This is a genomic window from Spirosoma terrae (assembly GCF_010435915.1).
Classification (GTDB): Bacteria; Bacteroidota; Bacteroidia; order Cytophagales; family Spirosomataceae; genus Spirosoma; species Spirosoma terrae.
This window is the reverse complement of the sequence record NZ_JAAFZH010000016.1, coordinates 115,343-173,013: the sequence shown is the minus strand read 5'-3', so window position 1 is coordinate 173,013 and position 57,671 is coordinate 115,343. Positions and strand designations below refer to the sequence as shown.

53 protein-coding genes and 1 tRNA gene (1 of these 54 cut by a window edge) are annotated in these 57,671 nt (G+C 47.5%); 24 read left to right on the top strand and 30 right to left on the bottom strand.

Translation table 11 applies throughout. The features are described from left to right. Positions 1–35: 35 nt before the first annotated feature. Both GK108_RS25945 and GK108_RS25940 read left to right on the top strand, forming a co-directional pair. On the top strand, positions 36–1,955 hold the full coding sequence (locus tag GK108_RS25945) for a M14 family metallopeptidase (RefSeq protein ID WP_163954491.1): 1,920 nt from the start codon (positions 36–38) through the stop codon (positions 1,953–1,955). Positions 1,956–2,106: 151 nt separating this feature from the next. Beyond that, positions 2,107–2,907: a lipid II flippase Amj family protein gene (locus GK108_RS25940; RefSeq protein WP_163954490.1), complete on the top strand. Its 801-nt coding sequence runs from the start codon at positions 2,107–2,109 to the stop codon at positions 2,905–2,907. A gap of 12 nt (positions 2,908–2,919) precedes the next feature. On the opposite strand, the gene GK108_RS25935 is transcribed toward GK108_RS25940, so the two are convergent. The 3 genes from GK108_RS25935 to GK108_RS25925 form a co-directional block, all read right to left on the bottom strand. Beyond that, complete coding sequence (locus GK108_RS25935) at positions 2,920–3,957, bottom strand: OmpA family protein (RefSeq protein ID WP_163954489.1); 1,038 nt, start codon at positions 3,955–3,957, stop codon at positions 2,920–2,922. Positions 3,958–4,034: 77 nt separating this feature from the next. Continuing rightward, on the bottom strand, positions 4,035–4,628 hold the full coding sequence (locus tag GK108_RS25930; protein WP_163954488.1) for a GNAT family N-acetyltransferase: 594 nt from the start codon (positions 4,626–4,628) through the stop codon (positions 4,035–4,037). Between the two features lie 4 nt (positions 4,629–4,632). After that, a complete protein-coding gene (locus GK108_RS25925) occupies positions 4,633–5,034 on the bottom strand; it encodes a nuclear transport factor 2 family protein (RefSeq protein ID WP_163954487.1) in 402 nt (133 codons plus the stop codon). A gap of 125 nt (positions 5,035–5,159) precedes the next feature. On the opposite strand from GK108_RS25925, the gene GK108_RS25920 reads away from it, so the two are divergent. The 4 genes from GK108_RS25920 (at position 5,160) to GK108_RS25905 (ending at position 9,461) form a co-directional block, all read left to right on the top strand. Further along, positions 5,160–6,032 carry a helix-turn-helix domain-containing protein gene (locus tag GK108_RS25920; RefSeq protein ID WP_163954486.1) on the top strand — a complete coding sequence of 291 codons (873 nt, stop codon included), beginning with the start codon at positions 5,160–5,162 and terminating at the stop codon, positions 6,030–6,032. A gap of 106 nt (positions 6,033–6,138) precedes the next feature. After that, positions 6,139–6,861: a siderophore-interacting protein gene (locus GK108_RS25915; RefSeq protein ID WP_163954485.1), complete on the top strand. Its 723-nt coding sequence runs from the start codon at positions 6,139–6,141 to the stop codon at positions 6,859–6,861. A gap of 19 nt (positions 6,862–6,880) precedes the next feature. Then, positions 6,881–7,090, top strand: coding sequence for a hypothetical protein (locus GK108_RS25910; RefSeq protein ID WP_163954484.1), 210 nt, complete (start codon positions 6,881–6,883; stop codon positions 7,088–7,090). Positions 7,091–7,337: 247 nt separating this feature from the next. Then, positions 7,338–9,461, top strand: coding sequence for a S9 family peptidase (locus GK108_RS25905; RefSeq protein WP_163954483.1), 2,124 nt, complete (start codon positions 7,338–7,340; stop codon positions 9,459–9,461). Positions 9,462–9,566: 105 nt separating this feature from the next. On the opposite strand, the gene GK108_RS25900 is transcribed toward GK108_RS25905, so the two are convergent. Next, positions 9,567–10,442, bottom strand: a complete 876-nt coding sequence (locus tag GK108_RS25900) for a formylglycine-generating enzyme family protein (protein WP_394366287.1) — start codon at positions 10,440–10,442, stop codon at positions 9,567–9,569. Positions 10,443–10,885: 443 nt separating this feature from the next. On the opposite strand from GK108_RS25900, the gene GK108_RS25895 reads away from it, so the two are divergent. Beyond that, entirely contained in the window at positions 10,886–13,747 is a 2,862-nt protein-coding gene (locus GK108_RS25895; RefSeq protein WP_163954481.1) for a M14 family zinc carboxypeptidase, read from the top strand. A gap of 57 nt (positions 13,748–13,804) precedes the next feature. On the opposite strand, the gene GK108_RS25890 is transcribed toward GK108_RS25895, so the two are convergent. The 4 genes from GK108_RS25890 to GK108_RS25875 form a co-directional block, all read right to left on the bottom strand. Further along, the gene (locus GK108_RS25890) at positions 13,805–14,734 is read right to left on the bottom strand and encodes a nucleoside hydrolase (RefSeq protein WP_163954480.1); all 930 of its coding nucleotides are present in this window, start codon (positions 14,732–14,734) and stop codon (positions 13,805–13,807) included. A gap of 74 nt (positions 14,735–14,808) precedes the next feature. Beyond that, a complete protein-coding gene (locus GK108_RS25885; protein ID WP_163954479.1) occupies positions 14,809–15,867 on the bottom strand; it encodes a purine nucleoside permease in 1,059 nt (352 codons plus the stop codon). A gap of 95 nt (positions 15,868–15,962) precedes the next feature. Continuing rightward, on the bottom strand, positions 15,963–17,861 hold the full coding sequence (locus GK108_RS25880) for a CocE/NonD family hydrolase (RefSeq protein WP_317166579.1): 1,899 nt from the start codon (positions 17,859–17,861) through the stop codon (positions 15,963–15,965). A gap of 339 nt (positions 17,862–18,200) precedes the next feature. Then, a complete protein-coding gene (locus tag GK108_RS25875) occupies positions 18,201–18,491 on the bottom strand; it encodes a hypothetical protein (RefSeq protein ID WP_163954478.1) in 291 nt (96 codons plus the stop codon). A gap of 293 nt (positions 18,492–18,784) precedes the next feature. Between GK108_RS25875 and GK108_RS25870 the strand changes: the two genes are divergently transcribed. Then, positions 18,785–20,059, top strand: coding sequence for a M20/M25/M40 family metallo-hydrolase (locus GK108_RS25870; protein ID WP_163954477.1), 1,275 nt, complete (start codon positions 18,785–18,787; stop codon positions 20,057–20,059). A gap of 23 nt (positions 20,060–20,082) precedes the next feature. Beyond that, positions 20,083–21,243: a DUF1624 domain-containing protein gene (locus tag GK108_RS25865; RefSeq protein ID WP_163954476.1), complete on the top strand. Its 1,161-nt coding sequence runs from the start codon at positions 20,083–20,085 to the stop codon at positions 21,241–21,243. 64 nt (positions 21,244–21,307) lie between these two features. On the opposite strand, the gene GK108_RS25860 is transcribed toward GK108_RS25865, so the two are convergent. After that, a complete protein-coding gene (locus GK108_RS25860) occupies positions 21,308–21,604 on the bottom strand; it encodes an antibiotic biosynthesis monooxygenase (protein ID WP_163954475.1) in 297 nt (98 codons plus the stop codon). Between the two features lie 381 nt (positions 21,605–21,985). Here GK108_RS25860 and GK108_RS25855 point away from each other — a divergent pair, with 381 nt between their 5' ends. Both GK108_RS25855 and GK108_RS25850 read left to right on the top strand, forming a co-directional pair. Beyond that, the gene (locus GK108_RS25855; protein ID WP_163954474.1) at positions 21,986–22,990 is read left to right on the top strand and encodes an NAD(P)/FAD-dependent oxidoreductase; all 1,005 of its coding nucleotides are present in this window, start codon (positions 21,986–21,988) and stop codon (positions 22,988–22,990) included. Positions 22,991–23,021: 31 nt separating this feature from the next. Further along, positions 23,022–23,345, top strand: a complete 324-nt coding sequence (locus GK108_RS25850; protein WP_163954473.1) for a 2Fe-2S iron-sulfur cluster-binding protein — start codon at positions 23,022–23,024, stop codon at positions 23,343–23,345. Between the two features lie 161 nt (positions 23,346–23,506). On the opposite strand, the gene GK108_RS25845 is transcribed toward GK108_RS25850, so the two are convergent. The 4 genes from GK108_RS25845 to GK108_RS25830 form a co-directional block, all read right to left on the bottom strand. Further along, positions 23,507–24,028 (bottom strand): RidA family protein, encoded by a 522-nt coding sequence (locus GK108_RS25845; protein WP_163954472.1) that lies wholly within the window; start codon positions 24,026–24,028, stop codon positions 23,507–23,509. A 54-nt stretch (positions 24,029–24,082) separates the two neighbouring features. Beyond that, the gene (locus GK108_RS25840) at positions 24,083–24,619 is read right to left on the bottom strand and encodes a GNAT family N-acetyltransferase (RefSeq protein ID WP_163954471.1); all 537 of its coding nucleotides are present in this window, start codon (positions 24,617–24,619) and stop codon (positions 24,083–24,085) included. A gap of 133 nt (positions 24,620–24,752) precedes the next feature. Next, the gene (locus GK108_RS25835) at positions 24,753–25,826 is read right to left on the bottom strand and encodes a winged helix DNA-binding domain-containing protein (RefSeq protein WP_163954470.1); all 1,074 of its coding nucleotides are present in this window, start codon (positions 25,824–25,826) and stop codon (positions 24,753–24,755) included. Positions 25,827–25,882: 56 nt separating this feature from the next. After that, on the bottom strand, positions 25,883–26,407 hold the full coding sequence (locus GK108_RS25830) for a DinB family protein (RefSeq protein WP_163954469.1): 525 nt from the start codon (positions 26,405–26,407) through the stop codon (positions 25,883–25,885). Positions 26,408–26,643: 236 nt separating this feature from the next. Between GK108_RS25830 and GK108_RS25825 the strand changes: the two genes are divergently transcribed. Beyond that, positions 26,644–27,438 carry an SDR family NAD(P)-dependent oxidoreductase gene (locus GK108_RS25825; protein WP_163954468.1) on the top strand — a complete coding sequence of 265 codons (795 nt, stop codon included), beginning with the start codon at positions 26,644–26,646 and terminating at the stop codon, positions 27,436–27,438. Between the two features lie 98 nt (positions 27,439–27,536). Here GK108_RS25825 and GK108_RS25820 read toward each other — a convergent pair whose 3' ends face one another. Then, complete coding sequence (locus tag GK108_RS25820; RefSeq protein ID WP_317166578.1) at positions 27,537–28,325, bottom strand: DUF2490 domain-containing protein; 789 nt, start codon at positions 28,323–28,325, stop codon at positions 27,537–27,539. A gap of 178 nt (positions 28,326–28,503) precedes the next feature. Beyond that, positions 28,504–29,727, bottom strand: a complete 1,224-nt coding sequence (locus tag GK108_RS25815) for a BaiN/RdsA family NAD(P)/FAD-dependent oxidoreductase (protein ID WP_163954467.1) — start codon at positions 29,725–29,727, stop codon at positions 28,504–28,506. 96 nt (positions 29,728–29,823) lie between these two features. On the opposite strand from GK108_RS25815, the gene GK108_RS25810 reads away from it, so the two are divergent. Beyond that, positions 29,824–30,876 carry a DNA/RNA non-specific endonuclease gene (locus GK108_RS25810; protein WP_163954466.1) on the top strand — a complete coding sequence of 351 codons (1,053 nt, stop codon included), beginning with the start codon at positions 29,824–29,826 and terminating at the stop codon, positions 30,874–30,876. Here the strand turns inward: GK108_RS25810 and GK108_RS25805 are convergent. Then, positions 30,866–31,213, bottom strand: coding sequence for a hypothetical protein (locus GK108_RS25805; protein WP_163954465.1), 348 nt, complete (start codon positions 31,211–31,213; stop codon positions 30,866–30,868). The genes GK108_RS25810 and GK108_RS25805 overlap by 11 nt on opposite strands. Positions 31,214–31,350: 137 nt before the next feature. Continuing rightward, positions 31,351–32,613, bottom strand: coding sequence for an asparagine synthetase B (locus GK108_RS25800; protein ID WP_163954464.1), 1,263 nt, complete (start codon positions 32,611–32,613; stop codon positions 31,351–31,353). 160 nt (positions 32,614–32,773) lie between these two features. Here GK108_RS25800 and GK108_RS25795 point away from each other — a divergent pair, with 160 nt between their 5' ends. The 3 genes from GK108_RS25795 (at position 32,774) to GK108_RS25785 (ending at position 34,645) form a co-directional block, all read left to right on the top strand. After that, positions 32,774–34,012, top strand: coding sequence for an ABC transporter permease (locus tag GK108_RS25795; RefSeq protein WP_163954463.1), 1,239 nt, complete (start codon positions 32,774–32,776; stop codon positions 34,010–34,012). 128 nt (positions 34,013–34,140) lie between these two features. Beyond that, a tRNA-Leu gene (locus GK108_RS25790) sits at positions 34,141–34,227 on the top strand. A gap of 205 nt (positions 34,228–34,432) precedes the next feature. Then, a complete protein-coding gene (locus tag GK108_RS25785) occupies positions 34,433–34,645 on the top strand; it encodes a hypothetical protein (RefSeq protein WP_163954462.1) in 213 nt (70 codons plus the stop codon). Between the two features lie 219 nt (positions 34,646–34,864). Here the strand turns inward: GK108_RS25785 and GK108_RS25780 are convergent, their stop codons facing one another. Further along, a complete protein-coding gene (locus GK108_RS25780; RefSeq protein WP_163954461.1) occupies positions 34,865–35,248 on the bottom strand; it encodes a hypothetical protein in 384 nt (127 codons plus the stop codon). Positions 35,249–35,571: 323 nt separating this feature from the next. On the opposite strand from GK108_RS25780, the gene GK108_RS25775 reads away from it, so the two are divergent. The 6 genes from GK108_RS25775 (at position 35,572) to GK108_RS25750 (ending at position 40,853) form a co-directional block, all read left to right on the top strand. Then, positions 35,572–36,528: an aldo/keto reductase gene (locus GK108_RS25775; RefSeq protein ID WP_163954460.1), complete on the top strand. Its 957-nt coding sequence runs from the start codon at positions 35,572–35,574 to the stop codon at positions 36,526–36,528. Beyond that, positions 36,521–37,561, top strand: a complete 1,041-nt coding sequence (locus tag GK108_RS25770; RefSeq protein WP_163954459.1) for a zinc-binding alcohol dehydrogenase family protein — start codon at positions 36,521–36,523, stop codon at positions 37,559–37,561. The genes GK108_RS25775 and GK108_RS25770 overlap by 8 nt, the downstream gene beginning before the upstream one ends. Further along, positions 37,558–38,370, top strand: coding sequence for a sugar phosphate isomerase/epimerase family protein (locus GK108_RS25765; RefSeq protein ID WP_163954458.1), 813 nt, complete (start codon positions 37,558–37,560; stop codon positions 38,368–38,370). The genes GK108_RS25770 and GK108_RS25765 overlap by 4 nt, the downstream gene beginning before the upstream one ends. A gap of 49 nt (positions 38,371–38,419) precedes the next feature. Then, a complete protein-coding gene (locus GK108_RS25760) occupies positions 38,420–38,761 on the top strand; it encodes an L-rhamnose mutarotase (protein WP_163954457.1) in 342 nt (113 codons plus the stop codon). A 637-nt stretch (positions 38,762–39,398) separates the two neighbouring features. Next, complete coding sequence (locus GK108_RS25755) at positions 39,399–39,725, top strand: YXWGXW repeat-containing protein (protein ID WP_163954507.1); 327 nt, start codon at positions 39,399–39,401, stop codon at positions 39,723–39,725. Between the two features lie 948 nt (positions 39,726–40,673). Then, positions 40,674–40,853 (top strand): hypothetical protein, encoded by a 180-nt coding sequence (locus GK108_RS25750; protein ID WP_163954456.1) that lies wholly within the window; start codon positions 40,674–40,676, stop codon positions 40,851–40,853. A 72-nt stretch (positions 40,854–40,925) separates the two neighbouring features. Here the strand turns inward: GK108_RS25750 and GK108_RS25745 are convergent, their stop codons facing one another. Together GK108_RS25745 and GK108_RS25740 are read right to left on the bottom strand one after the other, a co-directional pair. Beyond that, entirely contained in the window at positions 40,926–42,275 is a 1,350-nt protein-coding gene (locus tag GK108_RS25745; protein ID WP_163954455.1) for a hypothetical protein, read from the bottom strand. 326 nt (positions 42,276–42,601) lie between these two features. Beyond that, the gene (locus tag GK108_RS25740; RefSeq protein WP_163954454.1) at positions 42,602–43,588 is read right to left on the bottom strand and encodes an amidohydrolase family protein; all 987 of its coding nucleotides are present in this window, start codon (positions 43,586–43,588) and stop codon (positions 42,602–42,604) included. 299 nt (positions 43,589–43,887) lie between these two features. On the opposite strand from GK108_RS25740, the gene GK108_RS25735 reads away from it, so the two are divergent. Next, on the top strand, positions 43,888–44,475 hold the full coding sequence (locus tag GK108_RS25735) for an RNA polymerase sigma factor (RefSeq protein ID WP_163954453.1): 588 nt from the start codon (positions 43,888–43,890) through the stop codon (positions 44,473–44,475). Further along, positions 44,472–45,260 carry a hypothetical protein gene (locus GK108_RS25730; protein WP_163954452.1) on the top strand — a complete coding sequence of 263 codons (789 nt, stop codon included), beginning with the start codon at positions 44,472–44,474 and terminating at the stop codon, positions 45,258–45,260. The genes GK108_RS25735 and GK108_RS25730 overlap by 4 nt, the downstream gene beginning before the upstream one ends. A 2-nt stretch (positions 45,261–45,262) precedes the next feature. On the opposite strand, the gene GK108_RS25725 is transcribed toward GK108_RS25730, so the two are convergent. From GK108_RS25725 to GK108_RS25680, 10 genes are all read right to left on the bottom strand, one after another. Then, the gene (locus GK108_RS25725; RefSeq protein ID WP_163954451.1) at positions 45,263–46,927 is read right to left on the bottom strand and encodes a LamG-like jellyroll fold domain-containing protein; all 1,665 of its coding nucleotides are present in this window, start codon (positions 46,925–46,927) and stop codon (positions 45,263–45,265) included. Positions 46,928–47,214: 287 nt separating this feature from the next. Next, complete coding sequence (locus tag GK108_RS25720) at positions 47,215–48,882, bottom strand: LamG-like jellyroll fold domain-containing protein (RefSeq protein WP_163954450.1); 1,668 nt, start codon at positions 48,880–48,882, stop codon at positions 47,215–47,217. A 33-nt stretch (positions 48,883–48,915) separates the two neighbouring features. Then, positions 48,916–49,821 carry a hypothetical protein gene (locus tag GK108_RS25715; protein WP_163954449.1) on the bottom strand — a complete coding sequence of 302 codons (906 nt, stop codon included), beginning with the start codon at positions 49,819–49,821 and terminating at the stop codon, positions 48,916–48,918. Positions 49,822–49,830: 9 nt separating this feature from the next. After that, positions 49,831–52,014, bottom strand: coding sequence for a serine/threonine-protein kinase (locus tag GK108_RS25710; protein ID WP_163954448.1), 2,184 nt, complete (start codon positions 52,012–52,014; stop codon positions 49,831–49,833). A 31-nt stretch (positions 52,015–52,045) separates the two neighbouring features. Continuing rightward, positions 52,046–52,831 carry a caspase family protein gene (locus GK108_RS25705; RefSeq protein WP_163954447.1) on the bottom strand — a complete coding sequence of 262 codons (786 nt, stop codon included), beginning with the start codon at positions 52,829–52,831 and terminating at the stop codon, positions 52,046–52,048. Continuing rightward, positions 52,825–53,634: a PP2C family protein-serine/threonine phosphatase gene (locus GK108_RS25700; protein WP_163954446.1), complete on the bottom strand. Its 810-nt coding sequence runs from the start codon at positions 53,632–53,634 to the stop codon at positions 52,825–52,827. The genes GK108_RS25705 and GK108_RS25700 overlap by 7 nt, the downstream gene beginning before the upstream one ends. A gap of 2 nt (positions 53,635–53,636) precedes the next feature. After that, entirely contained in the window at positions 53,637–54,239 is a 603-nt protein-coding gene (locus tag GK108_RS25695) for an FHA domain-containing protein (RefSeq protein ID WP_163954445.1), read from the bottom strand. 5 nt (positions 54,240–54,244) lie between these two features. Further along, on the bottom strand, positions 54,245–55,180 hold the full coding sequence (locus GK108_RS25690; RefSeq protein ID WP_163954444.1) for a hypothetical protein: 936 nt from the start codon (positions 55,178–55,180) through the stop codon (positions 54,245–54,247). 69 nt (positions 55,181–55,249) lie between these two features. Next, a complete protein-coding gene (locus tag GK108_RS25685; protein ID WP_163954443.1) occupies positions 55,250–56,014 on the bottom strand; it encodes an FHA domain-containing protein in 765 nt (254 codons plus the stop codon). A 220-nt stretch (positions 56,015–56,234) separates the two neighbouring features. Continuing rightward, positions 56,235–57,671: the 3' portion of a hypothetical protein gene (locus GK108_RS25680; protein ID WP_163954442.1), read on the bottom strand. The gene runs 591 nt beyond the window's last position; 1,437 of the gene's 2,028 nt are visible here — the last part of the coding sequence; its start codon lies beyond the right edge, outside the window; the stop codon is at positions 56,235–56,237.

Below are 57,671 nucleotides of genomic sequence, written 5' to 3'. Positions count from 1 at the left end.
CTAACATCTCTTTCTTAACGCATAACTACCCCTCTATGAAACACTGTTTTACGGCGTTACTCTGTTTGACTGTAAGTGCCGGTGCCTTTGCGCAAAAGTCTTATTATGGCACAGAAGAAAAATGGCCGGAACAAGACACCGCGAGTAAGTTTTATACCGTGAAAGGCGAACGTCATGGTATCAGTTTCTTTAAAAAGCACAAGTTTAAAGATGTACAGTATACGCCCGGTACCACGCTTGCTTTTGATACGTATCATACGCCCGACGTAATGTATCACTGGTGCCGGAAATGGGCTGAGCAATATCCGAATCTGGTCGATCTGTATGAAGTAGCGAAAAGCTATGAAGGGCGCCCGATTTATCAGATGACTTTCACCAACAAAAAAACAGGTAAACACACCGACAAGCCAGCTGCTTATTTTGAGGGGGGGCGGCATAGTGGTGAGGTTACGAGTAGCGAAGCGGTTTTGTGGCTGGCTAAACATCTGCTCGATAACTACGGAAAAGATCCATCTATTACCAAATTACTGGATACAAAAACGGTTTATCTGCGCCCTGAAAACAATCCGGATGGTGCCAATATGTATCTGTTTACGGCTCAGCGAAACCGGAGTTCCATGCGGCCAACCGACAACGATCGCGATGGTTTATTTGATGAAGATTCGGAAGATGACCTAGATGGCGATGGCGTAATCTATCAGATACGTAAGAAGGCGACCACTAAGGAAGAACTGGAAAAAGCGGACTACGTTGTTGATCCGAAAGATAAATCGGGCCGACTGATGAAACGGGTTCAGGCCGGGAAAGGTACGCACGTTGTGTATACCGAAGGAATTGATAACGATGGCGACGGTAAATTCAATGAAGATGGTATTGGCGGTCTGGACAATCACCGGAACTATCCCGAAAACTGGCGTCCAGATCAGGGCGGAGACTTCACAGGACGGGGTTATATACAGCAGGGAGCCAGCCAGTTTCCACTGAGCGAACCCGAAACCCGCGCTACGTATGTCTGGCTGATGGGGCACCCAAACATTACGGTCGTTAACTCGATGGATACGAGCGTACCGATGCACCTGCGCCCGCCATCCACTTCCAGCAGTGCCGAAAGTATGTTCCCCGCCGATGAAAAGATTTACAAACATATGGATAGTCTGGGGATTTCGTTTACGGGTTATCCGTGGGCAGGCGATGTGTATGAGGTCTATAACACCCGTCACAAGGTCAATCGCTTTACGGGTGAGCCATCGAAACCGCAGCCGTTGTTTGGTCATGGTCCTGATTTTGGTTATTTCCAGTATGGTGCCGTCTGGTATGGCGACGAACTTTGGAACAATGGCGCTATGAAAGATTATGATGGCGACGGCGAGCGCGACGATTACGACGCGCTGATGTGGGACGACGAAGCCAATGGCAAGCGTGGCTTCAAGCCCTGGACCAAAATGATGCACCCACAATTGGGCGAAGTGGAAATCGGCGGCTTCAATCCCAAATTCTTCTCGCAAAACGGTCCGGCCTGGATACTGGAAAACTGGATTTCGAAACAGTCGCAGTTTAACCTGGCCATGGCGAAAGAACTTCCTCAGATTGAGCTAACCGATGTAGCGGTGAAGGCGCTGGCGAATAACGAATACGAGATTAAGGTGAGCTGGACGAATTCGGGTAAACTGCCCGTTGCGCTGGAGCAGGCTAAACGGGTCAAGATGGTACAGGAAGATCGTCTGACGCTCGACATTGATAAAGCATTGTTAAAAGGCGATAAGGATGCCAAAGTAGTGATTACGGAACCGTCGTTGATCGACAAGACGATTTATACGGGCTACACGAATGTTGGTGAGAAAAAAGAAGCCACATTCCGTGTTAAGCTTAACCAGGCCGGTTCTGTAAAAGCAAAAGTGAAATTACTCTCGACCCGGGGAGGGTATAAAGAGAAGGAAATTATGCTAGGAAAGTAATTTCTGACTGCGATAGGTAACCCCGCCCATTATTCAGGTAATCGTGGGCGGGGTTTTGTTTTTGATATGTGACGATATCCCTTAATTTGGTGCCCATATTTCCACCGTCGACAGTGCTTCTCTGTACGGTCGATAGGATTGCCAATTCGCTATGTCTACGCAAGTTTTCTGGGTCCTTGTCCTGACTTTCCTGATCAATCTGATTAGTACGTTATCTTATTCTGTACGTATTGTGGGCATACGAACAAAAAAGATAGCCGTTTCTTTTGCTCTGTTCAATGTATTGGTTCTGATTTCCAGAACGGCCAATGGGTTTCAAAGCCCTGTTCTGGCCAATATAGTCGAGAAGACAATTTCTGCTCATGGCCTTAACCCTATCGAGCAGTTTTGTTGGATTTTGTGGATGACATCGTTTGCGACGCTGGTTGGCGCTTTATTGATACCGTCTTTTCAACGCCTGTTTTCCTATGCAGTTATTCACTTTAGCCGTCACAAATCAATCCCTGATTTACTGCTGCTGGGTTTCTCGCCTGCTGGTTTTCAGAAGGTTCAAGCCAGTATGGTGTTACCACGTTATTCGACTATTTCTGGATTACGGAGTAGGGGGCAAATACCCTGGCGCATCATTACGTTCAATGTGATTGCCGTAGCTGTATTGACGGTGGGTGTTTTAGCATCGCTGTACGCTGGTTACCTGAACCCCGCTTTTCGAACGACATCCAGTAATCTATCGTCCGTAATTAATGGGCTGGCGACTATATTGATGTTTCTCTTCATTGACCCCTATCTATCCATTTTAACGGACGAAGTGGCCGAAGGAAAGTACGAAGAATCATCATTTAGGCAGCAGGTCGTTTGGATGGTAGTAGCGCGGTTAGTAGGAACCCTTGTCGCACAGGCAATTTTTCTGCCTGCCGCCCAGTTGATTGTCGCTATTGCCGAGCAGATGTGATGCTACGTTTCCTCAAAGAGCTAAAATTTCAACGCGTCTGTTTTTCGCTCGTTCATTTTCCTGGTTATTATTGGCAATTGGGCGTTGGCCGCCATACCCTTTCGTGTCAATTTGGTCAACAGGAATCCCTCGCTTGGTAAGGTAGTTGGCTACTTGTTTAGCTCGGTATTCAGATAAGGTTATGTTTAAACGGGCATCACCAACATTATCGGTATGGCCGCTGATTTCAATACGTTGAGAAGGTTTCTCTTTGAGCGTTGTTACTAAACGGTCGAGTGTTGGGAAGGATTCTGGCAGCAAAACGTAGCTACTTTGAGCAAACTGAACCTGCTGAAGAATAATTGTTTTCCCTTTTTCTAACCTGACAGTTTCTATGGGGGTAGACGTACCGGGAGCAGGATTTACTGTCGGGTTAGTTGATGGTTTAGCTGATGCCTTCCCTGACAAAGCAGGCTTTCGCTGGATACTTGATTGCCGACTACTGGCTGAAATGATGGGAGGAGTTTTAGACTGGGGAGAAAGGTATTTTGCCGGTATAATTTTTCGAAATAATCCCTGCGAACCCAAATCACTTTTTATGTCGTAAGGTGTTTCCCAGTAAAGCACCATATCGGCTTTTGCCCAGGCATTCTTGTATTCTACTTTGATATCGACCCATTGCTTTCCTGGAAGATAAGTACGATTTCTCGGTCCTGTTACGTACTCGGTAGTTCTGGTTTTGGGATGACCAGATTGTTCCCAGGCATCTACGGTTAATACTCCATTGACCCAGATTTTGGCGCCATCATCAGCCGTAACACTGAAGTAGTACATGCCTGCTTCGGGTATATATAACTGACCCGTCCAGCGGACAGAAAAATAGTTTTCCCCAAGCCCGTTGATAGGTTTATTGTGTTGATCCCAATGGAAGTTGATTTGTTTATCAATCCGTGTTGCTACTTTTTTATCGAACTTGTCGCCATAGAAATACTCGCCAAGTAGCCCCTGATTCGGTTGGGCCTGTAGATAGGAGCCAACCAGAAGAAAGATAAAAGAAGCTATCCGTTTCATGCCTTTAAAACTGCTTTTCAACTAATTGGAATTTTAGCAATAAAAAAGCAGTAACAGGCTACATAAGGCTCGAAATTTTACAAATCCCGCATCCAATACACCATCGTTTTGGAGCTGGAAACGGTTTCACCGATGTCGGGCCAGTCGAGCGTGCTACGTAGTGAATCCTGTTTAGTATAGCCTCGCTTCAGCCAGAATTGATCGTTGGGTCGGTAATCAGATGGTCTGGCCGGATGGGTAGTTGCTCGTTCGACCGCGCAAAAAAAGGTGGTTGTGAACGTACCGAAGCTACGGGCGTGGGCTTCCCGCTCATCAAAAAAACGATGGCCCAGCCCTAATCCACGAAATTCGGGCAATAGAATACTTTCCCCAAAATAGAAAATAGAATCAATCGGAAAGTTGGCTTCTTCGAAAGGCCGTCGAATGTCGTCGGTTTCGTCACGTAGTGGAATGGCGGTGGTGGCACCGACCATGTCGGAGCCATTATAAACCGCAAAAAGAAACGACCGGTCCGATTGCGAATAGGTTTTGAGGTAGCCTTTCTCGTAGGCTATCGACCCTTCGTACAAGTACGGAAAATCGCGGAAGACAGCGATACGTAATCGAGCCAGATCGTCAAAGACCGACTCGATCTCGCTGCCTTGTTTAGTGATAAATGACAGTTCACGCATTCGGTTATTCCGAAACCAGTTTAATCCAGAGAGGAAGATTATAATACGTAGTGACCCGGCTGATCTTATCGCCTTCAACCTCTAAAAAAGCAGCTGCAGGCAACTGATACGTCTGGTTGTGGGCTTCTGGTAACCCGGCTTCTCCCTGCTTATAGATACCATTCACTACGAATTCTACAGCGACACGTTTGTTGGATGGTTCGCTCATGAATACCATATCGGTGAGGGTTTCGTCGTAGGAAGTGTCCATGATTTTCAGAAATTCCGTGAATTGCTCCAGACCGATGCGGGGTTCTCCCTGGTTGGGTTCGTGCCGTATGTTGGGCGACAGTAACGCCAGCATTCCATTCCAGTCTTTTTGATTGAAGCAATCGTAATACGCTTTAACAATGTCCAGAGCAGCCATTTGTATGCTAATAAGATGAAAATTGAGTGGGCAAAGATAAAGTATCCATACGATCTACAGCCGTATCAGGGTTGTTTTACCGGCTAATCCTATTAATCTTGTAAATCCTGTCAAACAAAAAATTCTTGCGTAAAAAGAACGACATACCGGTTTATGACTTAACGAAAGCAGCCAGAGCAGGGCTGCACGTACGGGTTGTTGACCATCAAACAATTGATGAAGAGCGCGAACATGATGTAGTCAGTGCCCACCGCGATAATTCCTATCTTTTGTTTCTAATGAAGACAGGGTATGGCCGTTTTCTGGTTGATTTCGAGGAGTATGTATTTTCCGGGCCTGCTTTATGCCTGATTCGTCCTGAGCAGGTGCATAGTGTGATCAACTACCAGCAGACAGAAGGTTGGCTTGTTACGTTCGATCCGGGTTTGCTAGCTCCCGAACTTGTTGAGTCGGCACAATTACTGACAGGGCCTTTTGGTTTTGAAGCAGATCAGCTACGGTCTATCTATGAGCTTACCCACTTACTTCACGGTTTCTTTCAATCGGAAAATACGCAGCCACTTACCTTAAAAACGTTGTTGAATGGCTTAATCAGTGCAATTTGTGATCTATGTCAACGTACCAAAATAATACCTGGTCAGCCTGAGAATCGGGCTGATGAAATAGCGGTTGCGTTCAGGAAACTAGTTGAAGCAAATTTTACCAGCTGGAAGCGGCCATCCCAATATGCTGAAGCCCTTCATCTGTCGGTTAACCATTTAACGGATACGATCAAACAGAAAACGGGCTTTCCGGTTTCGTATTGGATTCAGCACCAGACGATGCTCGAAGCCCGCAGGCTTTTGTTTCATACGCAAAGCCCCGTTAAGGACGTAGCCTATCAGCTTGGCTTTTCGGATCAGCATTATTTTTCCCGATTATTTCGAAAGTTTACCGGTTATACACCAGTTGCGTTTAGGAAGTCATTCCATGATTTGTCCACCAAAGCCCTGCTTTGAGCCATTCTTTTGCGGGGAAATGCCACGTTTCTTTGCATCGTAATTAATCATAACCAATTGGTATTGTGCCATTAACGGTGGCCATTACGTAGCAAATGACAATACGATGAGCTTAGTGGATAACCTTGCCAAACGTCTTTCGAAGACAGCAACGCTGATACAAAAAGAACAGATCGCTGATCATACGTATCACCTGAAAATTCAGGGCGAAGATCTGAAAAATCTCGACTATAAACCCGGCGAACACGTACGCATTCTGGTCGGAGTCGATAAAGCGACTTCTATGCAGCACAAAGTACGAACGTACTCTGTCTGGCAGTATGACCACACAAACGGCGTCATGGATCTGGCGGTTTGTACGCACTCAACTGGTATCGGAAGCCTTTGGGCCAGAGCGTCGGCCATTGGTGATACGATCTATCTGGTTGGTCCCCGAGGACGATTTACCGTGGACGATTCGGGCGATTATTATGTATTTGTGGGCGATCCGTCGGCTCTGGCGCATTTATATGAAATCAACCGGAATCTTACAGGCCATAAACAAGTGCTTAGCCTGATTTACGCTGACCGGGAAGAAGACCTGTTTCCAGATCTGGATGGCAGCAGACCGTTTCAATTCAATGTGTTGCCGAGAAATTCGGGGGAAACAATAATCGAGCACGTACACCATCTGCTTAAAAAGGCTACTGGGAAAGGTATGTTGTATGTAGGGGGCGACAGCCGTATCTGCGTGACGCTAAATCGCCATTTTCGCCATTCACTGGATTGGTCGAGTCGGCAGATAAAAACGAAGCCCTTCTGGGCTCCCGGAAAAATAGGTTTAGAGTAGTCGGAAAAGAATAGAAGACATGTACGCAAAATTGATTATTTGTGAGGATGAATCAGCGATTAGTTCAGACGTAATAAATAAAACCCAGTCATTGCTGAACCTGAACTCTGTCGACCAGCTTACTAGTCAGGTTCAATGGCAAATGATGGCCAGTAATCTCTCTGCTGGAAAACTAATCGACTTATTGCTATTTATCGATGAACTAGGGTTTATAGACACGAACAGCTAGTGCTTCATCTGCGATATGAGTTTAAACAAGCAGATATAATAGGGAGCCGAGAGTTGTTACGTCTGCCTCAGCCAATGCATACTACGTTCAGGTAAAACCCATTGGTCTGATGCCTACGTAATGTTATTATACGAGTGATATATAGAATTTTATCTTTGTCATGCGGCATAAAAGGAAATAAAATGGCTTCTTTATATATCCTAACACATCTTTCCATCGATAGATGTATTTCCTCCTAGTAAACCTCATGAGAAAAATTGTCCTTGCTTATTTGTTAACGGCAGTGCTTTTAGTGCAGGGTACCCCATTGCTGGCTCAGACATTCACCCTTGAAGCCGTCAAAGGATACCCTTTTCCAACCAATTTAACCAGCTCGGCACAGGGATCACGAATTGCCTGGACATTCGATGAGCAGGGTAAACGTAACGTTTATGTGGCCGAAGGCCCCACATTTACGCCTAGAAAACTAACTAGCTACAATCAGGACGATGGGCAGGAGCTAACCAGCCTGTCGATTTCCGATGATGGTAAATGGGTTGTTTATGTTCGTGGAGGTGATCATGGCTCCAACTGGGACGACGACGTACCGGTGAACACAACCTCATCGCCCGTAGCGCCGAAAGTGCAAATCTGGAGTGTTCCGTTTGCCGGAGGAGAGCCCAAGGCCATAGCGGAAGGTGACGAACCGGTTGTCTCGCCCAAAAGCGACCGCATTGCTTTCGTTAAAGGTGGGCAAATCTGGGTTTCTCCAACCGATGGGTCATCAGCGGCAAAAGCCCTTTTCAATGCCCGAGGTACCAACGGATCGATCGAATGGTCGCCCGATGGATCGAAGCTGGCCTTTGTCTGTGATCGGAAAGATCATGCGTTTGTGGGCGTTTTTACGAACGAAACCACACCCATTACGTGGATTGCTCCGTCGTTTTCGCGGGATCGGTCTCCCCGCTGGTCGCTTGATGGTAAAAAAATTGTCTTTGTACGGACACCCGGATCGGGAGGGGCACCTGATTCGGTGCTGACTCGTAAACATCAACCCTGGTCAATCTGGACGGCCGACGTAGCATCGGCTACAGCGTCGTTACTCTGGTCAGCGCCAAAAACACTGGCGGGGTCAGTGCCCACTACGCATGGGGGGACAAACCTGCACTGGGCCGCAAACGACCGGATTGTATATCTGTCGTATCAGGATGGCTGGCCGCATTTATATTCCATCCCATCGACAGGTGGTACGCCCTTGACGCTGACCAAAGCGCCATTCATGGCCGAGCACATTACGTTGACCCATGACAAGAAATGGCTGGTGTTTAGTGGAAATACGGGCCCCGATAAACTGGATATTGATCGTCGCCATGTGGTGCGAGTGCCAGTCGACAAGGCAGAAATGGACGTGCTGACCCCCGGAAATGGTCTGGAATGGACCCCTGTGGTAACGGGTGATGGTGCCACCGTAGCGATGATCAGTGCCACTGCACAACGACCACCACTGCCAACTGTGATGGCCTTTTCAAAAGGAACGCCGAAAGTGCTGGGCCAGGAACTGATGCCGGCCAATTTTCCGCAAAATCAACTGGTAACGCCAAAACAGGTTGTTTATAAGGCGCCGGACGGCATGACTGTTCATGCGCAGCTATTTGAACCAACGGGTGGAACCGGGAAAAAGCCCGCTTTGATTTATGTGCATGGTGGGCCTCCTCGCCAGATGCTGCTGGGCTGGAATTATTCGGATTATTACGCCAATTCGTATGCGATGAACCAATATCTGGCCAGTCAGGGGTTTGTCGTATTGTCGATAAATTACCGATTGGGGATTGGATACGGCTACGATTTCCACCAGCCTGCCAATGGCGGAGCGAACGGAGCTTCTGAATATCAGGATGTAAAAGCGGCCGCTCTCTGGTTGAAAGAACAACCCCAGGTCGATGCCTCTAAAATCGGAATTTATGGCGGCTCTTACGGCGGCTATCTGACAGCGCTGGCACTGGCCCGCGACTCAAAACTGTTTGCCGCCGGAGTCGATATTCATGGAGTACACGACTGGAGCCAACAACGGTCAGGACTGAGCCAGTCGGATCGGTACGAGAAAATTCCGGATGCTGAAAAAGCCATTAAAGTAGTCTACGAATCATCGCCGATTTCGTCGGTGAGCACCTGGACATCGCCGGTTCTGATTATCCACGGCGACGATGACCGTAACGTTCGCTTTAACCAAAGCACTGATCTGGTACGTCGACTGGAAGCGAAAGGGGTATCGATGGAAACGCTCGTCATCCCCGACGATACGCACCACTGGATGAAGCATTCCAACGCGCTGAAGATGGGCAATGCCACCGCCGATTATTTCAAACGGAAGCTGATGCAACCCCGTCAGTAGGGAGGAATTTATAGTTTATAGTCTTCAGTTTATGGTTTATAGTGGTGACGCGAAATATTTGCTGACGCATCACCACTATAAACCATAAACCGAAAACTATAAACTCTATTTCACACAGCGAAAGCCCAGATTGTTGCTACCGCTGCTCACTTCGCCTTTCCCGCGACTACCGGCTTTGTAGCGAATACAATATTGGTCACTGCAAAGGAATGAGCCGCCCCGCTGTACTCGCTTGACCGCGCCCGGTTCATCGGGATCGTAGCTATCATCAGGCCCCTGCGGATTGCTTTTGGACGAATGGCTGTAATAATCGGGTCGGTAGAAGTCCTGGCACCATTCCCAGACGTTGCCTTCCATATCGTAAAGACCAAATGGATTGGCTGGATATGATTTCACCGGCGCTGTGCCCGCATAGCCATCTTCCTGTGTGTTTTTATCGGGAAAATGTCCCTGGTGAATATTTGCCACCCATTTACCGTTTGGTTTTAGGTCATTGCCCCAGTAATACGTTTGGTTCGTAGCGCCACCCCGAGCGGCAAATTCCCACTCTGCTTCGGTTGGCAGACGTTTACCAGCCCATTTGGCATAGGCTACCGCATCGTCATAACTGACATGAACGACGGGCTCATTTTCACGGCCCTTAATAGAACTGGTTGGGCCATTCGGATGCTGCCAGCTGGCACCCGGAATGTATTTCCACCAAACCAGCGGATTTGTGAGCGATACCTCAGCAGGAGGTGGGGTAAATACGGCCGAGCCAGGTACTAGCTGGTCGGCCGGAACGTCGGGGTAGTTGGCTGGGTCGAGTGGTTGTTCGGCAACCGTCTTGTAGCCAGTAGCTTTCACAAAAGCGGCAAACTGAGCATTCGTTACCTCATGTTCGTCCATCCAGAACCCGTTGATAGACACCGGATGAACTGGCCTCGTGTCGGAGAATTCATCACTACCCATCTCGAACGTACCACCCGGAACCCAAACCATACCATCGCGTTTTTCGCCCGGCTTAAATTGTGTTGTTGGCTGGGTCGAAGGTGCGTCTTCATTGGCTTGTGACTGGTCTGTCTTGTCGGCGGTATGGCAGGCGAACAGAGAACAGATCAACCAGATACTGAGGGTCGGTTTACGTATATAAGCAGAATACATAGAATCAGGTCGCTACGTATAGGAGAGAAGTGACGTATCAATAACGGAGATGCTTCGTCAAGATCAGTACAAAACTACCAAAACTAGTAAGGAAACAGAACGGGTGAGGTCTGCCGGGAAGCCGTGATGATATATACGGGTGCGGTTTGTTTTACTGTATAAGCCTGTTTTGCTTCTTTAATTTGGTGAAAATTTATTCCGTTAACATTTAATTCTGTATTACGTCGATCTAGTAGCTATCTTTAAGGGAAATTCATCAATAAAAACTTACCCCCTCTAGTATGGCCCTCTCTACTCAAAGCCATTTATTCAGGAAAGTACAGTTAGTCGCTATCGCCACCCTGTTAGGTGTTTCGGCCTATGGGCAGCAGATCGATGAAACGTACAACCAGAAAATTAAGGAGTACACCACCGACAAACGATTCTTGCCAAACTCGGTTCTGAACCTGACCGATGATCCAAAGATTCCGTCTCCTCTAAAGCATTTTGGTCAGATAATCGGTACACCCGGCATCTTGCACCGCACCCCCGAAATCTACGCCTATTACCAGAAGCTGGCCCAGACCTCGCCCAACATCACCATGCAACAGGTGTCTACCAGCGAAGAAGGACGCCCGATTCAACTGGTGGCCATTGGGAGTGAGGATGCCATGAAACGACTGGATCATTACAAAAAGCAGTTAGCCTTGCTGGCCGATCCGCGAAAAGTAGGGAATCAGGATATTGAAAAGATTCTGGGCGACACAAAACTCGTCTATTACCTGAATGGGGGTCTGCATTCACCGGAAATGGGCTCGCCTGAAATGCTGATGGAACTGGCTTATCGGCTGGTAACCAGTCAGTCGCCGGAGATCAAAACGATTCGCGATAACATCATCGTCATAATCAACCCCGTATCGGAGCCGGATGGTTGGGACAAACAGGTCGACTGGTATTTTCGGTATACCAAAAATCGGAAAGACTATGATGACGGTTTCCCTAAATCGCCACCGTATTGGGGGAAATATACGTATCACGACAACAACCGCGATGGATTGCAGGTATCGCAGGCCTTGACCAAAGCGCTGTTTAAAATCTTCTACGACTGGCACCCCACCGTAAGCCTTGATCTTCATGAGTCGGTTCCGCTGCTCTATATCTCGACAGGAACCGGACCTTACAACGAAACCATCGACCCCGTAACGATCGGCGAGTGGCAGACCATGGCGAACCATGATATTACTACGTTGGCGGCACAAGGAATTCCGGGCGTGTTTACGTGGGCTTTCTACGATGGCTGGTATCCGGGGTATGCGCTCTGGATTTCCAATAACCACAATGCAATCGGTCGTTTCTATGAAACATTCGGTAACGCCGGAGCCAATACGTATCTGCGCGATCTGGCCGATCAGAAATACGCGGGCGATGCCGTTACGTCGAAAGAGTGGTATCGTCCTGACCCGGCAACCGAAAAGGTATACTGGTCGTATCGGAACAATATCAACTACATGCAGGCGGGTGTGCTGGCATCGTTGTCGTATGGCGCGACCAACAGCCGTATGTTGCTGAAAAACTTTTACCAGAAAGGACTGAACAACATCAAAAAAGGAACGGAAGAAACGCCACGCGCTTTTGTGATACCGAAAAATCAGCGTGATCCGGTCATGGCGGCTTATCTGGTCAACCAGCTTCGGGCGCAGGCGATTGAAGTGCATAAAGCCGAATCAGGGAAAAATCAGGGCGATTACGTCGTGTTGCTGAATCAGCCGTATCGGAATCTGGCGGTGTCGTTGCTGACGAAGCAGAACTATCCGAAGGAAGCAAAATTCCCGCCTTATGATGATATTGCCTGGACGCTGGGTTATCTGTATGGCGTTGATGTGAAGGCAGAAGACAGTGTGAAATACGCAACCAACGATCTGAAACTGATCAGTGACGACGTAAAATATGGTGGTAAAATTGATGGCGATGGCACGAGCTACGTTCTGAACTACAAAGGACAGAACAACGTACTGCCCGCCATGCTGTGGGCTAAAACGCAGAATAAACAAGCTAAAGCCATTGTGCTGGATGCCAAAACAATACTGGCTAAAGATACCCTGGCGGCTGGGGCGGTTGTTTTTAAAGGACTGACAGCCGATCAATCGAAGAAAATGGCTGATCAATTCGGCCTTGATTTGGTGGCTACGAAAGAAAATCTGGCTGGAAAGCAACATGAAATCAGTTTACCACGCGTGGCTATTTATCATAGCTGGTTTAATACGCAGGATGAAGGCTGGTCTCGTTTTACGTTTGAGCAGCGTGGTATTCCGTATACGTCCATCAATAAAGATCATTTGAAGGCAGGCGAATTACGGAAGAAGTTCGACGTTATTCTGATTCCACGTATGCGGGGCGGGGTTACCAACTTTATTCACGAAATCGATACCAAATTTGGTCCGTTGCCCTACACAAAAACAGCCGAGTTCCCGTCGCATGGTTTCCCGGATGCCACCAGCGACATTACGGGTGGACCTGGTTTTGAAGGCGTTGAACAATTGAAAAAATTCGTGGAAGCGGGTGGGGTTCTGGTTACGCTCGACAACTCATCGCTGATGGTCGCCGAAGCCGGTATTGCCCGTGAACTGGATCAGGCCAGCGCACCAACGCTTTTCCACCCTGGTTCAATCGTAACGGCAAAAAACCGCAAGCCCGATAGTCCGATTATGTACGGTTTTCCCGAAACGTTCCCAATCTTCAAGGGGATTGCACCGATTCTGCAGACGAAGAAATATAACCGCGATATGATGGTTATGCAGTACGGTACTAAACCTTTGAAGGATGAGGAGGAGTACAAAGGAGCCATTATGGGAATGCCCGACAAAAAGCCAATGAAAGAAGCGGCTAAAGCGGCTCCGAAGAAAGAAGATCCTTATGTACTCTCAGGAATGGTACGTAACGAGCAGGCAATTATCGGTCATGGCGCCATTTTTAACGTACCGGTTGGCGCGGGGCGTGTTGTTGCCTTTACGTTCGATCCACTGCACCGTTATCTGAACCACCACGATGCGCCACTGCTCTGGAACGTACTGATCAACTGGAATCATCTGGAAATACCCGCCAGCACTGCTTCAACAGCTGAAAGTAAGTCGACAAATGCCGGTAAGGTGAGCGGAGAAGAGTAGAAGAATGATTAAATAATCTTGGAATAGCCTGGACGTCCAGGCTATTCCTGAAAATAACTACCGTTTAAACTGAGCCAGCAGGTATTCGTAAAAATACGATACGTTGACATCAGTGGCGATTCTCACTACGTAGCCTGTCTCGTCCAGGTATGTTTGTCCGGCGTTGGGTGGCCGCGTACTGACCTTTACCTTAACCGTTTCAATCGTAAATTGCTCCGGTATAGCTAAATAGCTGGTTGCCAGAATATCCCACATGAAGTACGTATAATGGTAGCTTGGAATCGTATCCAATGTCAACGCCCAGAGCTGGCCGGTCAGATTTGAGAGCTTATAGTCGATTTGGGTGGCTAGAGCAGACAGGAATTTTTTGGTTACCGGCACGTGATTCGTTACGTCCAGGGGAATCATGAGCAGGGGGAGTTCATAACTAACCAACTTCTGAGCACTGATCGGGTCCCAAAATACGTTCCATTCGGCAGATCCGTCGTGCTGGAAGGTCTGCACGTTTCCACCAACGCGTAAGGCTCCAGCCATCCAGACAATTTCTTCTATTTTTTCCTTCAGTTCTGGTTCTTTTTCCAATGCCAGAACCAGGTTTGAACAGGGTCCCGTCAACAGAATTGTCACTTTATCTGTCGCCGATGAGAGTTGATTGATGATCAGATCGGGCGCGCTGGTGTAGGAATAGGGGTCGGGCGATTGGGGTAAGTTGATCAGTAGCGGCAGCGCATTGATAATTTCGGGTCGAGCGCGCCATTCGCTCGGGAAAGCATTAATGCCGTTGTAGTCTCCACGGCCAAGCGGAACGGATTCCTGGTCCATCAACTGCAGCAGTTTATACGATGATTCGAGGGCGGGTTCCAGATAGCAATCGGCGGGCGTAACGCTAACTCCTGTCAACTGGATGTCGGGCATAGTCAGGACCAGCAGGAGCGACAGCAGATCGTCAATACCGCCGTCATGGTCCATTAAAAGCTGTTTGGGCATTATGAAAAACGTTAATGTGCTTTGTATTGCTTCACAGTAGAAACTGCGGATGAGTACAGAACTGGCGAAAATGGTTAGTTGCCTGGAATGGTATTCTTATAACCATCCCATCCGGTAACCAGCTTATCCACGACAATAATACCCGTTCGATAGGCGGCTTCCAGGGCCGGAATATAGGCGGTATACCGCTCACCAACTTCTTTACCGCCATGAGTGAGATTCTGAGCTGCGGTTACGCCCGATGGTTGCATGGTATAGTTGCTGGCCGTTCGTAGCACCATATACCGATTAACATCGGCCTTACCCGCAGCGCTCAGCCATTGTAGCGACTGCCCGGTACCGGTGTCCTCCATGGCCGACGTAACAAAATTACCCTTCCCTTTGGTCCAGTATTTCACCCAGTCATTGGCCCAGTCGTTCAGATACTTACCGTGCCAGAACGTCATGGCGGCAATATGATCGCCCATCATCACGCGAGGTGGTTTTTGGGCTTCGGGATAATCGCGGTAAGCAGACCGCATTTTTTGGAGTGTTTCGGAGTCGTCCAGCTTCAAGTCTTTCGTCAGCGAATAAGCCCATTTGGCCAGACCGGGATTAAGGTGTAAGGCTACCATGAAATCATTATCCTGGGCGGGTTCTTCGTAGGGCTTGGTCCGACGTAGTGGCAGATAACCTGTCGACCACTCTTTTGGCATTTCACGCGGGTCAATTTCGTGGGCCAGATCACCATCTACCAGCCATTCGGCCCAGGCGGCCGATCCGGCGCTGCCATCCTGTGGATCGATACCCGCAATACCAGCTACCAGCCAATAGGCGTGCGATAGATCGAAGCGAGGGTCCATGCCAAGGGCCATGATCGACGCGGCTGATCGAGCGGTTCCCATGCCGGTACAGATTCCTAAAATCTGTTTCTCGGGATTATACCGCAGGTTGCGGTAGCCTTGCGGAAAGGGAATGGTTTGTGAAAGGGGTAGGCGCTCCACCCAATACTGAAACTCGCCGGGCCGGTCGCCGGTATCAGCCCCAATCTCGAACATGGTGACTATGACCACTTTCACCGGAATGGGCGTAGCGGACTGGCTATACGCACGGAGGCTGAGTAAACTAACAAGAAGAAATAAGAACTGTCGCATTATGTATTGGATTCGGAGTCAGGTTCCCGGAGAAGAAATAAGTTGGTAGTGAGGCTATTGATATAGAGGCCAGAGAATGTAAAGAGTTTTCTTATTTAGTTCGTCAGAACACCCACTTTCAGGAAGCTGGCACCGGCTTTTCCGTGATAAACGCGATGGGTAGCTTTCTGATAATCGGACTCTTTTGCCTGAAAAACAGGAACAAACGTTTGTGGATTTCGGTCGGCTAGCGGGAAGCAGGTGCTCTGAATCTGCACCATTAGTTTGTGCCCCTTTTTGAAGGTATGTAGAACGTCCTGCAACTCAATAGTCACTGACGTTGGTTGATTAGGTTTGAAAGCTTCAGGTTTACTTACATTGTTGCGGTACCGACCACGAATGATTTCACTACGTACCAACTGCTGATAATTGCCGTATACTACGTCGGGCTTCCTTGGGTTAGCGGGTTCGTTGGTTGGATATACATCAATAACTTTCACCATCCAGTCAGCGTCTGTACCGGTGGTGGAAACCATAAGCTGAGCCAGAATAGGCCCAGCCAGGGTCAGGTCGTCGGTCAGCGTATCGGTCTGGAAAGTCAGTACGTCGGGTCGGGCAGCCGCGAATCGCTGGTCATCTACCATGTATTCGGCCGAAAAGCCATCGTTAATTTTGCTGGCAAACGGAACCGGGTGAGCCGGATCGGAAGGAAACTCGGAGAAGGTAGCGCCCGTCGAGGCTGGCGAAAAACTAAGTTTACCGTTACCCTGTAAATACAACTGCTTCTCAACGGTTCCTTTCGGCGGATACGTATCGAACGAGCGCCAGCGATTGGTCCCCGTTTCAAACAACGTAGCTTCCGGCAAGCCTAAAGGAGTTGTCGCATTGAAGAGATAATGTTTGAAAAATTTAGCTTCAATCGTTTCCTGGTAATAGGGAGATGTTTTTGAACCAAAATCTAGGTCGGCCAGCGTTTGACCGGATGGGCCTGCCCAGCCACCATGCACCCAGGGACCCACCACAAAAATGTTCTGAATACCTGGATTCTGCTTTTCAATTGCCTTATACGTATTGAACGTACCGTATAAATCCTGCTCATCGTACCAGCCGCCCACAACCATAACGGCATGTTTGATCCCTTTCAGATGGGGAAGAATATTCCGTTTCTTCCAATGCTCGTCGTAATCGGGATGATCGAAATTTTCGTGGTAATACACATTTCGCCCTTTGTAGTACTTGCTTTCTGAGTTGGCGGTTGGTCCCATGTTCAGGTAAAAATGGTAGCCATCCGGATCGTCAATATCGAACAGAGCAGGGGGATTTTGTTTGGTTGGTTGTTTGTGCTCCTGAAAATAGGTGTAGAAACTAAAGTTGGCCGCAATCTGAAACGCTCCGTTGTGGAATGCATCATCGCGCCAGAGATCGGCCATCGGTGCCTGTGGTGATGACGCTTTCAGAGCCGGGTGGCCCGAAACGGAACCCGCTGACGTAAAAAAGCCTGGATAACTGATGCCCCATTGGCCTACGTTTCCGTTGTTGGCCGGAATGTTTTTGAGCAACCAGTCAATGGTATCGTAGGTATCTGAGGCTTCATCGTGATCGGCGTTTGACTTTTTGACATCAACATGCGGTGTCATCTCCACGAATTTACCTTCCGACGCCCACCGTCCACGCACATCCTGATAGACAATGATATAATTGTCACGTAGCATGAACGGATTCGGCCCCAAACGCCGACGGAACTGATCAACGCCATACGGAGCGCAGCTATAAGGGGTTCGTTGAATCAATACGGGGTGCTTTGTCGACTGATCTTTAGGCGAATATACCTGCGTGAATAGCTTCGTGCCATCACGCATAGGTACCATAAATTCAGATTTCTGGTAGTTTTCGCGCACATAGACTGAATCTTGGGAGGGCGTATACGGATAAGGATTGGCCGAAGGAGTTACCTGAGCCATGGCTAATCCGGGAATGGCTAGTAACAGGGAGAAAAACGTTTTCAAGAGCTGCACCGGGTGAATTGGTTTCACCGCAAAATAACACCTAATTGGATGAGCTCTTCTGTCTGCTCCAAATTTTCGTGTACGCAATTAATAGGAGAAAGTAGTCGAGAATCAACGCTATACCAGCATGTGGGTATCAATTTAGTTGTCGTATATGTATTACCGTTAGTAACGTAACAATGTCTCGATGCAGCAATAGTGAGTACAAAAAAAGCCCTTACTGCGTGAGCGGTAAGGGCTGAAAAAACTTGTATGACTTAAAAACGGCTCATCTGGCCTTTTATTGTGCACTATGAAACATAGCGCGAATTATTTTTCACTTTTTTTAACGAAAAATAAGCATTGCCGTTACTGGCGGCTAATACTTAGCGCATCATGGCCAAAGGTTTTATAAAGGCCACCGCCAATCAGGGTATCCTCCAGATCGACACCACCGCGATACAGACTATTGCTTTTCACGAGACCATTGCCAATGTAGCCGTCTGCCAGACCGTTTGCAATAGGAGCTTTTCCGTTGGCGTGTTTTGCTTTGCTACGTTTGTTGGCGAAGTATTTATAAATGCCGTAACCCGCCAGTAAAGAGGCACCAACAGCCAGACCAACTACCGTGGTCAGTTTCTTATTTACATTGATATTCATTCAGATTGTCCTGATTAAGTTATGATGAGATTGTTTCCTAAAAAAACGTGCTAAACGCGAAATAGTTTTCTGAATAGGCGTCTATCTCAACGTATTAGCAACGTCGCCTAGCTGGATAGGTAGCACGTGCTGACGAATACGTCAATAATGTAGTCGCGGAAAAGCCCGAATAAATCAAGGTTTTAGGAATAGCCTGGCTATTTTATGTAAAGTGTAATGAGGAGAAGTAGATAGGGAAGCTAACTTTTTCTATTTTAGCTATTTATACAACCTGCTTTAAGAATGTACCCTTTATGAAATCAATTGTTTTACTTCTTCTCCTGGGAGGCTATAGCGCCCTGGGCCAATCACTCTCAAAACCCGAATCAGCGATTGTCGCTACGGTCAAAAAACAGTATCCTGATACAGAAGCTTTTCTGGAAAAGGTTGTCAATATCAATAGTGGCACGCTTAATATAGAAGGCGTTCAGACGGTTGGCAAACTCATGTCGGATGAACTGGACAAACTTGGATTTAAAACAGAGTGGGTAAAACTGCCTGATTCACTGAACAGGGCGGGCCATTTGGTGGCCACCCGTCAGGGAAAGAAAGGGAAAAAGCTCTTCCTGATCGGTCATCTCGATACGGTATTCGAGAAATCGTTGCCCATGGAGCCTTTTACACGTATTAACGACACAACGGCGTCGGGGCAGGGGGTAAACGATATGAAAGGGGGCGACGTACTGATTCTTGCTGCTCTCAAGGCCCTGCATACGCAGAAATTACTGGACGATACGTCGATAACGGTCTATTTAACGGGTGATGAAGAAAGCGCCGGTGGCCTGGAGAGCCGACGGGATTTCATCGAACGGGCCAAACAGCACGATCTGGCGCTGTCTTTCGAATCGGCTCAGGGACTCAATACCGTTACCACAGGACGGCGCGGAGCCAGTGGATGGACACTAAACGTGAAAGCGCGTAGCGGCCACTCGTCCCGCATTTTCAACGATCTGGGTTATGGGGCCATTTATGAAGCGACGCGTATCCTGAACGAATTTCGGCGTACGCTGGGTCAGGAGCAGTACCTGACCTTCAATCCGGGACTGATTGTGGGCGGAGCGGAAGTGCGTTACGACGAAAAAACGGCGAAGGCCGTGGTTGATGGCAAGACGAATATTATAGCGGGTACGGCCCTGGTGAAAGGCGATTTACGGTTTCTGACCGAAGCGCAGAAGGAAAATGCCCGGACCAAAATGCGCGAAATCGTCGACAAGAGCTTACCATTGACAAAGGCGACCATTTCCTTCGTGGATGGCATTCCTGGTATGGAGCCGACTGCCGCTAATGATGAGCTGCGCAAACAAGTGGATAAAGTTAGTCGGGATATGGGACTCGGACCCGTACAGGCTAATGATCCGGGTTCACGGGGGGCTGGCGACGTATCATTTATTGCCAACTACCTGCCCTGTCTGGATGGGTTGGGAGCGTCGGGGAGTGGGGCCCATAGCATTGAGGAGGTTATTAATCTGAAGGAATATCCTTTGTTAATTCAGCGGACGGCCTTACTGCTGTATCGCCTGACCCGCTAACGATTTTCCTAAACCCTACCTTGATGAACCGAATTACTACAATTGACGTAATGCGTGGCCTGGTGATGGTGATCATGGCACTGGATCACGTTCGTGATTTGTTGCATAGTACGGCATTGACCCAAAGTCCGACCGATCTGGCTACAACAACGACTCCTCTCTTTCTGACCCGCTGGATTACGCACCTCTGCGCGCCCACGTTTGTGTTTCTCTCGGGTACATCCGCTTATCTGGTCCTGTCAAAAAAGCAGCATGCCGACAGTGCCCGACGGTTTCTCCGCAAAAGGGGGGTGGTTTTGATTTTGCTGGAATTAACCGTGATCAATTTTGCTTTCTGGTTCGATATTCAGTTCAGGAGTATGCTTTTGCAGGTCATTTACGCCATTGGCGGAGGGTTCATAATTCTGTCGCTGCTGTCGAAATTGTCTGTAAAACAGGTGGGTATCATTGGTCTGATTATCATTGCCGGGCATAACCTATTGCAGTTGGTCCCGCCCATCGAAAATCCTACGGGCAAGTTTATCAGCTCGTTGTTTTTTCAGGTCAATTTTTTCCAGCTGACACCGGGTTTTGCTGTGTTGGTTGCCTATCCGTTGATTCCCTGGCTGGGTATTATGTTGGTAGGCTATGCGTTTGGGGCAACTATGGAGCAGCCGATGAATGTTCGTAAGCCACTGCTGTTACGTTACGCGCTGGTATCTCTTACGCTCTTTGTGGTCATACGGTTCATCAATCTATATGGCGATCCTGCTCCCTGGGCGGTTCAAAAAAGCCCGCTGTTTACGTTTCTGTCATTTATCAACGTAACAAAGTATCCGCCGTCGCTACAGTATGATTTATTGATGCTGGGTATAGCGCTGCTGATCCTATGGCTGGCCGACGGTGCCGACAACGTATTGACCAGGGCACTGACTGTCTACGGCAAAGTCCCGATGTTTTACTACATCCTTCACTGGTACGCTGTGCATCTGCTCATGATTGCCATGACATTGATTCAGGGATATGGCTTTGCCGATATTCAGGCGGGTACATTGAATTTTGGGCGACCTGCCGGGGCTGGTGTTGACCTTGAGGTGGTGTGTCTGGTATGGCTGGGACTGGTAGTCGTATTATATCCCTTATGCCGCTGGTATGGCCGCTATAAACCGGCCCATCCAGAAATCGGAATTCTCCGATATATCTAGTTCGTTCCCTAATAAAGTCCCAGCCAATGCACAATTAACAGGTATTGGCTGGGACTTTGCTTTGTTAAACAACCTGTACGTTTACCTGGTAATAATCAATGGTTGGCTTTTCGGCAAAATAGCTACCCATGTCTTTGAGCACACCCTGAAGAAAACCATTGGTTTCGGCTTCAAGACGCGCCGTTTCTGATTCCCAGAGCGTAACCATCAAACACTGGTTTGTGTCTGGATTGGTTAACAAACGGCTATTTTTAAAACCGTGCATTTCCTTGAGCGCAGGACCTACAGAATTGTTAAAGTACTCAATAGCCTGTGGAATTGTACCCGGCTTTAGGGGGACCTGAATGATGCGTGCGTACATCTCGTTTTGGTGAAAAAAGGTAAGGAGTTAACGAAAAGAAAGTGCCAAAAACTCAATACATACATAAGCATTGGCTATCAAAACAACGTAACGCGTAGCCTTAAAACAACTTTATAGTCCTCTTTTTATTTAGTGGTGTAAGCGGCTTAATTTATTGGTTATTAGGGTATTGTTAGTCGGGTATAGGGACATGTTTTATTCCTTCTGTTTATCCCTCATTACGATTTGTCATACCGTTGTTTCGCTATACAATACGGTGCTTGCCCTACCTTTACACCCATAAGTTTGTTCAGTAGCATGGAGTTTTGATGACTTCCTGTTGCAGACGACAAAGGGATTCTGACTACACAGGAATCGCCATTGTTTTTATGATTTACCCCTATGATTACTACAGATATTTGCATTATTGGCGCGGGACCGGTGGGTTTATTCGCGGTCTTCGAGGCCGGTCTGTTAAAAATGCGCTGTCACCTGATTGATGCATTGCCACAGGTAGGTGGGCAGCTTTCAGAGATTTATCCGCAAAAGCCAATTTATGATATTCCCGGTTATCCGGAGGTCAAAGCCCAGGAACTGGTCGACAATCTGATGGAGCAGATTGCGGCTTTCCATCCAACATTTACGCTGGGCGAACGGGTCGAAAGTCTGAATAAGCAGGATGATGGATCGTATATCGTAACAACCAACGACGGTACGTCGGTACATTGTCAGGTTGTTGTTATTGCGGGAGGCCTAGGTTGTTTTGAACCACGTAAACCCGAAATCCAGAATCTGGAGCAGTTTGAAGGGAAAGGGGTTGCCTACATGGTCAAGAATCCAGAACTGTTGCGCGATCGTCGGGTTGTGTTGGCGGGAGGGGGCGATTCGGCCCTCGACTGGACTATCTTCCTGGCTAACGTAGCGGCTCAGGTAACATTGGTACACCGAAGCGACAGTTTTCGGGGGGCGCCGGATTCGGCCGAAAAGGTCTTCGAACTGGCCAAAGAAGGGAAAATCAATTTAGTTCTGCAATCGACAATTTCGAGTGTTCGGGGTACTGGACATGTGCAGGAAGTTAATATTGTCGGAAAAGATAAAACTGTCACGACGCTGGAGACCGATCATCTAATTCCTCTGTTTGGTCTAACGCCAAAGCTGGGACCCATTGCTGACTGGGGACTCACTATTGATAAAGCGGCCATTAGCGTTGATACCGTCGACTACTCGACCAACGTTGAACGTATCTATGCCATTGGCGATATAAACACCTATCCGGGTAAGCTGAAACTGATTCTTTGCGGATTCCACGAAGCGGCCCTTATGTGTCAGAGTGCCTTTAAATACGTGTATCCGAATCAGAAACTGAGTTTCAAATACACAACCGTTAACGGAGTTCCTACTTTTTAACAATTGGGCGAAACGAAAGCCCGTAGTACATATGATTCGATTCACGATTGAAGATCGCAATGGGGAGCGGCAGCAACTGGAAATCCCGGAAGGGATCAATCTAAGTCTGATGGAAGTATTAAAAGCATCAGAGTACAATATCTTGGCTACCTGTGGCGGCATGGCCCTGTGTGCGACCTGTCACGTACAGGTACTGGAAGGAGCCGACGCCCTTCCTGCTGCCCGCGATGCTGAGCTGGACATGCTCGATACGTTGCCCGATGCCTCCTTCGATAGCCGGTTAGCCTGCCAGCTCCGGGTAGACGAAACGCTGGAAGGCGGAGTTTTCAGAATCAGAGGAGATGAGGGAGTGTAGGTTTATAGTTTATAGTTTATGGTTTTCAGTTTATAGTTTATAGTTTATAGTTTTCAGTTTATAGTTTTCACGGGGCCGCCCGAGCGGTAGCTAACGCAGACTACTAGCTGACGCGTCAGCCACTGAAAACTATAAACTATAAACTATAAACTATAAACTGCCTACATCCCCTCCAGTTCCACGATCATTTCAATCTCAACGGCGTAGTTTGAGGGGAGGGCTGCCATTCCCACGGCTGAGCGGGCGTGTTTCCCCCGATCTCCCCAGATGGCAACCAATAAATCCGAACAGCCGTTGATGACCTTGGGTTGATCGGTGAAGTCGGGAGTCGAGTTGACAAACCCTGTTACTTTCACGATACGTTTAACCCGACTAAGTTCGCCCACCTCATTTTTGATCGTCGATAACAAGGAAATAGCCGTTATTCTTGCTGCTTCGTAGCCTTGCTCGAGGGTCAGCTCTTTGCCTAGTTTGCCCGTAAACGAAGAGCCATCGGCGCGGGTCGATACGTGTCCGGCCAGGAATAACAAATTACCGGACTGAAATGCTTTGACATAGTTACCCGACGATTTGCTGGGCGCGTATAGCTCAATTCCCATCTTACTGATTGTTTCTTCAAGTGTCTGGGCCTTGGTATGCGTGTTGATGATGATAGACAAGAGAGCAAGAACTACGTAGCGCATAATCGAGGAAGTTTATAAAGGGCGATTAATAGAAATAAGGATGAAGTCGTTGAATCAGGCTGTTGCGGGAACCGACAGATTTTTGGTCATGACCAGAAATTCAAGGGGCTGATTGGGTAAGCCAAAGGCAACGTCAGTAGGGAACGGCTTCGTTTCGCCAGTGGATTGATAGCCCCGACGTTGATACCAGGCGATGAGTTCGTGCCGAACAGATATGACCGTCATCGTAATTGCCGTGCATTGTTGGTCAAGGGCGACCTGTTCGGCAGCAGACAGCAATTGTTTTCCAATACCGTTTGTCTGAGCCTCCGGCGATACGGTAAGCATCCCCAGATACAACGAATTCTGTTGTTTTTCCAGATAGACACAGCCAGTCAACTGGCCATCTACTTCAAATTTCAGGATTGTGGATGCTGGATTTTGCAGCATGGTGCGAAGCCCTTCCTCGTTGATACGTATACCACCCAGAAGATCGGCTTCGGTTGTCCAGCCTTTGCGGGAGCTATCACCGCGATAAGCGCTGTTAACTAACGTATTGAGCAACGTAACATCGTCTAACGTAGCGACTGAAATGTGCGTATGATTCATCATACACAAATATATTCGGCTTCTGATAAAAAGCGTGGCTACCTGTAAAAACAGCGGCTCTGATGACGTAATGTTAAAAGAACTACGTAGCCTGCACGTTCTCTGGACTTTTTCGATACTGCGATTGGCTGACTCTTTATGGGCTTACAACCAACGATTTGGCTATAAATCGACTGAATTTTTTTGATACGTCGGTTAGCGCCAGCGTATGCTCGTTACGCAAAGACTCAAATAAGTTTGTTTGTAAGGAAACCGTCTCTTTTTTGATCGTACGTTTCCAGGTACCAACAACTCGTCCGTTTATCAGAACGATAGGAAAGAAAATACCATTTCCGGCACTGCTTACCTGGTTAAAAGCAAGTGAACCGAGCGCTGCACTACGATCTTTATAACCCACCAGATACTCATCGAAAGACGGTAGCAAATGAACGGTCCTTGATAGATCAGTTGTAACAGGGCTTTGGTTTGCCATCCAGTACGTTTGTCCATTGATTGATTCCTGCGTAAGCTGTGATTGAACGGCATCAATTCCTGATTTAGCCTCACCGACGGTCAACCCTGACCACCAGACAAAATCCTGCAAAGTGGCCGGTCCGTGGCTCATAAAATATCGTTTGGTGAGTTCCGCCAGCGCTTCGTCTTTTGCCAGGGTGGGGCTGGGTGGTACCCATTCGTCGAGCAGCGTATACGTATTCTCGCTCCCTTGTCTGACCCCGCAACAGATGAGCCCATCAAAAGCGGCCCGGCATAACAATAGATTTATCGGGATATGCTTGATCCTGGCTTGCTGAAGGGCGTCCGTTAATTCCGGGCGGGTTAATTCCCTATGTCCTTGCAGCGTCTGACTCATAACGTTATAACTTGTTGTCAGATCAGCGATGCTAATGCCAAGTTTTCGCAGATAACTCTCCGACAACCGATGAAGCCGTGGTCTGAGTAAGTCGAGTACCCAGCGAACGTCAGAAGCCGCCAGTAGATGCAACGTACCACGTAACGCCCACGTTCGAATAATGGAACGATTAGCTATTGCTGCGTCGATTGTTAAATCGGTGGCGCTGGGAAGTCGTAGGCCGACGGCCCATTTGGCGGCCAGAAAATCCTGTCCCTGCATAGCTCCAAACCAGGCAACCACATCGGTGGGATTACTAAACGTCGGTTGATGAATTGCCTGGCTGGTTAATCGATGTTGCCTAATAAAAGAATCTGTCATAGTAGGTAGTGTAAACAGGATTGAGGTCTGACCCTTGGGTCAGACCTCAATCCTGATCAGCCAATCAGTCGATAAAAGCTATAATCGGACATGGGTGCGTCGGTTAAGCCAATCGTATGACCCATGGTAATAATCTGCCCGCGATGATACGTACTATGGTTCATACAGTGCATAATAAAGTGCATTCGTGGCTGGATACCGTCAATCCAGGGCGTTGTAAACAGGACTTCTTCCTGCAACTCGGCGTCAGTAAGCGATGCTACGTAACGCGTAAACTCTTCGGACTGCTCAATAATACCCGTAAGAACATCGTCCAGCGTACCGTCAAATCCCTGCCGAAACGATGCCGGAATTGTAGTGTGACGTAGAACGGCTAACCAAAATCGCTGGCAGTCCCAGATGTGTACCAGAGTACCTTTCATACCCGGAAAACTTGATGGCAGTTCGAGTGTCATCAGCGCTGCGGGTTTGCTCGCTAACCAGTCGACTAACCGTTTGTTGGCCCATTCATTATAAGCAACATACTCACTGATCAACGTAGCCAGGGTCTGGGTTTCTTTTTCTTCGATTGCTGGTATCATGCTTGTGCCGGTTATTGGTTTACCTTACAAAATAAACCCCAACCAGTGACACCCCTATGTCAGTAGTGATGCCGAAATTTTTAAAAATCTTTTGTAGCCTGGACATCCACGTACGGGGGAATATCAAGTGTCAACTACCCGGACGTGGACGTCCAGGCTACGGGCGAACTCGTTCAGAGAAATCCCCGTTCTTTACGTGTTTAGCCACAAAATGATCGATATTTTTTAATAAAGCCATGGATCTACAACTCAAAAACAAAACCGCATTAGTGACCGGATCGACAGCTGGTATTGGGCTGGCAACGGCCAGAAAGCTGCTGGAAGAAGGAGCCAATGTAATCATTACCGGACGTAGCAACGAACGTATCCAGACGGCGATTCAGCAGTTGAAAGCCACATTGCCCGATGCGTTGGTGAGCGGGGTAGCGGTTGATTTTTCCCGTAAAAGCGACGTGGATAACGTACTGGACAAAGTGCCCGAAGTTGATATCCTTATCAACAATGCCGGTATTTTTGAGCCGAAAGCTTTTGTCGATATTCCTGACGAAGACTGGTTCCGGTTTTTTGAGGTCAACGTTATGAGCGGTGTCCGGTTGGCGCGTCATTATTTCCCACAGATGCTGGCCAAAAACTGGGGTCGTATTTTATTTGTATCAAGTGAGTCGGCTCTGCAGATTCCAGAAGAAATGATTCACTACGGCACAACCAAAACAGCCCAACTGGCCGTAGCGCGCGGTCTGGCTGAACTGACCAAAGGAACGGCGGTTACGGTTAATAGTGTATTGCCCGGCCCAACGGCGTCGGAAGGTGTGGAGGATTTTGTAAATAGCATGGCCCAGCAGCAAAACAAAACCCGCGAACAGGTTCAGCAGGAGTTTTTTCAATCGGCTCGTCCAACCTCACTTCTTCAGCGTTTTTCAAGCACCGACGAAGTCGCTACTATGATTGTGTACCTGAGCAGTCCGTTAGCTTCAGCAACCAATGGGGCCGCCATTCGGGTCGATGGTGGTGTTGTTAAAGCGATTGTGTAATATAGCTTCACGGATCTGACTAGCCCATAATTTACTTTTCGATGGGCTGGTCAGATTATTGGTGAAGAAAGTCAGTACGTCGGTGGAACGAACCGTTTCTAATCAGGCTGGGAGGGTAGCTTCTCAACTGAAGCGCTTTTACGGTTAATTCGATACGTTAATCCCAGCACCAGATTGTTTTTGCCCGAAGCCGCCTGAGGGGTGAAAACACCTTTCTCAAAAGTTGCCGGGCTGTAGTTTGTCTGGTTTACCCAGCCAACCTGAATAATCCAGTTCTTATCGACCTGATAACCAAGGCCCGCATAAAAACGATTGCGTTCAAACGTGGGACCGACCGGATTAAGAAAAACTTCGTCATAAACTGACAGGAATGCCGTCTTTTCGGTAATAGTACGTTTGTTTAACGGCATAAAGCCATTTAAGCGATAGCGAATCCGGTTGCGGAACGGATGGCTACCGTCGCGGAATGTAAACCAGCGCTGCTCGATGCGGAATCGATGCTCAAATTTCAGTCTGGACAGATATTGGTTAATAATCAGCTGTTGCCAGAGCCTGCGTTCGGTGTTTAGAGGACCGTCAGATAAGGCCTTGAAATCGTAGGTAGCGTAGTGGCCGCCTGCCAGCGTCAGGGTAAAATTGCGGTCGAGATCGTAGCTGATTCCGCCTTTCAGTTCGTTATAAAAGAACTGCTGCATAACTCCATTACTACGTGCCTGTATTTCGGCAAAACCACCCCACTTTTGAGGGCCACCGGGCATTTGAATGGTACCAATTAACCAGCTTCCCCAGGGAGTTGAGGGTGTTAACGACGTTTGTGCAAAAATACGGGTTGATTGGTAACAGAAAAGGCTGATAGCCAGAAATGAAACGAAACGAAGGCGATCCACGAATGCAGAATGATGACAATGCTGCAAAAGTAGAATGAGTTAAGAAACTATGATTCGCCGGGAATAGATCTTAACGATTTAGTAATTTATCATTAAGGTTGTTAACAATTACGTAATATTGATCTGTGTCATCTGGTTGACGAGTGTACTGGCCACGAACGGTAAACGAGTATGTCGCTCACAGACCGATGTGTTTACCGGCTACGTAGCCGGTTGTCCAGGCACTTTGGAAGTTGAACCCGCCCGTGATTCCATCTACATCGATTACTTCGCCCGCAAAGAACAACCCTGACTGCGACTTACTTTCCATCGTTTGTAGATTCAGACTACCCGACGCTATACCACCACACGTAACAAACTCGTCTTTGAATGTACTTTTGCCCGCTACCTTAAACTGACTATTTGTTAATCGTTCGATCAATCGGTTGAGTGATTTGGCGGGCAGGTCGGCCCAGCGTTGTGGTTCCTCAATACCAGATTCAGTGGCAAAAGCTGTCCATAACCGGGATGGAATCTTACACGGGTTTTGCGAAACCACCTGCTTGCGTCCGTTCTGTTGCCGAAAATCTTGCAGGAGTAGTCGTAAATCGTTTTCAGAAAGATCGGGCACCCAGTTGATACGTAGTGTAAACTGATAATGGCGGGTTGCCAGATCGCGGGCCGCCCAGGCCGATAAGCGCAGAATAGCCGGTCCACTAAAGCCCCAATGAGTCAGGAGCAGAGGGCCGCGCTGTTCCTGTTTCGTACCCACTACGTAGACTTTTGCATCCTGGACCGACACCCCGGCCAGCGATAGGAATGGACTATCTGGTACGTTGAATGTGAATAGAGAGGGAACCGGATCAATCAGGTCCTCAGCCTGATCCGGTAGCCAGCCATAGGCCGACCGTTGTGGATGGCCACCCGTAGCCACCAGAACACGATCTGCCGATAGAGTTTCGCCAGATAACAGCAGAAGTTGCCAGCGTCCGTCTTTGTGTTCTAACGTACTGACTCCGCAACTGGTCCGAACCTGAACGCCTAGTCGCTGAGCCGTTCGGAGCAGGCAGTCAACAATCGTTTCGGACGTGTTTGTACTGGGAAACATACGACCATCAGCCTCTGTTTTCAGGGGTACACCTTTGTCTTCAAACCATTCGACCGTGTTTGTGGCATCAAATTGATTGAACAACGGTCGGAGAATTTTTTCGCCACGGGGATACTGCTTCAGGAGTTGCCGATTGTCAAAACAAGCGTGGGTAACATTGCAGCGTCCACCGCCCGAAATGCGGACTTTGTTGAGAACTGTGCGATTTTTCTCCAGAATGGTGATGGTGGCCGTCGGGAATGTTTCTGCGGCAGTGATTGCGCCAAAAAATCCCGCTGCGCCACCGCCAATAATAATAATAGATAACGAAGACATGATTCTCCAACAGTGCTTTGCCGTTTGTGGTTCGTGTAAGAAAGGTCTGTATCGATAGATCGTTCAGTAAAATAAAAACAGTGTAGATTTACGCTTATGTTTTTTAAACCTCGTTTTTCGACCAAAAAATATGCGCGTCGCGGATTCCGGCTGCGGGGCAACACACTGGTGTTGCTGTTTATTTTCTTTCTGATTGGCCTGTTCCTGCATTATGGCGGCAAAACAAAACCGGTTGTTGCGTTCTGGAATGATATTCGGGAAATAATTGGAATCGGCCGGTCGCAGCCCGATCGGGAAGAGACTAATCCCTACAAAGCACCGGAGCCGCGCGAAGACGTAGCAACGGATGAAGGAACTGCCTCATCGGACGAAAGCGAAGCCAGCGATACAAAACGTGACCGTACTGCGCCGAAAAGCTCGCCAAAGAATGAGCGGTTTGATTTTGAAAAACAGGTCGATTTTTTATTGCCGGTGTCGAGAAATGCCGGGGAGCTTATTCGGCATGAAGGCTACACGCTTAGTTATCGGGACGAGTACAAAGATGCCGAATGGGTAGCTTATCCGTTGCTTGATTACGAAACTACCGGCGATGCGGATCGGAAGTATGAGCAGTTTCAACCCGATCCGGCCGTTTCGACCGGAACGGCATTACCATCCGACTATACGCGTTCGGGCTATGACCGAGGGCACCTGGCCCCGGCTGGTGATTTCAAATATTCTCAACGAATGATGAAAGAAACATTCCTGATGAGCAATATTACGCCACAGGCTCCCCAGTTTAACCGGGGAATCTGGAAAGAGCTCGAAGAACTGGTACGTACCTGGGCGGTTCGGGATAATGGCTTATACGTAATAACGGGACCTGTGCTCAAGCCGGGCCTATCGACGATTGGACGTAGCAATGAGGTGAGCGTGCCTGAAAAATTCTACAAGGTTATTTTGTATTGTAATAAGCCCGATATTCGAATGATTGGCTTTTTGCTGGAAAACGAACCCTCTACGAATTCGTTAAAGCAATTCGTGGTGCCTGTTGACCAGATTGAACAACTGACGGGCCTGGATTTCTTTCCCAAAATCCCCGACGATCTGGAGCGGAAACTGGAAAGTAAGGGCCGTGGAGAGATGGTTGACGAATGGTTTAGCTACTGATTGCGAGGTGCTGATCGAGCCAGGTCTGAAGCTCATCAGGTTGCTGCGTACCAATAATGATAACGTTTTTATGACTACGTTCGATACGTAGTCCTCTGTTTCCGGCAATATTATAGACCCACCCTTCCCAGCCAATACGAATACCGTACCCAACAAACGAATACCTGGTTAACGTAGCGGATTTGACTAAACGCCACGGAATCGTCCGCCAGGAAAATATAGGGAAAACACGATAATGGATACCCTGGACGTCAATCCGGGTATCTAACCGCCAGATGTAAATCAGTATAATGATTGACGTTAACAGAGACAGACCAAACCAGTCTCCGGGCTTCATAGGTGTTGATCTCTGCCATATACTACCTAGGCAAAACGCTACGCTAAGGCCTAGAATACCCCAAAGCCACCATTGCCGAAAGTGTTGTCGTTCCGAAAACGAGGTCATGATAGCGTCGCTTTGATGTGATAGATTGCCTAGGTTTTTTGCTTTTTCTTTTTGGCTGCCGGGAATAGAATATTGTTGAGAATCAGCCGATACCCAGCCGAGTTGGGGTGTAAATTGAGGTCTGTTGGCTCTTCGCCAATTTCGTGGCGGTAGTCTTCTGGGTCGTGGCCACCGTAGAATGTAAAGAAACCCCGTCCATAGGGACTATGAATATAACGGGCTTCCCCTACCGAACGATTCTCTGCCATGATCACTACTTCCGGCTTAATGAGGTTTTTCTTGAAAGCGGTTGTCTGGCCCATAAATCCTTTGATGACATTCTGGTGGTTCTGGGTCAGCATAGTGGGAATTGGGTCGTATTTAGCGGAGAACTGGAACAACGTAAAATAGTCGTTATGCTCGCTAAGGCCCCGCTCTTCGGGCTGGTTGTCGATATTCGAAAACTCGATCAGGTAGGGATTCGTATATACCTGAAAGTTGCGGAAAGCAAACGTCTGGCTATAATCCAGTTTATTGTTGGCTCCCTGGTCGGCCGGGTCGCCATCGTAAAAGGCATCAACAATATCAGTGTTTTGAGCTGCCAGGGCGATGTCATACGTATCGGTGGCATTACACATAGCGAACAGATAACCACCACCAAGAACAAATTCCCGAATTTTTTGCGTTACGGCCAACTTTAATTTAGGTACCTTGTTAAAACCATACTTACGGGCAATACTTTCGGCTTCCTGCTTTTGAGCAATGTACCAGGGCTGATCCTTAAAGTGAAAAAACTTGCCGTACTGGCCCGTAAAGTCTTCATGGTGCAAATGAAGCCAGTCATATTCAGGAAGTTTGCCGCTCATCACCTCATCGTCGAACACTACGTCGTAGGGTATTTCAGCGTACGACATTACCATCGTTACGGCATCGTCCCAGGGCTGCTTAGTCTTAGGAGAATAGACTGCCACTTTGGGAGGCTTCTGGAGTTTTACCGCATCCATATTGGCGTCGGCGGCTGCTATCTCTGATAAGATCTGAGCTGATTGTGCATCTGAAATAACTTCATAACTAACCCCTCTGATGACCATTTCATTGATGAATGCCTGGCTCTGAGGCATCATAAAGGAACCGCCCCGGTAGTTTAAAAGCCAGTCGATTTCCGTATCATGCGTCTTGAGAACCCAATAAGCGATGCCGTACGCTTTTAAATGATTCTTCTGGGCATCATCCATTGGAATCAGAATTTTAGAGGCCCAGACCTGGCCTGTTAGAGTCAGAAAAAGTATAAGCGGTAACAGCAGCCGTTTCATTGGTTTCTCCGTTATGAATGCTATTGGTAGTTTTGTAATAACGAAAGATAAGCAAATTTTGTGCAGGAATTTATTGGGAGTGATTGCGTGCGTAAGCATACAGAGTCCTACGGCTCTAGGAATCATTCGTTTGGCCTGGCATTCTTTCTCTTTGTAAACGATGAACTTAATTGAAAACATCCGGGAGGGGTTACAGTCAATTGCCGGGAATCGCCTGCGCACCATACTGACTTCGCTCATTATTGCTATCGGTATTACGTCGCTGGTTGGTATCCTGACGGCCATTGACGGTATTCAAAGTTCGGTTGCCAGCAGTTTTGCCGGATTAGGCGCTAATACGTTCAGCATTGTGGCCCGTGAAGATGCGTTTCGCCGGGGAGGACGCGTTGAAAAGAAAGACGAGCCCATTAAATACCAGGATGCTGTTCAGTTTAAAGAGCGTTTTCCCTATGGGGCAACCATTACGGTATCGACCGTTGCCGTTGGGGCAGCTCAGGCAAAATTCGGTTCAAAAAAAACCAACCCCAACGTAGAGTTGATAGGAGGAGATGCTGCTTATATTCCCGTAAAAGGATTTACTATTCAACAAGGGCGAAACTTTACGGATAACGACCTGCAATACGCGCTCAACGTAGCGATTATTGGTAGCGAAATCGCCAATGTGCTATTTGAAAAAAAGCTGAATCCGGTAAATCAGGTTATACGGGTGGCCGGTAAGCAGTTTAAAATAATTGGTGTTCTGGCCAAGAAAGGCGGGCTGACGGGTGGGGGAGAGGATCGGGTTGTGCTGATTCCACTAGACAACGCCCGAACATTTGCGGGATCGCAGCGACAGACGTTCAATATAACAGCCTCGGTGCCGACCGTCACGGATCAGGACGAAGTAATCGGCGAGGCTAGAGGAGTTATGCGGCAAATCCGACAGGATCGATTAGGGCAGCGTGATTCCTTTGATGTCGAACGGGCTGATGATCTGGCCAGGCAGACCGACGAAATAACGGGTTATTTACGGATGGGGGGCTTTGGAATTGGCTTTATTACCTTGTTGGGAGCCTCGATTGCGTTGCTCAATATCATGCTGGTGTCAGTTACCGAACGTACGCGGGAAATAGGCATTCGTAAATCGCTTGGTGCTACGCCCAAACGTATCCGTGAACAGTTTTTAATCGAAGCCATTGTGATCTGTATTCTGGGCGGAGTAGGAGGTATCATACTAGGGCTTGGAGTAGGAAATATTATTGCCAGCGTAGTTAGCGGAGGGACTGGTACATTCATTGTTCCCTGGCTCTGGATGTTGGTTGGTATCGTTGTTTGTGTTACTGTTGGCTTATTTGCCGGTATTTACCCGGCCGTGCGAGCGTCAAAACTTGATCCCATCGAAGCGTTACGGTATGAATAAGCGATAGATCAGCGGGTTACAAAAAAACAGTAAAAAAAGTTGCCTGCTTGTTTTGCTATTTGGGCTTTCTGACTACTTTTGCACCCACGTTTGACAAACGCAGCTCTGGAAACAGAGACGGTTCAGTCGCCGGGATGGCGGAATCGGTAGACGCGATGGTCTCAAACACCATTGTCTGCAAGGACATGCCGGTTCGAGTCCGGCTCCCGGTACCAAGTTAAGGTCGCAATTTGTTCGTATTGAGCTGATTGCGACCTTTTTTTATAGACCTCTTTCATAACGGGAAGTGATTCGTCTAGCCATTGAAGGTAGTACGTAAGATCCGTGGTATCCATTTGCATGCTTTTCCCAGGGAGAAGAAACAAATGTCTTTCCAGTTGCTTATACACAGTAAGTTACTACTCAACCCTATTTAAAACTATGAGCAAGACAAGGAAAGACCGATCAGATATTCAGATTGGTAATCTCGAAAAGAAGCACCAGTTACAGCCTGGTGTTATTCGCAACCCAGATCAGAGTGATGCCCGATCGGACAAAGAATTGGGTAGACTACAGCGCGAATTTGGTGCACAGATTACAGATGAAATGCTGGAATCGAAGACTAAGCAGACAAAGACGGGCAACAAAACGTAGCCTATTCCTAATCGAATAACTGGCAGGCTAATCAAAAGCCGTAAAAAAAGTGAAAAATAGGACGGTATGCGTTTCAGTATACACAATAAATGCGCCGAACCCACGTTTATAAATCAATAAACGTAAAAAGCCCTAATAACTATCATTGGGGCTTTTTTGTATGTATTCGGTCGGGCTCGCTACACGTTAGTACGCTACGTATTGAGCTAGTGAATTTTTTCAATCCTTACCGGTAAAACGATTTATTCGTTCGTTGTAGCTATCAAGCAAAGAATCATCCAGCGTAGCGGCCTGGCTAAGCTCAAATTTCAGGAAGTCTACCCGATCGGCTCCATGAACCATGCCTTCAAATTTTATTTCCTGGTCAACCCAGTCTGATGTTTTCTGAAGATGTATTGCCTGATCAAGAACCGCACTAACAATGACAGCTGTATGATCTGGATTTTGCGTGGTCAGCAACAGGATTCGGATCGTTGTTATAAAGTCGGTATTGGTCAAGCCCTGGGCCGGTAGGTCGGTATCTAGCCACTGGCAGACAAGCGATTCAACTAATTCTTTGTAGGGCGACGTATCAAGATCGTTAGGGGTAAGGCGTCGATTCATCAACTAAACATACTACAATTTAGTCAGACATTCCAACGTATAAAAAGAGCATTTCGTAATTGTTTTTTGCTCAACTTGCCCCTTTCATACATAGTTGTGAACGCTAATCTTTTACATCAATCAAAGGAGGTATTCAATAAGCTACGCATTCTAATTTTGGCCAAGTGGATCATAAACTAAAAGCTGAAAAGAGAATTCCGATTAGTAGAAATGCGCGTTGAGGGCATTTGCTATCAGTATGTCTGGTAGTCAGTGTGGCATGTTTACGATTGCTACGTAGTAGGCTGGCTACCACTATGGATATTGTCTACAACATATAATCAATGCAGTATCGCCAACTTGGAAATACCAACTTAACCGTATCGAGCCTGAGCTTTGGCGCATCGCCCCTAGGGAATGTGTTCAATAACGTTACGGAAACCGAGAGTACACGAGCCGTTCATACCGCCATCGACCACGGCATTAACTTCTTTGATGTAGCCCCTTTTTACGGCGATACACTGGCCGAGACTAGGTTGGGTAAAGCGCTGAAAAACAAACGTAATTCCATTCTTCTGGCCACAAAGTGCTGCCGGTATGGCAACGGTGTATTTGATTTTTCCTACGAGCGGGTTCTGCGAAGCATCGATGAATCGCTGGAGCGCTTGCAGGTCGATTATGTTGACCTATTGACCGTACACGACATTGAGTTTGGCGACCGGCAACAGGTGCTAACCGAAGCTATTCCTGCGGCACTGAAAGTCAAAGAGATGGGCAAAGCGCGCTACGTCGGTTTCTCTGGGTTGCCAGTACGGTATCTGGCGCAGATTGCCCGGCAAGTAGATGTCGATACGGTTTTATCCTGGGGGCATTATAATCTGCTGGAAGATGAAATCAATGACGAATTGGTGCCTCTTTCTATGGAGAAGGGGTTTGGACTGATGAATGCCGCTCCACTGATGCAGCGAATTTTGTCAGATGCGCCTGTTCCTTCCTGGCAGAGTTCTCCGCAGGCAGTGAAAGCTATCCAGCCAAAACTGGTAGCTCTCTGTCGTGAATATGGACTGGCGTTGAGCGACGTAGCACTGAACTTTGCGGTACAGCATCCGGTAATTGCCACCACCATCGTTGGGATGTCGGAGCAACGCCAGGTCGAACAAAATCTGCGGGCGCTTCAGATCCCTATTCCCGATGAATTGCTGCAACGTATTGAGACCTTGGTTTCTCCGGTGAAAAATCAGATGTGGTTTGAAGGAAAGCCAGAAAACAATATTCCTAAATCGAACGGTCAACATGAATAAACAACCTGCTCTGGTATTGGTAGAACCCGGGAAAACCGAAATACGTGAGATTGATATACCCGTGCCCGGCCCGCAGGATGTCTTGTTGCGGGTCAACAGGGTCGGATTTTGTGGGGGCGATCTCAACGGCTTTCGGGGGTTGTTCGAACTCCAGGAATACCCGAACGTATTGGGCCATGAGGTGGGGGCTACCGTTCTGGAAACTGGCAGCGAGGTGCCCGATCAATTTCAGCCCGGAATGCACGTTACGTTAAACCCGTATCTGAATTGTGGAACCTGCCTTTCCTGTCGCAAAGGTCGTCCGAATGCCTGTCAGGATAATAAAACGATGGGCGTGCGCCGACCGGGTGCCATGACCCAGTTCATTAGCGTTCCCTGGCAAAAGCTGCATGCTTCCTCTCAGTTATCCGTTCGTGAGTTAGCTCTGGTGGAACCATTAACGGTAGGTTTTCACGCCATAGACCGAGGACGTGTGGTAGCGGGCGAAAAAGTGGCCGTTATTGGTTGTGGCATTGTTGGCATGGGAGCCGTAGCCGCTGCGGTTCATCGGGGCGCGGAGGTGATTGCCATTGATATTGACGATACTAAAATGCGAACAGCCAGACTCGCTGGGGCTTCTCATACCATCAATACCACCACCGTCGATCTACACGAGGCCTTGCAGGCAATCACGAATGGCGACGGGCCGGATGTGATTATCGAAGCAGTTGGCAATCCGGCAACGTATCGTGCCGCCGTTGAAGAAGTTGCTTACACTGGTCGCGTTGTGTATATCGGGTACGCTAAAAAGCCGGTGGATTATAATACGGGTACGTTTGTTCGCAAGGAGATCGAAATCCTGGGCTCACGAAACTGCCTTGGTGATTTTCCTGATGTTATCAACTACCTGGAAGCCGGAAAATTCCCCGTCGATGCCGTCATCAGCCGGGAAGTGTCGCTAGCCGAAGCCGGGACTGCCCTGGCCGACTGGTCGGCGAATCCGGGGCCTATTACAAAAATCATGGTTAATCTTGATAACGAGTTTCCACAATGAAATCCTGTGTAACAATTGCCCTGGTCCCTCAGATCAAAACCGGCCCCTGGATTTACTGGGATGACTTGGAAGCCAGTCTGACGAAAGCCGCTGTGCTAGGATTCGATGCTGTAGAGTTGTTCACGGCTTCGGCGGATGCCATCGATCCAAGTCGATTGGCTAGTCTGCTCGAACAAACGGGGCTGCAACTCGCAGCAGTGGGCACCGGAGCCGGAAAGGTCATTCAGGGGCTAACACTAACCGATCCTGATCCGAAAATTCGGGCGAAAGCCATTGCCTTTATTGCCGATATGATTCAGTTCGGGGCCAACTTTGGTGCACCGGCTATTATCGGTTCCATGCAGGGAAACGTAGCACCGGGAGTAGAAAAAGAGCAGGCGCTACGTTGGCTGGCCGATGGGCTTGATATATTGGGTGAGCAAGCAGAAGCACAGGGCGTAAACCTGATTTATGAACCCCTGAACCGCTATGAAACCAATCTGATCAATGACTTGAGAACTGCAGCAGCCTTTATCGATGGATTGGCTACTCGGCATGTCGTGTTGCTGGCTGATTTGTTTCACATGAATATTGAAGAGTCTTCGCTGCCCGACAGTATCCGCTCCACCGGTTCATCTATAGGCCACGTTCACTTTGCTGATAGCAACCGACGCCCCATTGGCCTGGGTCACATTGCTATGGCTGAGGTCGCGACGGCGTTGAAAGAAATCGGTTATGCTGGCTACGTTTCGGCCGAAGCTTTCCCATTTCCTACGTCCGATCTGGCCGCTCAACAAACTATCTCATCCTTCAATACCTACTTTCGGTAAGTCGCTTGTTTACCGATCACAGGCCTCTCATTCACTAACTAACTTTACTATGCAACGATTTTGCCTGGCGCTCGACCTGAAAGATGATGCTGAATTAATCGCCGAATATGAACAGTGGCATGCCAAAGGGAAAGGCTGGCCAGAAGTGCGGCAGAATGATCTGAATGCTGGCATTCTGGATCTTCAGATTTATCGAACTGGCAACCGAATGTTTATGATTCTGGAAACGGATGATCAATTTACGTTCGAAAAGAAAAGCGAAATGGATGCCCAAAATCCTCATGTACAGGAATGGGAACGTCTGATGTGGCGATTTCAACAACCATTGCCCTGGGCTAAATCAGGTGAAAAGTGGGTGCTTATGGACCAGATTTTTCAGTTTGAAAAATGAAGGTTTATTGAGTTGTAGAAACAAGTTTAGATTAGCGCCGAAGCTGAAATTGGAATTTTGTCCCGCCATTCATGCCGCTCTGAGCGAATGAATTTGAACCTCCAGCTGCTAGAAACGTAATGCTCAATAGCAAGAAAGGGATAAGTTTGACAGGATAGTCATCGTTGTCTATGTCTTCTTGGAGAAGATGCGCCAATCAATCAGTTGTTGCTTACGTATGGCGAAACCTGCTCTTGCCACACTAAGATGACTTGCAAATGATCGCCTAATACTCCGGTGCTGGTTTATAGGCCTCAGCAGTTAAGGCCAGATAGCAGAATAATAACTGATCTATCCCCATCGATTTTTAAAGAAGCTTTTTGACCGCTACGTAGGGAAAAAGCTAGTCTGTAGTGTCGATTTGCTTTTCTGGTTTGATGCTTTCAAAGGCAACTTTTCTACGTTATCCAGTCATGTTACGTTCATATAATGACGTAGAGTTATCTAACAATACGGCTTTTATGCAAGTTGATATATCGCCAGGTTTTAAACTTTTCGGTTTACAAACTATAGCACAATAAAGAGAATAGGGATAGAAAACGGCTACCTGATCAAACGAAAGTGGGACCGTTTTTGTCGAACTTAATCTGTAAACGCTATGAAAACGAAAGTGAAAATATGGGCATTAGCAGGCATATTGTTGTCTGCATTGTGCACAGTTGATTCTGGCCGTGCCACAGCGCAGGTGCCTGCGCCCAGAAGAGTAATTGTTGTTCCTAGGGCGCCGGTAGCCCGTCAGGTATGGGTTCCCGGTCATTACGTTCGTCGGGGACGGGATTATCTCTGGGTAAATGGCTACTACCGAGCAGCACCTGTGCGGTACACTGCTTACTCGAAACCGGCCCGCTACAAAACCTGGAATCCAGGTTATTGGCGAAAAACTCATCGCGGACCAGTTTGGGTTAAAGGGTACTGGAGTTATTAGCTCCTGGATACAAAAACCGTCCCGAGTGATTCTCGGGACGGTTTTTGTATTCCAGAGGATAAGTAAGTTGGCAATACAGATACACCATTCAGATTGTTCTACCAAAAATCGTGGATAGGAGTAGTATGTTCCTGTTCGTTTACAAGCGAATACGCACTGTTCAAAAATCGATTACTTAATTTGATAGCTAACAGAATTAGGAAAATCAAGACTTGCTCAAAACCTGTTCCCACTGTTGCCGTAACTGTTCCAAGGGTATTTTCATTGAGTGGCCGTCAAAGGCGTCTGTTGGTAGATACGTTGATTTACGCCCTTCGATGAGCTCTACGTGTACTAACTGCAAACCATAATACACCTGTTTCGACACTGCATCCAGACATTCGTCTATCGATGAGTCCGCAAAGCTAAAAACTGTGTAATCTCCTCGTATATCAACTGTTGTGCAATAAATCAGCATGGGTTCCTGGTCATAAATCAGGGGCAATCAGAAAATAACTTGCCTAAGACTTTTCTATCAAGTTGGACTCTCTTATCAGTAAGCGTCACACTCTTTTTGCTACACTTTGTTTAATTCTGAGTGATTGGTCCTGACTGGATAAAGTGTTAATCTGATAAATCAGGTTAATTGTTTGCCAAATTTTACAAAAAGAATATATTTATTCGTTTTAAATAGTAATAGATTTATTTGTATATTATTTTATGGTTTATTAGTATATATATAGACGTATTATTGTTGAAAATTGTATATATTCTGTTTTGTGTTGTATTATAAAGGATAATTAATGAATTAAGTGTTGTTGATTAAATCTAATCAGTTGCTAATCACGTATTACTATTTACCAATAAATAGGAGTACTACCAGCTATCCATAGATTGGAGAGCGTCGCGCAGAAGGAAGTGACTTGGCTCCGATTTTTTAGTCCATACTACACGAAGGTTCTTATTTCTATGTTCATTATTAAACCGATTAGCGTTCAGGCTTTTTCTGGCCATTACCGACAGGCTTATAAACTGATAGAGCTTACGACTGCTTTGTGCTTTGGCGTATTCTCTACCGAACAGCGAGCCCAGCACGCAATGGAAAAACACATTATTCGCCAGCGTAAGCTTGCACTTGCCATGAGCTAATTATAGAAACAATTGAAGCCTACGGTAGCTGTGTTACGTTTATTTTGAAATCAAACCCCTGAAGACGCCATATTAAGGCATCAGTGATGGTTCCTCCCAATCAGCTTCCGTCAATTCATTGATTCGGTAATCCGTGATTTTGAACTCGTTTTTACGTGATCCCAGAATCTGTACTTCGGTGAAGGGAATCAACACGCCTTTAACTGACCGAAAATTCTCGTATTGAACAATAAGGGTTTTGCCTTCTGAGGGGGTTTCTTCCCCAATAACCCGATAGTTTTTGTCCAGAATGAGCTTAATAGGGGAGCCATCTTTGCTGTAAGACAAAACGTACCCGCCATGTTTATAGGCTTCTACTTTTCCCTGTTGGAGAACCGACATCCGTTGGCTATGCAGACCAGAAAGTCCGGCATATCGGTTTGCTTCTTTCTCCCGTAGACGGGCCTGGGTAAAAGGCGTTTTTTTGCCCTGAAGCCACGCCCATCCTTGCTGGCCTTTCCAATATTCGGCATAAGCGACCTTGCCGGAAACACGGGCTTCGCCCAGCGCACGAGGTTGTTGATAATCTGACTGATTAATCATTTGTACGCCCGCTAGTTGGGAAGTTATTTTTAGATTTCGAATAGCATCTAATGCCTTTCCACCATGCACTTTCCGTGCTTTGTCGACTAGTTCTGAGGCCGTTGGTAGATTAACAGAACGCTTTTCTGAGCTTGGACTGGCTCCCGTTTTGCCATCATATTTAGTGTAAATCCGCCCATCCAAAACGGCGATTTCTTCCCCATCTTTCGTGAAAAAGAAGCTATGAGTCTGAGTTTTTCCCGTATTATAAGTGAGTTGGAGAAGCCCCTCCTGATACGAATACGTACCGGCATCATCGGATTTACTGGTATTGCCACCGCCTATATTGTCGCCCGCAATCATGACGGTTCCCTGACGCGAGTGACTAAAATTACCTTTGCCATCGAAATGAATAACATTCTGGCTGAATGTACCAACGTAAGGTGTATTACTGCCAATGCCACCAGCGCTTGAGCCACCCTTGTATTGAAAGCTTGACGTGGGGATGGAGCCTTTCATGGAGAGGGGCAGCAGGATAAAATTGCCTCCGGAGAGATTTCCTTTTGAGGTAATCTTATAGGTCCGCTTTTTTCCATCGGTGAAGTTAAGAACGACATCACTACCGCTTACCGTGAATTTCCCTTTAACGGTTGTTTTCCAGTTTGGATCTTTCAGGTCGTTGGTAAACGTACCGTTCGGCCGAAAATAAATTGCTACGTCGTTACGTCCCATAGCCCCACCTGGCCAGGCGCTGATTTGTAATTGAACGCCAGCGTAAACTCCGTTAATAGAGTCTGCTTTGCAGGAGATAAGTAACGTGGAAAAAAGAATGAGCTGATACAGAATGCCCCAATACTTCATAGATATGGCAGTTACTGAAAACATAGTTTAGCTATATAGAGTAACTGATTTTCTGTCAAAAGCTCACCGACATTCTACCATCGTTAGCTCATTGCGATTAAAAATGCTACGTATTTAAACTTGAAAAAAGACTATTTTTAGTATGTTAACTAGTTGTCGGTGAGTGGTTTAATTTTGGTTTGGTGCGCCTTTGCCAAGGTATGCCATGAACTTCTACAAAATTTCTTTCATCGGAATGCTTGACGTAACCGACTATAAAAAAAGCGAATCCGATACGTATCAGATTCGCTTGAAAAAACATCAACAAAGTTTATCTGGCTTGGAATCTATTTGAATTTACTGGCATCCAGGCGGAAGAAGCGAACGGCATTGTTGAATAAAATGTCGCGTTTCTGGTCGAAAGAAAGGTAATCGGCATTTTCGATAACACTGATTGAGGCTTCGAATAGTTTAGGCCAGATCATGAAATCGGTACCGTAAAGGATTCGTTTGCCGAAACCCGCCTGAACCAGCCGCTTCAGATAAGCGTGAATTTCGGCCTGTGGATAGCTCCAGATAAAACCAGCCAGATCAACATAAACATAGGCATTAGCGCCCATTAGAGCGATCATTTCATCAAGCATGGGGTAGCCAGCGTGCATCACCCAGATTTTTAGCTTTGGATGGCGAGCCAGTACGTCTTCGAGTAAAAACGGCCGCCCCAGCGATGCCCGATATTTAGGCTGGGTTAAATTAGCCATGCCATTGCCACCGGTTCCCATATGAATACCGACAGGAACATTCAGTTTTTCGGCAACGGCGAAATACTGATCAAGGCTCATATCGCTGGGTGATAACCCTCGATACTGGGGGGCTACTTCGCCCATTACTTTGTAAAATCCAGAAGAAAGTGAATCGGTAAAGGCTTTCACGGTCATTTCGTCGGGCGAGCTGACGCCAATGCCGGGAATAACACGGTCGGGAGCGGCCTTTTTCCATTTGTGCAGGATTTGCGGGTCGCCATACGCGATGATGGTCATATTGAGCCGTTCCATAGTGGCCAGAACAGCTTCCTGCATTTCCTGATCACTCTTGGCCGGTTGTAACGGATCAACACACTCGCCATTAAGAAAGGCATTTACCGGCTGTCCAGGGTCGCTGCCAGGCATATCTTTCAGAAACCACGGACACATCTCAATCGAAAAGCTTGGGCTTACTCGCATGGCATGTACATGTACATCGATAATGGGTAGCGGTCTTTTGGGAGGTGTAGTTTGCGCGTATGATAGACCTGACAGAAGGAGACAGGCCAGCAGGAACGTAAAAAGTCTCATAGGTAGTTCGGGGTTAGTAGCTGATTGGGTTACGTTGATGTTGCGGTTGCAGCAGCTATTTTTTCTTTATGTCAAAAGTACATAAAGGTTGGTGAAATTAACAGGATTGCTGATTTTTTTGATACGTGTACAGAGCCGTTACGTTACGTATGCGTTTACTATTGATCTGATGCAAAAAGAAAAAAAGTATCATAGATCGATTTACCTTTTGCTAAACAATTCTATTAACATACAAAGGTCGGTTAGCAGAGGTAGTTTGTTACGAGATTACAGCCTAACTTCGGGCATTCACCTAGTTTATGTCTATTCGACCTCTACCCATATTTGGATCAGATCAGGAATTATATGATGCGTTGAAGAGTCGTAATGAGAAAGCGTATGAACGTTTATATGCCGACTCGTTTGCCTCTTTTAAACATTGGGTTCTTTTGAATAATGGATCAGAAATGGATGCTGAAGATGCGTTCCAGAAAGGATTGATGGGTTTTCTGCTGAATCTGGAAACTGGAAAGTATCAGCTTCAGGAAAATACCCGGGTCTCAACGGTTGTTTTTGAGTACTGCAAACGTGCGTGGTTTACTGAACTGAAATCGGCGCGACTGCAGAAACGTAGTGTTATGCCCGAAATGATCAACGAAGTCGACTCGGCCGACGTCGCGAGCGATCTGGAGCGGTTAGAGATCGTTGAAGCAGTACGACAGTCGCTTGATCAGCTGAAAGGCGAATGTAAGAAAATTCTGGAATGGTTTTATGTCGATGAACTGTCGTTACGTGATATTGCTGACCTGCTTAGTATGAAAGAATCGTCGGTTAAATCAAGGCGGTATCAGTGCGCCGAAAAATTAAAAACGTTTTATCTGCAAACGGCGAATCGATTAGGACTATGAATCTTTCAGAAGAGCAATACGAATTAATAGAAGCGTATCTTGCTGGCGATTTGTCAGAAACAGATAGAGCTTTGCTTGAAAGCGAAATGCAGGCCGATGCTGCCTTGCAGGCCGAAGTGAATCGCCAGCGCGACATCCGGTTGGGATTACGTGCGTTAGCTATTGAAAAAGTGCTGAAGAAGGCTCAGGGAAACTATAAAACGTCGTTAGTAACTGCCACGCCCGAACCAGTATCGACTCCAGTGGTACGTCCGTTAGTAAACTGGCGATACTGGGTAGCGGCTGCGTCGGTTGTGGCCGTATTGGGAATCGGTTATTATGCCTACCAGCAAACGGCGATCAAGGCGGCAGAGGTGGCCTACGCCGAAAGCTTTACGCCCGATTCGGACGATGACCTGCTGAAAGATTTCCCGACCGACGCTAGTGTCGATGTCCGTCAGCAGTTTCTGGATGCGTTTACCAAGTACAAGGCCGGGAAGTATGATCAGGTAATCGATAAGGTTAAAACATTGCCTGACGATAAGAAAACCGTTCACTACAAAAATTACTTTTTAGGTTTAAGTTACCTGGCCAATCAGCAACCCACCGATGCCATTCCGCTGCTGCAACGGGCCCAGGCTTCTTCCTCCATACAGCTTCAGCAAAAGTCGGAATGGTTTCTGGCACTGGCTTACGTCAAAAATCAGGAAAAAGAAAAAGCCCTGCCGATCCTGAAACGTATCAGTACCGACAAGGCTAATCCATTTGCTTCGCTGGCAGAACGGGTACTACAGAAAATCAAGTAGTATTATTGATTGTATAACGTTTGCACTTCGCTGGCAGAAAGCGATCGGCGGTAGATACGTATTTCGTCCATAGCTCCATTGAAGTATTGAGGGTAGTTCAAAAGCTGAGCGCCAAATCGTAAATCTCCGCCTGGGCATTGGTCAATAGTGCTGGCCGGCAACTCATTGGTAGAGTAACGAAGAGCCCCATCGATATACATCCGGGCCGATCGCCCGGCGTACGTGAAAACAATGTGATGCCACGTAAGGTCCATAGGTATACTGGTCGAAAACGTTTGCCAGCCAACAACGGGTTGACAGTTACTGTTTTGCTTAATATCTGTTGAAATAGTCATTTCAGGATCTCTGTTGCCGCTAACTGTCGTTGGGCTCATGGTTGAGCTATACATTTCGTTTTGGCTGTCGGCAAAATTCGATTTATTGTAAATCTGCATTTTCTCTTCTACAATACCTGGTTTTACCCAAAGGCTAATGGAAAGGGCATCGGGCCTGAGGCTTGCATTATCTGACAGATAGATGTAATTGCTCTTCCCATTAAAGAGTATAGCTGAATTTAATACACCTCGTCGGTCTGCTGTAAATCCTGGGCCACCAGCTCCATTAGCGTGGTTGCTGTTGCCACTAACATCTAAAAGAGAGCCATTCGTAAATGGTAAATAAGCGACCAAACCCTCAGCCAGGGGGTCTGCCTGCGTTTTAAAGGATACTGTGTCGCCGTAAACGATCTCTCCGGATGCGAGTTTGGCATAGGGTCGGCAGTAGTACGTAGTGTTTGGAAGCAAGTTCGTTAGATTAACCGCCGTGTTGCCACCAGCACTCGCATTGCCGACCGTAACGCCAGGGCCAGAGTTATCTATCGTAGGCGGGTTTGAGGTCGATGAGTAAAGCACGCCATACGAAGCGGCTGCGGGATTGCCAGCGTTATTTACGACAAAATTGATTGTTGCCGTCGATACCCCAGCCGTCGGATTACCCGTAACCGAGACTGAGGGGAAAATTCCCGTACGAAACGACTGAACATTGCTGGTTCCTGTTTTCGTAGCAGCGTTGGTCGCAAAACTTAGAACGTAGTAAACCGTATTGGCCTCAAGACCAGTTAACGAAAAGGGCACTGATGTGTTTATTGCCAAAGAGCCCGAAATGGGAATCGTTGGGTCGACACCGGGCGTTGGCGGGTTGGTTTTTGAATAGCAGATGCCATATTGTGTAATGGTGGCGTTTCCATTTGACGTAATGGCCATCTGTATTTTGGCCGTTCCTGTTGTTAAGTCAGTTGCAGGCTGTAGCGTAACTGTTGGCGCTACAGCATTACTGACGTTAACCTCTCTGATAAGGGTAATAGGCTGATTGCAGGTATTAGTCAGCGTTACTTTAACCGTATACGTACCAGGAGCTGGATAAGTGTAGCTAACTGTCATACCTGTGGTTGCAGTGCTGCTGCCATTACCGAAATCCCAGGAAATCTGATCGATTGTACCAGTAGTATTTGTAATTGAAAAATCGACTTTTTGTTGCTGAATCTGTACGGCAAGATTGCCAGAAGGAGTTATACACTCACGTTTTGTTTTTTTGTTGGGTAGTTCCCACGGGTCGCAGGCCCATAAGCTAATGCCAGCCAGAGCGATTAGAATAAAACTGATTAAATATGATACGTTACTTGTATTCATGATAAAAGCTGGCCTTGTGCAATCCTATTTTTCGTTTGGCGTCTTTAGTGGCCTTTATTCTCGCACTGTTGATAAAGACCACGATCGGCAATGACGCCGGTTGCTGGAGGACCAACCAATTGGCTAATGTGACGGCTCATTACATAGAAGCAGTACAAACGGCTGTTCTAACGACTACGATACCTGCCCCTATATTTAGCCCTGCCGATACTGACACGTATCAGCGTCGACAGGGCGAATTTATTTACTAAACAGATGCAACGTGTGTTGCAGAAATTCAGTTAGTGTTATTGATTATATAACGTTTGTATTTCGCTGTCTGATAATGCTCGACGGTAGATCCGTATTTCGTCCATAGCTCCCTTGAAATAATTAGGGAAATCTTTGATCTGAGCACCAAACTTTAACTCACCACCAGGGCATTTATCGATATTATTGGCTGGTAGGTTGTTGTTCTGATCCATTAAAGCATTATCGAAATACATTTTGCTTGTCCGGCCAGAATAGACAAGTACAAGGTGGTGCCATTGATCAAGTGTGGGGTTGTTGCTAAACTGAAAGCTTTGCCAGCCTTTGGCTACCTCGCAATTACTGTTTTGCTTAACGTTGGTCATAAACGTAAGACCGGGCCCTGTTTCATTGATTTTGACCAGCGAGCTATACATCTCAAAGTTACTATCGCTCCAACGTGATTTGTTATAAATCTGCATGCGATTATTCACGTTGTTGATAGCACTGGGTCTTATCCAGATGCTAATGGTAAAAGCGTCGGGCCGAAGTGTGCTGTTTTCGGCCATGTAGAAGTAGTCATTAATGCCATCCAGTAAAATAGCTGCGTTGGGATTACCCCTACGATCTGTGGTAAAGCCAGGATTATCAACTAGTATGGCGTCATTTCCATTGCCAGTTGCATCGACTAAAGACCGGTTAGTGAAATGTAAATAAGCGACCAAACCATCGGCTACCGTATCGATCTGCGTTTTGAATGATACGATGTCGCCATAAACGATCTCTCCAGAAGCGAGTTTGGCATAGGGTCGGCAGTAATACGTAGTGTTTGGCTGTAAGTTAGTTAGGTTAACTGCTGTGTTAGCACCTACGTTTGGATTGCTGACCGTAACACCTGGCCCAGCATTATCCATGTCGGGTGTGCTTGACGTGGACGAGTAGAGCACACCATACGTAACGGCCGCCGGATTGCCAGCGTTGTTTAGAACAAAATTGACTGCAGCTGTCGATACCCCGGCGGTTGGATTGCCAGTGATAGATATAGCTGGTTTCGTGCCTGTACGGAAGTTTTGCACAACAGAACTGTATCCTATGCCTGCTGAATTTCTGGCGTAGCTGCGGACGTAGTACACGGTATTTGCGTCTAGCCCTGTCAACGAAAACGGAATGGATGTATTAAGGGCCACTGATGCCGAAATCGGTATTGTGGCGTCAACTCTTGCGACAGGAGGATTACTTGTTTTTGAATACGTAATGCCATATTCGGTAATGGTTGCATTACCGTTGGCGGTAACAGTCATCTGTATATTTGCTGTGTTGGGATTAATATCAGTGGCGGGTTGCAACGTAACAGTCGGAGGTACCGCATCGCTGACAACAATTTCCCGAGTGAGGGTAATAGATTGCTTGCAGGTATTGCTCAGATTAGCCGTTACGGTATACGTACCAGAGGTCGGGTAGGTGTAACTGGCTGTCGTTCCTGTTGTTTCGGTGCTGCTGCCATTGCCAAAATTCCAGGAAATCTGATCGATTGTACCCGCGCTGTTGGCAATCGAAAAATCAACTTTCCGTTGCTGAATCTGGGCGGCCAGATTGCCGGAGGGGGGTGTACATTCACGCTTCGATTTTTTGCCGGGCAGCTCCCACGGGTCGCAGGCCCACAGGAAAAGACCACCGATTACGCAAAAAATAAGACTGAATAGGGTAGAGATGTTACGCGATTTCATAAAAGGGAAATGTCGTCTGAAGTGGTGTTGGATTTAAAACGTATAGCGGATGGCCAGACCCAGCGATTGTGAAGCCGGTTGCCAGTTAAACCCAGTGGGGCGAGGAGCTTTCCGATTTTTATGGAGTAGCAAGTACAGCTCGGCTACGGTTGCCACGGCGGCTAGACCAAGGCTGGCTTTATACAATCCGTTTTTTTTCTGGGCCTCTTCGACCGCTTTATACGCCGTATTATATTGATCATATAAAACAGGGTCGGCGATGATACCGGAACCGGTGGGATCTGTGGTCTGACTAACCTGGCTTAACGTGCTTAGTTTGTTCTGAAAATCGTTACGTAGTAATACGGCAAAAACGCCTGCTCCAACGGCCACTACACCTGTTGCCACCTTGAGGCCTATTTTATTGGATGGGCCATGATCAATGTTTGCGATTTGAATTTCAATTGATGCTCTGCGAGTAGGAATGGTCGTATATCGTAGGGCTTTTTTATAGCTTACCAATGCGTCCTGTAGCTTTTTTTGCCTAACTAATTTATTGCCTTCCTGCTCGTAAAAGTCCCCAATCTGGTTTGTTGTAATCTGGTCATTTGGGTTTAGCTTCAGTAACTGATCAAGCAGTTGAACGGCTTCCTGGGGTTTATTCTGCGCTAACGCATCAGACGCCTGCTGGCGAAAGTTTAAAGCATTTGTGCAGTCTTCGATTTTCTCTTTAGCGTATTTGTCTTCTTCAAATCCCGGCACTTCCAGGCAGTTCTGATACTGCCGACGGGCTTCCAGATACTTACCTTCGTTGAAAAAGTCGTCGCCTTTCTTTTTATAGCGATCATATTCGTCGTCGGCGATAGAGCTTGATGCTTTGAGCCGACTTTCGGCTAAGGTTGATGTTACGGTTGTTGTTAAACACACCAAAAGGATTATGAGGTAAAACGATTTGGTCATTCGAGTGGATTATTGGTTGTTACAGAGTTTAATTTTTGATTGAACTTCGCGTGTGTCTTTCAATGCCTGAGCGACTTTATACCATTCTTTGGCTCCCTCAAATTCATCATTGCTGAAAATTCGATTGCCTTTAGACATATACTCATTGTAGGCAGCGTCGGCTTTGGAGGTACTGAGGCTATGTTCTTTGGTTAAAGCGCGGGCGCTGTTGAAACTGGCAACAGCCTTGGCCTTATCGTTGCCCTTCGCAATCGCTTTTACACCTTCCTCAATTAATTGATCGTATTGCTGCTGAGCAACTTTTTGCGGATCGGCGGGAGCTTCTTTCGGCGTTTCAGGTTTGACTTCTGTAGCGTCCTGCTTTGGATTCGATTCCGTAACAGGTGGATTTTTGCTTTCAGACTTATCTTCCGGCTGTTTTTCTGCTAGTTTTTTTTCTACTACGTTCTGTAGTGACGATACGTCCTTCCGGCTTGGGTCCAACAAGAGTGCACTTCTAGTAAACGTAAGTGCCAATTCATAGTCTTCTCTCAAATAGGCTTGTCGGGCCTTGGCTAACGCTACGTCGATACGTTGTTTCAGGTCGTTTTTGGATTCGTTAGGGATTGCGGGAATTGGATTGGGCACAGTGTACTCTGACTTTCTCTCAGAAGTCGGTGGTGCAATTGCTACAGTATCGACTGTCGACTTTTGTATTTCTGACGTACTGGTCGACTCTGGTCCCAATACGTAGTATCCTAATCCGGCCAGACTAATCAAGACAACCCCCGCCAGTATGGGCTTATAAGGAATCCCCGTTGGTGGTTTCGGTGGTCCGACTGGCCGAACCATTGGTTCTGGTTGGCTGCTTTTTGTTGGGTTTACATCGGTTACGTCAGTCTCTGCTTTTGGTTGAACAGGTTGGTCAATAATCGCTTTTAGGGGAGGAACTATGTATGCGTCGGTACGTTCTTCCTGATACGTATCGATCTGATAGGCATCAGTTGATTCGGTTTCAAGTACCACCTTCGGTTTAGGACGTAGCCGGTCAATACAGACCACTAGCCCATGAGCCGCTTCCTGATGCCTGGGCGATAGTTGTAAAATCTGCTCGAAGAGTGCTTTGGCCGCTTCAAACTGCTCTTGATAAACCAGTTGATTCGCTTTCTGAAGTAGATCGGTTACCTGTTTAGCACTGAGCTGTTGTCGACACTGCTCCAATTGTTGCAGGGCTTCGGCATGATTTTCCCGTTTGGCCAGAATCTGTTCGTAGAGCATAATCGCGGCCTGATAGTCCATAGCCGAAGCGAGCTTTTGAGCCTCATTCAAGAGCTGAGGAATCGAGTCGAGCAGGTCGAGCAGTTCGGTTTCTTTCCGTACCCGCTCGTGAATATCACGAACCAGACAGCGCCGGATCATGGTTTGGTAAGGCTCGGCTACGTTGTTTAGTCGGACGGGCAGATCGACCGTAACAATCTTTTTTTCGATCTCCCGCCGGACTGATTGTTCACTGCTATTTCGCTGATCGGCTTTGAACGGTTTCTCGCCGGTCAGAATTTCGTAGAGGATAACGCCAAATGCCCATAAGTCGAGGTTAAAACTGACCCGGCTACCCTCAATCTGTTCCGGCGCTTTATAGGAGGGAGTACCGCGCCCGTCGCTCAGGTCGAAGTCAGAGCTGTCGAGTTCATCGTCGCTGACGAGTTTACTTAACCCGAAATCGGCTATTTTAGGAATAAATCGGCCGGCATTGTCGCGCGAGATAAGAATGTTGGCGGGTTTAAAATCGCGGTGAACAATCCGATGACGATGGAGGTGCTGAAGTCCCAGTAAAATACCTTTCGTGATGTCGTACACCTGCTCGGTTGTTAGCGTCAGGCGACGTAACAAATCGGCCAGATTACCATCCGAATAATATTTCATGATGGCAAAATCGCTGACGCTTGTATCGGTTTCGAGCCGATAGCAGGCATCGTATCGGGCAATATTGGCTTGTCGGGGAATGCGCTGAGCCAGCTCAACTTCCGCTCTCAAGGATTTGGCATCCGTCCCTTTAAACTCGCTGATCTTGATGGCTACCCACTCCGTTTCAAGCTGATCTTCCACTTTGATGACCCGTCCATACGTACCGCTGCCCAACAACGAGCCTTCGTCGTTGGGACGTATCGGATATCGTCGCCTGAAGTCCTGAAATGACGTAAACGTTTGACTCATATACTAAAATGACAAAGGCTCATAAGTGGATTCACAGATAAGCTAGTCCCAGATTATCGGAAAAACGGCCATAAAAAATCGGCGTTTGCCGGCCCCTGGTTGCCTGCTTAACGCGCACGCCAACGTATTGATGTAATTCTCGAATGGTTACGATCCGATCCCGGTTGAGATCGGCTTGTCCGTTCAATCCACGTAACAGATAATGGGTAAACGCTCCGCCTGAAAGCCGACTCGCTTCTACCGCACTTTGCGTTGACCGGCTGGCCAATAAAAGCGCTACGTTCGTCTCTTTACTGCCAGCCTGCGACATAGTCTGGGATAAATTTCGCTGGGTCGATTTCTGAGCCGCCATCCCACCCGACAAACAGGCATCGGCTATACACAGTTTTGTGGCAGCTTTCGATTGCCGAAAGGCTGTTTTTATATCTTGGTACGTCACCAGTAATTGCTGATTCTCGGGACGAATATCATACGGTACAAAACTGGACGGAAGGCCATGACCTGAAAAATAGAATATCACGCGGTCGCCTGGTTTTGCCTTCTCGAAAAGCGATAAGGATTGCTTTATAGTTGCACTGGTTGCCTGTCGATTGATGAGCAGACGAATGTGGGCAGACGGTACAGAACCACCCGCTTTCGATTGCAGGAACGTAACAATTTGTCGGGCGTCTCTATCGGCAAATCGTAAATCGCCAGTCCGGCTAGTCAGCGATTGGTAATCGGAAATGCCAACCACAACGGCATACGTATCGTTCGGACTATCCGTGGCTTTCCAGCTAGTTAACAGGTTCAGACAAAGTAGTAGCAGGGTTACCATCGTTCAGGGAGTACAGAGGTCCGTAAAGCGTTGGTTTCTCTGACCTGGTTGATACCAATCAGATAACCCGAGTAGTTATCTTTCGTCTGTCCGGCGCATAGCGACAGAATAGCCTGGACTTTAGCCTGGTCTGGTATGGCCTGCGCCAGAATTGTTTCGAGCACGTAATTGTCGACCTGCTCAAGCACCCCGTCTGTACACAAAAAGAAATAGTCGCCCGCCTGAATATCCGTCAGACACGTAACATCTGGTTTAGCAGAGGCTGCATCGTCAGTTCCGGCGCTGGCAACCACCGCCCGGCTAAGTCTGTTTCGCCAGGGATGGGTTATGGCCTGCGTAGCAGTAATAATCCCGGCTTCTACCATATCGTTAACCTGCTTATGGTCCTGGGTCTGAAAAATAATCGCACCGTTACGTAGCTGGTACACTCGACTATCGCCAATATGCGCTATTGTTGCGCCCTGTTCGTGGAATTGTAATAAGGCGAGCGTAGACCCCATTCTACTGACAAATGGATGCTGTTTCAGGTAGTTGTCGTAGGCCTGATAAGCCAGAGCCAGAGCCGCCGACAGCTGCGTCGAGTCAGCGAACTGTTGATTCGCTGACGTAGCATATGTAACAAATGCTTCGCATAAGAGCTGACTGGCAATTTCCCCTTTGTCAGCACCACCCATTCCATCACAAACAATAAACAACTGACTCTGGTCGGTAGCCTGACCGACAGCCGGATAGATCGAATCCTGATTAACTGCCCGTTGACCGATATGGGAAAAGGCAACCGGTATTGTTGGCTCAATAAACATACCTATTGGGTGTGGTCGGGATTAAAGGCCAGCTCAACTTTATAGGTGTTGAGCATGACGGGCTCAATTAGGTAGTGGGTTAACTGAAAACGATCGGCTCCACCCAGCGTAATGATGCCGCCATCAGCCACATCGATAATTTCGGTTTTTTGAAGGGCAATATGGTTCAGTGACGTACCGTTCAGGCTAAACTGCTTTTCCCCACTGTCGGGGTCTGCGAACCCATCTTCCAGTTGATACCGTAACGTACCGGCCCATTTGTCGAACGTAATGGTTAGTGTACAATGTCGGCGGCTGATGAAGCACTTGCCGTTGTGCATAAATCGATCGACCCGAATAGTTGCCAGTTCGGACGTACCGATAACGTTACGTCCAAATTGAAGCGGATACGTAGTGCTTGGCTCATTGAGATACGTTAACTGACCAAAGCCTGGCAGTCCACGTACAATAGTTTCGTCGAAATAAGAACCGGTTGCTAACGTATTGATCGCACCGCAGCCAATATGCGAGCATTTGATTGAGCCGCGTTCAGCGTCGGAGGGGCGGACCATAATTCGGCGGCCGCACTGCTGGCAATTAATTAGTGTTGTTCTGAATCCACTCATACCGCTTACTCATCCATATCCTGAACATCACCATGATTATTATACGTATCGTCGTCGTCATACGAATTGCCGAGCGTATCGTTGTCATCATCAACGGTATGATGTTCATCGACAGCCAAAGCCTCAGTTGGCTCGGAAACTAGTTCTGGCTCCAGAATTGAATCGACGATTTCACGAGACATACTTTCTTCCAAGTCCTGGCTGAACTGATCGTTGCCCAAAATGAATGGATCATCTAACTTTTCAATTTCGACTAACTCGCCGTTTAGCGAATCATAGCGTAATAGCGTATCCAATCTGTCATCGCCCGATGCGTCAACGACTCTGTAGGTATAGCCATCTTTTCCATCCATCACCAGTGTATCGATAACACCATCCCGATTAAAATCAAGGCCCATAACGCGTTGACCGTTCATGTGACCTTCAATAACCGTAGCCGGTGGTGATGCTACGTCTGTTGAGTGGTTGATAGCTACGGCCTGGTGGTAAGGTTTGAAAGGTAATTCTTCCTGTGTCACCATTTCCAGAAATTCATGACGCTGATCCAGCGATAGCCCATTCCATTCTTCTTTCTCAAACGTATTGTACCAGCGACCATGCCAGCTAAATACGCCCCCAACGCCTACTTCCTCGCGGGCAGTTTTGAAAGCCTCATCAAATGGCATGGTATCGAGTACTTTACCCGCTACGTCTAGTTCATCGGGAAGACTAGCCGTAGGATTTGGGTTTTGAACTGGATCTAAAGGTGCTGGATCTTCTGGACCTTTTTCCTGGATTTTTTTAGCAACAGCCCAGGCTGAGCCGCCTAAAAGCAGGGCAGCGGCCGAAATGCCGAGCATTTTCTTTTTGTCGGCAGTTAAGCCTGGTGAAACAGAAGTAGATGGTCGTGGCATAGCGTAGGTGTCGGTTTGTAATTCTGATTGATTGGAGATAGTAGTCATAGTAGCAGGTTTTTTGCATTGCACCTCTATATAGGATGAGGTCAAAGAAGGTAAATGAGTGAATAGGAATTAATTTACCCAAACTGCCTGGCAGCGTCGGCAGGTTTTCTGACGGGCCAGAAATTCCCACTCCCGGGTACCAAATGGATCGCGGCATTCGGGGTTAGGGCAACGGTAACGCTCCCGGTATTCCTTATCAATCAGTTCTATTTTTTCGTCGGTCGATAAAAGGGTTGAGCATAGGGTAGGCACTAACACGCTCAAGCCCGCGCCAGACATGATATGCAGTAAGGGTAGGGCGGTTCCGCCAGTTGATAAGATGGCACTGACGCTAATAACCGAGGAAAGAATAACGCTGCCCGTACGAATCATTTTTTCGCGATTACGGCAATCCCGACGGAGTTTGGGGTATTGGTCATACACCTGCTCAAGTGCTGCGAACTGCTGGGTGTAGTCTAACGTGGATTTTGTGGCGGGTAATTGTAGGTCGGAAACAACGGGCGATGGCTGGGCCGATACCGGTTGGGGTTGGCTGCTTGCCAGCTCAAGTAGTTCTCCGATCGTGTATGAACAATCGGCCAGCTGAACCGTGTCGGTTAGGCCAACAATTTTTCTGGTAATCCGATTGCCGTTGACAAACGTACCGTTTTTACTGTCGAGGTCTTCAAGTATTAAACTATCGGCACTGCACTGGATCAGTCGGGCATGCTGGCCGCTGATTTTGCCATTAGCGATAACGACTTGGTTGTCAGGTTTTCTGCCAATATGGTAAATCGGCAGGTGACTCCATTCTTCGATCAGATGCTCGAGCTGACTATCGGGAATAGAAGACATAGTAGAGAATTGTCGAGAAAATGACGATGGATGGATCGTGCAATTTAACAACGTAGACCCAATCTTATCGCTAATATTTTGTATCCGGTATGGCTGCGAGGAATATATTAATAAATGTAGTTGTTTTGTTGCGATGTTTGGCTCTATCTTAAGTCCTGATAAAGAGTAAATCACGAAAAAACCCGGCCCTGAATCAGGGTCGGGCTTCGTTCTTGAACGACTAACGTTTCAGAAGTTTTAGTTGCTGTCTGTCCGTTGCAGTCGATACGTCTAGTAGCAGTAGTCCACTGGCTCCCCTGATTGGAATACGGAGCCGCTCCGACTCTCCGGCTTCCGGGATGGAGTGATGGAATAAGGGTTTTCCCTGCAAGTCCAGTAGATTTATCTGTACGTTCTGGCCCAACGCGTTGACAATATCGATCTCTGCTATCTCACCCTCAACGGGATTACCAAGGACATGAACCTGCAATTTTGCTCGGACCTCTTCGGCTCCAATTCTTGCGCGTCCACAAGCTGCTTTTAAATCCCAGGTGTAACTGACAACCTGGCCGTTTTGGCGTGCCATGAGTGTGAAAGGTTTTACATCATTCGCTGTACGACTTTCCTTATCGACGTATTGATTTGGGTTGGTTGTCCAGCCGGTTATACCGATTGCCATGAACTCAACAGGGCTGCCGTCGCCCCCGGACGTATTGAACGTAATGGCCCCGCTAGTGCAATTAAAAGTAGGAGCTAGTAGGATCAATTGCTTACCATCTGTTGGTTGCTGATCGGTGCCACACGAGGTTTCCAGGTATTTTCTTAAATCAAAAACGTAGCTGACCGTCTGGCCTCTTTGGGTGGCCTGAATCAATATGGGTTTGGGGTCGTTACGTAGCCCCTGCTCAACAATACCCGTATTGCTGGTGACCGAAGTCCGTGAAATACCTGGAGCAAAGTAGGTGATGGGCGAGCCGTCGCCCCCGGATGTATTGAACGTAATGACGCCTGTTGCGCAATTGTAAGTGGGTTGAGTCAATAGCAAACTGGACGCTTGTTTACGAACCCAGATCGTGGCAAGCTTACTACCCTCAACACGGCCAAATAACCCCTCTGAATTCGTACTGCCAGCAATAAAATAAGTACCATCATCATTCACGTTCACGATACGAGCCTCATCGTCACCAAGGCCGCCCCCTTTTTCCTGCCAATCAATTTCCAGGTTCTGATTATACTTTGTAATACGATAGTCGCGGGAGCCATTATTGCTATTGATATAATTGTCGACCACAATACAGCCACCATCGGGCGTAGCGCGTACGGCAATTCGTTCCTGATTGTCGGTCAGGTTAGAGTCAGATAGTCGCGCGAGCCGAGTCATGTTCATTTTCTGGTCGAACTTCATCACCGATAACCCGCTTAACGTAGACATTCCTATGGCGTAATAGCCCGTAGCAGTTGGTACGAAATCTCTGAAAAGAGACTGCTCGTTGCCCATGCGCTGCCACATTACGTTACCTTCTTCATCGACTTTAAAGTTGTAGATCAGATTATAATTCGGATTCAAGTTACCCGTTATGTCAGGAGAGTTGGTGGTACTATTGATTACGTAGCCACCATCCGCAGCCCGATTCGCCTTAAACAAAAACGTACTTTCGCTACCCGCATACCGTTTTGC

What these genes read in the sequence shown, in the direction of transcription:
- GK108_RS25945 (WP_163954491.1), top strand. Translation starts at nt 36, where the DNA reads ATGAAACACTGTTTTACGGCGTTACTCTGTTTGACTGTAAGTGCCGGT.
- GK108_RS25940 (WP_163954490.1), top strand. Translation starts at nt 2,107, where the DNA reads ATGTCTACGCAAGTTTTCTGGGTCCTTGTCCTGACTTTCCTGATCAAT.
- GK108_RS25935 (WP_163954489.1), bottom strand. Translation starts at nt 3,957, where the DNA reads ATGAAACGGATAGCTTCTTTTATCTTTCTTCTGGTTGGCTCCTATCTA.
- GK108_RS25930 (WP_163954488.1), bottom strand. Translation starts at nt 4,628, where the DNA reads ATGCGTGAACTGTCATTTATCACTAAACAAGGCAGCGAGATCGAGTCG.
- GK108_RS25925 (WP_163954487.1), bottom strand. Translation starts at nt 5,034, where the DNA reads ATGGCTGCTCTGGACATTGTTAAAGCGTATTACGATTGCTTCAATCAA.
- GK108_RS25915 (WP_163954485.1), top strand. Translation starts at nt 6,139, where the DNA reads ATGAGCTTAGTGGATAACCTTGCCAAACGTCTTTCGAAGACAGCAACG.
- GK108_RS25910 (WP_163954484.1), top strand. Translation starts at nt 6,881, where the DNA reads ATGTACGCAAAATTGATTATTTGTGAGGATGAATCAGCGATTAGTTCA.
- GK108_RS25905 (WP_163954483.1), top strand. Translation starts at nt 7,338, where the DNA reads ATGAGAAAAATTGTCCTTGCTTATTTGTTAACGGCAGTGCTTTTAGTG.
- GK108_RS25900 (WP_394366287.1), bottom strand. Translation starts at nt 10,442, where the DNA reads ATGGTTTGGGTTCCGGGTGGTACGTTCGAGATGGGTAGTGATGAATTC.
- GK108_RS25895 (WP_163954481.1), top strand. Translation starts at nt 10,886, where the DNA reads ATGGCCCTCTCTACTCAAAGCCATTTATTCAGGAAAGTACAGTTAGTC.
- GK108_RS25890 (WP_163954480.1), bottom strand. Translation starts at nt 14,734, where the DNA reads ATGCCCAAACAGCTTTTAATGGACCATGACGGCGGTATTGACGATCTG.
- GK108_RS25885 (WP_163954479.1), bottom strand. Translation starts at nt 15,867, where the DNA reads ATGCGACAGTTCTTATTTCTTCTTGTTAGTTTACTCAGCCTCCGTGCG.
- GK108_RS25875 (WP_163954478.1), bottom strand. Translation starts at nt 18,491, where the DNA reads ATGAATATCAATGTAAATAAGAAACTGACCACGGTAGTTGGTCTGGCT.
- GK108_RS25870 (WP_163954477.1), top strand. Translation starts at nt 18,785, where the DNA reads ATGAAATCAATTGTTTTACTTCTTCTCCTGGGAGGCTATAGCGCCCTG.
- GK108_RS25865 (WP_163954476.1), top strand. Translation starts at nt 20,083, where the DNA reads ATGAACCGAATTACTACAATTGACGTAATGCGTGGCCTGGTGATGGTG.
- GK108_RS25860 (WP_163954475.1), bottom strand. Translation starts at nt 21,604, where the DNA reads ATGTACGCACGCATCATTCAGGTCCCCCTAAAGCCGGGTACAATTCCA.
- GK108_RS25855 (WP_163954474.1), top strand. Translation starts at nt 21,986, where the DNA reads ATGATTACTACAGATATTTGCATTATTGGCGCGGGACCGGTGGGTTTA.
- GK108_RS25850 (WP_163954473.1), top strand. Translation starts at nt 23,022, where the DNA reads ATGATTCGATTCACGATTGAAGATCGCAATGGGGAGCGGCAGCAACTG.
- GK108_RS25845 (WP_163954472.1), bottom strand. Translation starts at nt 24,028, where the DNA reads ATGCGCTACGTAGTTCTTGCTCTCTTGTCTATCATCATCAACACGCAT.
- GK108_RS25840 (WP_163954471.1), bottom strand. Translation starts at nt 24,619, where the DNA reads ATGATGAATCATACGCACATTTCAGTCGCTACGTTAGACGATGTTACG.
- GK108_RS25835 (WP_163954470.1), bottom strand. Translation starts at nt 25,826, where the DNA reads ATGACAGATTCTTTTATTAGGCAACATCGATTAACCAGCCAGGCAATT.
- GK108_RS25830 (WP_163954469.1), bottom strand. Translation starts at nt 26,407, where the DNA reads ATGATACCAGCAATCGAAGAAAAAGAAACCCAGACCCTGGCTACGTTG.
- GK108_RS25825 (WP_163954468.1), top strand. Translation starts at nt 26,644, where the DNA reads ATGGATCTACAACTCAAAAACAAAACCGCATTAGTGACCGGATCGACA.
- GK108_RS25815 (WP_163954467.1), bottom strand. Translation starts at nt 29,727, where the DNA reads ATGTCTTCGTTATCTATTATTATTATTGGCGGTGGCGCAGCGGGATTT.
- GK108_RS25810 (WP_163954466.1), top strand. Translation starts at nt 29,824, where the DNA reads ATGTTTTTTAAACCTCGTTTTTCGACCAAAAAATATGCGCGTCGCGGA.
- GK108_RS25805 (WP_163954465.1), bottom strand. Translation starts at nt 31,213, where the DNA reads ATGAAGCCCGGAGACTGGTTTGGTCTGTCTCTGTTAACGTCAATCATT.
- GK108_RS25800 (WP_163954464.1), bottom strand. Translation starts at nt 32,613, where the DNA reads ATGAAACGGCTGCTGTTACCGCTTATACTTTTTCTGACTCTAACAGGC.
- GK108_RS25795 (WP_163954463.1), top strand. Translation starts at nt 32,774, where the DNA reads ATGAACTTAATTGAAAACATCCGGGAGGGGTTACAGTCAATTGCCGGG.
- GK108_RS25785 (WP_163954462.1), top strand. Translation starts at nt 34,433, where the DNA reads ATGAGCAAGACAAGGAAAGACCGATCAGATATTCAGATTGGTAATCTC.
- GK108_RS25780 (WP_163954461.1), bottom strand. Translation starts at nt 35,248, where the DNA reads ATGAATCGACGCCTTACCCCTAACGATCTTGATACGTCGCCCTACAAA.
- GK108_RS25775 (WP_163954460.1), top strand. Translation starts at nt 35,572, where the DNA reads ATGCAGTATCGCCAACTTGGAAATACCAACTTAACCGTATCGAGCCTG.
- GK108_RS25770 (WP_163954459.1), top strand. Translation starts at nt 36,521, where the DNA reads ATGAATAAACAACCTGCTCTGGTATTGGTAGAACCCGGGAAAACCGAA.
- GK108_RS25765 (WP_163954458.1), top strand. Translation starts at nt 37,558, where the DNA reads ATGAAATCCTGTGTAACAATTGCCCTGGTCCCTCAGATCAAAACCGGC.
- GK108_RS25760 (WP_163954457.1), top strand. Translation starts at nt 38,420, where the DNA reads ATGCAACGATTTTGCCTGGCGCTCGACCTGAAAGATGATGCTGAATTA.
- GK108_RS25755 (WP_163954507.1), top strand. Translation starts at nt 39,399, where the DNA reads ATGAAAACGAAAGTGAAAATATGGGCATTAGCAGGCATATTGTTGTCT.
- GK108_RS25750 (WP_163954456.1), top strand. Translation starts at nt 40,674, where the DNA reads ATGTTCATTATTAAACCGATTAGCGTTCAGGCTTTTTCTGGCCATTAC.
- GK108_RS25745 (WP_163954455.1), bottom strand. Translation starts at nt 42,275, where the DNA reads ATGAAGTATTGGGGCATTCTGTATCAGCTCATTCTTTTTTCCACGTTA.
- GK108_RS25740 (WP_163954454.1), bottom strand. Translation starts at nt 43,588, where the DNA reads ATGAGACTTTTTACGTTCCTGCTGGCCTGTCTCCTTCTGTCAGGTCTA.
- GK108_RS25735 (WP_163954453.1), top strand. Translation starts at nt 43,888, where the DNA reads ATGTCTATTCGACCTCTACCCATATTTGGATCAGATCAGGAATTATAT.
- GK108_RS25730 (WP_163954452.1), top strand. Translation starts at nt 44,472, where the DNA reads ATGAATCTTTCAGAAGAGCAATACGAATTAATAGAAGCGTATCTTGCT.
- GK108_RS25725 (WP_163954451.1), bottom strand. Translation starts at nt 46,927, where the DNA reads ATGAATACAAGTAACGTATCATATTTAATCAGTTTTATTCTAATCGCT.
- GK108_RS25720 (WP_163954450.1), bottom strand. Translation starts at nt 48,882, where the DNA reads ATGAAATCGCGTAACATCTCTACCCTATTCAGTCTTATTTTTTGCGTA.
- GK108_RS25715 (WP_163954449.1), bottom strand. Translation starts at nt 49,821, where the DNA reads ATGACCAAATCGTTTTACCTCATAATCCTTTTGGTGTGTTTAACAACA.
- GK108_RS25710 (WP_163954448.1), bottom strand. Translation starts at nt 52,014, where the DNA reads ATGAGTCAAACGTTTACGTCATTTCAGGACTTCAGGCGACGATATCCG.
- GK108_RS25705 (WP_163954447.1), bottom strand. Translation starts at nt 52,831, where the DNA reads ATGGTAACCCTGCTACTACTTTGTCTGAACCTGTTAACTAGCTGGAAA.
- GK108_RS25700 (WP_163954446.1), bottom strand. Translation starts at nt 53,634, where the DNA reads ATGTTTATTGAGCCAACAATACCGGTTGCCTTTTCCCATATCGGTCAA.
- GK108_RS25695 (WP_163954445.1), bottom strand. Translation starts at nt 54,239, where the DNA reads ATGAGTGGATTCAGAACAACACTAATTAATTGCCAGCAGTGCGGCCGC.
- GK108_RS25690 (WP_163954444.1), bottom strand. Translation starts at nt 55,180, where the DNA reads ATGACTACTATCTCCAATCAATCAGAATTACAAACCGACACCTACGCT.
- GK108_RS25685 (WP_163954443.1), bottom strand. Translation starts at nt 56,014, where the DNA reads ATGTCTTCTATTCCCGATAGTCAGCTCGAGCATCTGATCGAAGAATGG.